The sequence below is a fragment of the Thiohalomonas denitrificans genome (assembly GCF_900102855.1).
Lineage (GTDB): Bacteria > Pseudomonadota > Gammaproteobacteria > Thiohalomonadales > Thiohalomonadaceae > Thiohalomonas > Thiohalomonas denitrificans.
In genome coordinates this window covers 56682-114082 of sequence record NZ_FMWD01000009.1, presented here as the reverse complement: position 1 = coordinate 114082, position 57401 = coordinate 56682, and the positions used below count along the sequence as shown (strand labels likewise).

Below are 57401 nucleotides of genomic sequence, written 5' to 3'. Positions count from 1 at the left end.
CCCGACAGCGATGGTGCCGCCCGAGCGGGTGCAGGCCAGCGCGGATACTGAACGATTCCGCTCCACGCTACCGCTTACCCTCAGTGGTCCACAGGCGGATTGGCTGACACGCAGCTGGCAGCAGATGAGGGCCTCGTGGGACGCCGTCAACCATGGCTGGAACCAGTGGGTGCTGGGCTTCGACCGGGAGCGTCAACACGATCTGATGCGTCGCCTGGGTATCGGGGATATCGACTGGCGCGGCATGGTGGCCATGCTGTTCCTGTCGCTGTTGGTACTGCTCGGTGGAGTCGGTGCCTATCTGTTATGGCCCCGCAGAGCCAAAACCGACCCGGCGGCCCGGCTTTATGAACGCTTCTGCCGCAAACTCGATTCCCACGGCCTGCCGCGCCAGCACGACGAGGGACCCCGCGCCTATGCCGAACGCGTCGTGGTCGCCCGACCCGACCTCACCGGACCCATCCAGCGGATCACCGATCTGTACACCCGCATCCGCTACGCCGACGACGACCCCGATCGCTGGCTGCCCCACCTGAAAAAACAGGTACACGCGTTTCGGCCGTAGGAGGCCAGCCCCCGGGGCGATTAGCTGGTCGTGGCTTCGCGACGAGGGCGCCCCTCCTACCCCATAGTGGCCCGGAGTCTCACGACACACCGGTAGGAGGCCCGCCCTCGGGGCGATTGGCTGGTCGGACTTCGCGACGAGGGCGCCCCTCCTACCCCATAGTGGCCCAGGAGTCTCCGGACGCGCCGGTAGGAGGCCCGCCCTCGGGGCGATTGGCTAATCGGGCTTCGCGGCGGGGCGTCCCTCCTACCCCATCGTGGCTCAGGAGTCATCCGGACAGGCCGGTAGGAGGCCCGCCCTCGGGGCGATTGGCTGATCGGACTTCGCGGCGGGGGCGCCCCTCCTACCCCATAGTGGCTCAGGAGTCATCCGGACACGCCGGTAGGAGGCCCGCCCCCGGGGCGATTGTCTAAAAGGGGCAGCAAGCCTATTTTGTCCGATCCCGTGGATCGCATTATCTTATCGGTTGGCCAATATCGAGAAGGCGGGGTCGGGAATGGAATTCCAACCACACGGAAGTAAATTACGGATGGGGCGGGCTTCGATAGCAGGACAACCCTACCATGTGATCACCTCTACCCTGGGAAGAACGCCGATCTTCGGGGAACTCACGGCAGCCCGCACTTTAATCAACGTGATCAAGGGCCATGACAACAGAGGCTATACCCAAACGCTGGCATTCGTGGTGATGCCTGATCACCTTCATTGGCTCTTTTCTTTGGGCCAGCGACAAGGGCTTTCCAGGACGGTTGGCGGGCTAAAGGCAATATCCGCTAAACGACTGGGCGGCCGTATATGGCAGGACGGTTTCTTCGATCATGCCGTCCGAACCGAAGAGAACCTGAAAAAGATTGCCCGTTACATCGTTGCCAATCCATTAAGGGCCGGGCTAGTGGAAGAGATTGGTGATTACGCTCATTGGGACGCCATGTGGCTATGAACGTCAGTAAACCCGCACTGGTAGAAAACCTCGACACACCGGTAGGAGGCCCGCCCTCGGGGCGATTGGCTGGTCGGGGCTTCGCGGCGGGGGCGCCCCTCCTACCTTCATAGCGGGCTCGGGTGTCTCCCGACACACCGGTAGGAGGCCCGCCCCCGGGGCGATTGGCTGATCGGGCTTCGCGGCGAGGGCGCCCCTCATACCCCATAGGGGCCCAGGAGTCTCCGGACACGCCGGTAGGAGACCCGCCCTCGGGGCGATTGGCTGGTCGAGCTTCGCGGCGAGGGCGCCCCTCCTACCCCATAGGGGCCCAGGAGTCTCCGGACGCGCCGGTAGGAGGCCCGCCCTTGGGGCGATTGGCTGATCGACTTCGCGGCGGGGGCGCCCCTCCTACCCCGTAGTAACTCAGGAGTCTCCGGACAAGCCGGGTCTACTTACCGATGCAGAAGGATTCGAAGATCCGGCCGAGGAGGTCGTCGGAGGTGAATTCGCCAGTGATTTCGGAGAGGTGCTGCTGTGCGAGGCGGAGCTCCTCGGCAACCAATTCGCCGGCGCCCTCTTCCAGTCGGCTGGCGGCATGCTGCAGGTGTTCGGTGGCGGCGCCGAGGGCCTCGAGATGGCGGCGACGGGCCATGAAGGCGCCCTCGCCGGCCTGCTCGTAGCCCATCACCCGCTTCAGATGCGAACGCAACAGTTCGATCCCTTCGCCGGTTCTGGCACAGACTCGGACCTCGGCGCCCAAGGCATCACTCCCCTCGCCGACGTCACGGCCGGAGAGGTCCACCTTGTTGCAGACCACCGTCACCGGCAGGCCGTCGGGCAGTTTGTCCAGGATGGCCCGCTCCTCGGCCTCGATGCCGAGCCGATCATCCACCACCAGCAGGACGCGATCGGCCTTTTCGATGGCGGCCCAGGCGCGGCGGATCCCCTCCTGCTCGATACGATCCGCGGAGTCTCGCAGACCAGCGGTGTCAATGACGTGCAGTGGCATTCCGTCGATATCGATCTGCTCGCGCAGGATGTCACGGGTGGTGCCGGGGATCTCGGTAACGATGGCCGACTCCTGGCCCGCCAGGGCATTGAGCAGACTGGATTTTCCGGCATTGGGACGCCCGGCCAGTACCACAGTCATACCTTCGCGGAGTAGGCGTCCCTGCCGGGCAGCGGCCTGCACTTCGCCGACCGCATCCGCAATTGCACGTAAGTGGGCGCTCACGTCACCTTCGGCGAGAAAGTCGATCTCCTCGTCGGGAAAGTCGATGGCCGACTCCACATACATGCGTAGCGCGATTAGCCGTTCCACCAAACTATGCACTCGCCGGGAGAACTCCCCCTGCAACGAGCGCAGCGCGGACCGGGCGGCCTCGCGACTGCCGCTTTCGATGAGATCGGCCACCGCTTCGGCCTGGGCCAGATCCAGCTTGTCGTTCAGAAAGGCGCGTTGGGAGAATTCGCCGGGACGGGCCAGGCGGGCACCGTGGGCCACCACCGTCTCCAGGAGCATGTCGAGCACCACCGGGCCGCCATGGGCCTGGAGTTCGAGGACATCCTCGCCGGTAAAGGAGTGGGGATTCTGGAAGAAGAGCGCAATGCCCTGATCGAGAACACTGCCGTCGGGAGCCCGGAACGGAAGGTAGTCGGCCCGACGGGCGGGTGGTGTCCGGCCCAGCACACGTTCGGCGATCACCGATGCGAGGGAACCCGACACCCGCACAATCCCGACGCCGCCCCGTCCGGGCGGCGTGGCAATCGCGGCGATAGTGTCCGTAGAAGCGATCATGGAAAGTCACCACTGAGCTCACAGAGAACGAATACTCTCCGTGTACTCAGTGGTTTACTCCAGATCAGGCCTTTACGACAAAGCGGGTGATATACCACTGCTGCAGGATCGAAAGCCCGTTGTTCACCACCCAGTACAGAACCAGCCCCGCCGGGAAGAAGGCGAAGAACACGGTAAAGACAATGGGGAGGAGCATCATCACCCGGGCCTGGATGGGGTCCATCGGGGTCGGATTCAGGCGGTGCTGGATGAGCATGGTCGCGCCCATCAGCACCGGCAGTACAAAGTAGGGATCCGCCACCGACAGATCCTGGATCCAAAGCATGAACGGCGCCTGCCGCAACTCGACGCTCTCCAGCAGCGCCCAGTAGAGGGCAATGAACACCGGGATCTGTACCAGGATAGGCAGACAGCCGCCGAGAGGATTGATCTTCTCCTCCTTGTACAGCTTCATCATGGCCTGGTTCAGCTTTTCGCGGTCATCGCCATACTTCTCCTTGATGGCCATCAGGCGCGGCTGGACCTTCCGCATATGCGCCATTGATGTGTAACTCTTCTCCGAGAGTTTGTAGAAGACCAGTTTAATCAGGACGGTCAGCAGGATAATCGCTACGCCCCAGTTGCCGAAAATGGAGTGGAACAGGGAAAGAACCCAGTGCAGCGGCTTCGAAATGAAGGTGAGGATACCGTAGTCCACGGTCAATTCTAGGCCGGTGGCAATCTCCTCGAGGCGCTCCTGGATCTTGGGCCCGACATAGAGTCCGGAGGTCAGGGTCTCGGACGCGCCCGGGGCGACCTGGGTCTGCGGCCCGACCATGCCCAGAATCCGCTCGCTGCCGATGCCCTTGGTGTAGTAGCTATATTTCTGGTCCTGCGACGGTACCCAGGCACTGAGGAAATAGTGCTGAATCATGGCCGCCCAGCCGCCCTGGAACGTACGGTTCAGCGGTGTTTCGGCCATCTCGTCGAAATCGATCTTTTCGTAGCGCTCTTCAGGGCTGTAGATGACGCCGCCGGTATAGGTATAGATAAAGAACTGACCACCATCCTGCGGAGGCGTGCGCTGCAGCTGGCGATACATGTGGCCGTTCCACGGCTCGCCGCTGGCGTTCTCAATGGTGTATCCAACATCCACCAGATAGTCACCGCGGCGGAAGGTGTAGGTCTTGGTGACCAAGATGCCGTCTTCCTGCCAGGTCAGATCGACACGGAGTTGGTCCTCACCGTCGGAAAGCCGGTACTCGGATTGCGCGGCCTCGAACCGGGCATGGTGGCTCGGAGCGGGAGAGCCATCGGTACCTGCGGGCAACAAACCGGTCTGGGCAACGAACAAGTCGCCCGGACGGTCATTCAGCAAGGTGATCGGATTTTCCGGCTGGTCCACCGAAACCGGGTACTCCAGGAGTTCAACGCGACGCAGATCCCCACCCACCGCATTGATCTCGGCGCGGAAGACATCGGTCGTCACAGTAATGCGCTCACCGGCACCGAGCCCGGTTTGGGTCTGGCTCAACGGGGTGTCAGCGGCAGACGTTTCCGGTACCTCGCCCGTCGGCACATCACCGGCGGGTGCGCCGTCGGCGGGCACACTCGGTGTGTCGGTTTCACCCCGATCGGTGGTCGCCACCTGTTCCTGTTGGGGCCGCACGTAATCTTCCTGCCACGCGTTCCAGATCAGCATGACAGTGAAAAGCAGGCCACCGATCAAAATAATTCGTTGTAGGTCCATCGATTAATCTTTGTTGTCGGGTACGGGATCCAGGCCACCCTCGTGCCAGGGATGACAGCGGGACAGACGGCGAACAGAAAGCCAGCCGCCCCGAAGTGCACCATGGCGAACAATCGCCTGCTGGGCATACGACGAACAGCTGGGATAAAAACGGCAGTTATTGCCCAGAAAAGGGCTGATGCAGTAGCGATAACATGCAATTAGGGCGAGGAAGAGTTTCTGCATCGTTCGGGCAAGGCTCGCCAGAGCTGTTCCAGAGTGGCCCGTAGTCGGGATTTGTCCAGTCGGTCGATACCGGGGCGGCCCAAGACTACTACATCAAAGCCTCCGATTTCACCCTGGTTGAGGCGAAAACTCTCCCGAATCTGGCGTTTGGCTCGATTACGCGCCACTGCACGTTTGGCGTTCTTTCGGGAAATGGCCATCCCCAACCGAGGATAGCCGAGGTCATTGGGTCGGGCCAAAATGAGGATCTGCCCACCATTGACCCGGCACGCCTCCTCGAAGACGCGCTTGAACTCACCCGGTTTCAGCAGCCGTGCCCGGCGGGGAAACGCCGCCGCCGATTCAGCCGAACCGCTGCGACCGGGAGAGTTCTGCAAGATCCCGTGTTACGCGGACAGGCGAGCGCGGCCCTTGGCGCGACGGGCTTTCAGCACCTTGCGACCGCCGACGGTGCTCATGCGGGCACGAAAACCGTGGGTACGCTTACGGCGGATATTGGAGGGCTGGAATGTTCTTTTCATGGAGGCAACCGTCCGGTCAAAGCAGTCGTGTTGTGATAGCCGGATCCAATAACGGAAAGCCGGCCCGGAAAAGTCGGCAAAGATACTGCGATTTCCGATCGTATGTCAAGGATAGCTTGGGGTTTTTCGATCGGGATAAGGTGTGGATAACTTTTGCAATCGGCGGTAGACTGCGGCTTCCATTGCCTCTCTCCACGAGTGCACTGTTGCATGCTGGACGGTGCTTTCAGCGAGTCGCTGGCGGCCAGATGCAAGGCGCGTTTCGCAGGGAATGGCGCGCCCTTTCCAAGAAACGCAACGCCGCAGATGGCCGGCCAGCGGCTCGCCCGAAGGGAGCCCCCCAAAAACGCCATGACGGCGTTGCAGCGCTTGACAAGGGAATAACCATTGCCTGCGCGCTGCGCCTTGTCCTGACGCTTTTGGGAGGCTCTGAAAGTACCGCCCAGCATGCAACAGTACACTAGAACCGAAGGTCGCTTCCGTGACACCCAGTTTCTGGCAGAAATGCCTAGACGCCCTAGAGCACGAACTCTCCCCCCAGCAGTTCAATACCTGGATTCGGCCGCTGCAAGCCGAGGTATCGGAAGATCGGGTGTACCTGTTCGCCCCCAATCGCTTTGTCATGGATTGGGTCGCTGAACGGTTTCAGGACAGAATCGAAGAGCTGGTCGCAGCCTACAGCGATACCGGAACTCTGCCGGTCACCTTCGAGGTGGGCTCGCGCGCCCAGGTGGCAAAAAGTGCACCCGCGGTAGCGCGGGATCCGGGAGTCAGTGGCGAAGGGCCGTCGCTGGTCGAACGCACCAAACCCGACTACCGACGCAGCAAACTCCAGCATAACTACACTTTCCAGACCTTCGTTGAAGGTAAATCGAACCAGCTCGGACGCGCTGCATCGATGCAGGTGGCCGAAAATCCCGGTGAAGCCTACAACCCGCTGTTCCTCTACGGAGGTGTCGGCCTCGGTAAGACCCATCTGATGCATGCGGTAGGTAACGAAATCCTCCGAAACCGTCCGGACGCAAAGGTCCTTTACCTGCACTCGGAGCGTTTCGTTGCAGATATGGTGAAGGCCCTTCAGCAAAATGCCATTAACGAATTCAAACGCTTCTACCGTTCACTGGACGCGCTGTTGATCGACGACATCCAGTTTTTCGCCGGAAAGGAGCGCTCTCAGGAGGAGTTTTTCCACACCTTCAACGCGCTGCTCGAAGGCCAGCAGCAGGTCATCCTCACCTGCGACCGCTACCCGAAAGAGGTGAACGGACTGGAGGAACGACTCAAGTCCCGGTTTGGCTGGGGTTTGACCGTCGCTATTCAACCGCCTGAGCTGGAAACCCGAGTGGCTATTCTTAACAGCAAGGCGTTGCAGACCGGAGTCGAACTGCCGAGTGAAGTGGCGTTCTTTATCGCCAAGCGCATCCGCTCCAATATCCGTGAACTCGAAGGCGCGCTGCGGCGGGTCGTTGCCAATTCGCACTTCACCGGTCGACCGATTACCGTGGATTTTGCCAAAGAGGCGCTGCACGACCTGCTGGCACTACAGGCCAAACTGGTCACCATCGAAAACATCCAGAAGACGGTTGCCGAGTATTACAAGATCCGGGTCGCTGATTTATTATCGAAACGACGCAATCGCTCCATTGCACGGCCGCGCCAGGTGGCCATGTCGCTCGCCAAAGAGCTGACCAATCACAGCCTGCCGGAAATCGGTGACGCCTTCGGCGGCCGGGACCATACAACGGTGCTGCATGCCTGCAAGAAGGTCGCATCGTTAAAGGAAGAGGACCAGCGAATCGCGGAGGATTACGCGAACCTGTTGAGAATCCTGACAACATGATCGGGATAACCTGTGGATAACTCGGCGTTTCGCTGACAACAGGAAACAGTGAACAAGTTATACACAACTGGTCCCAAAGATAGAGACGCGGTTATGAGTTGGTGTAAAGTCCTGAATTAAAAAGGGACAATGGACTTACTCACAGTAAATGCGGGACATAGTAATAACAATAGGTTAAAGATCTAAACCACTAATAATTACGTCTGGGGAAGACGGGAACATGCGATTTACGATATCGAGAGAAGCGCTGCTCCGGCCGCTACAGGTCGTCGGTGGAGTCGTTGAAAAACGGCAGACATTGCCGGTACTTTCAAACATTCTGGTAAACGTCGAGCCGGACAGGGTTACGCTGACCGGAACCGACCTGGAAGTCGAACTGACGGCGGCTGTGAACGTGATCGGAGCCGATACCGGTGATGTCACACTACCAGCAAGGAAATTCATGGATATCTGTCGGGCGCTTCCGGAAGGCGCAGAGATCGATATTTCGGTTGATGGAGAGAAGGCAAGGCTCCGATCCGGAAAAAGTCGATTCACTCTGGCGACCTTGCCAGCGGCAGAGTTTCCAGCGACAGAAGCGGTAGCGGGTGCCTTCGAGTTCGAAATATCCCAGGGAGAACTTCGCCATCTCATTGAAAAGACACAGTTTTGTATGGCGAATCAGGACGTTCGCTACTACCTCAATGGGTTGTTGCTGGAGTTCAATGCAGGTTCGCTGCGAACGGTTGCGACTGACGGACACCGGCTGGCGCTGAGTGATCGGGTGGCGGAACAGACCGGCACGGAACAACGCCAGGTGATTATTCCCCGAAAAGGGGTGGTGGAGTTGTTCCGGCTTCTGGAAGATTCGAAAGAGCCGTGTCGGGTTCAGCTTAATACCAATCATATCAAGGTGGAGCTGCCGAATATCGGGTTCACCTCGAAGTTGGTCGACGGTCGATTTCCCGATTACGAACGGGTGGTTCCCAAAGGGGGTGACAAGATTGTCACCGCTGATCGCGAGGGGCTGCGGCAGGCCTTGGTGAGGACGGCCATCCTCTCCAATGAAAAGTACCGCGGGATCCGGCTCGAGCTAAGCAGCGGCCAGTTGCGAGCGGTGGTCAATAATCCCGAGCAGGAAGAGGCGGAAGAGGAGCTGGACGTCGAGTATCAGGGAGAGCCATTGGAGATCGGCTTCAACGTGGCCTATCTGCTCGAGGCAATCAATGCGATTGACCAGGATGAGGTGGAGATCACCCTGAGTGACCCGAACAGTAGCTGTCTGGTTCGAGGGGTGGGAAATGAAGAGTCCCGTTACGTCGTGATGCCGATGCGATTGTAGGATCCGGATGGGTTACCGATATGACATATCGTTGCCTGTACGGGGCCGGTTCCTCCTCTACATCCTTCCCATGACGGGTCCGCGCCTGGACCCGTCTTTCCCGCACAGTGAATTTGGTTCGGTGTCTCCCGGACCTTACGCCGGTTCTACCCTTTCCGGATTTTCGGGCTGATAATGAAACTGACGCGCCTGCAAGTCAGGCACGTACGGATCCTCGATGATGTAACCATCCAGCCGGACGCGCGACTGAACATCATCGAAGGGGCGAACGCCAGTGGTAAAACGAGTCTGCTGGAGGCGATTCACATTCTCGCACAGGGGCGTTCGTTCCGGACCCGGAAAACCAGGGAGGTGGTAAACAGGGACGCTGACGCCTTGCTGGTGTTTGGCGAAGGAAGGGAAAACGAATTTACCCACCGTCTGGGTGTCAAAAAGAGTAATCGGGAAAAGACCGAAATCCATGTCGATAGACAGCGGGTACAAGGCGTCTCGGCATTGGCAGTGCTGCTTCCCCTCCTGGTAATTACACCTGAAAGTCATGCGCTCGTTAGTGGAGGCCCCAGTCGGCGCCGGGCGCTGGTGGATTGGGGCGTGTTTCACGTGGAACAGACGTTTCATCGGCATTGGCTGACCTACGAAAGAGCGCTTCGGCAGAGGAATGCACTGCTGAAGCAGGGGGCCAGTAGTGCCAGTCTTGTCGTTTGGGAAAGAGAGATGGCCGTCTCTGGCAATGAGATCACGGCGCAGCGGAAGCGTTATGTGGATACATTGGCGCCCCGGGTCGAGCAATACATGAAAACCCTGCTGCAGGACGTGAAGATTACGATAGGGCTGAAAACCGGGTGGGGGAACGAGCCGTTCCATGAGGCTCTGCGGACAGGGCGTGAGAAGGATGAGCGGTTCGGATACACAACCCTTGGTCCCCACCGCGCGGAGTTGGAGATCCGGACCGAAGGGCGGCCAGCATCCGAAGTGGTGTCCCGGGGACAACAAAAGCTGATGGTAATGGCGCTTCGGCTGGCTCAGTTGGACGTGTTTCAGGCGGCCACCGGCCGGTCAGCAGTATTACTGATTGATGACCTACCCGCAGAGCTCGATCACAAGAAGAGAGACATGCTGTTGGCGCAACTGAGCCAGATGGATCTCCAGATCTTTGTGACGACCACCGATGCCGCCCTGATCGGGAGTGAAACCTGGTCGTCCAGCAAAATGTTCCACGTGGAACACGGTCGTGTTAGCTCCCGCTGTTAGCCCGGAAAATTCACAAATCCACCGCAAAGAAGCTAAGAATTCCATGTTTTATCGAAATATATCGAACAACAACGTAAACGACAGAGTCGTGACGAAATGCAAGATGCATCGTAATCAAAGCCTCGCGTCTTTGCGGTAAATACTTCGGGTTAGAAAATCGCCGTATGTTACGAGAGTAGGACAGCCCCTTTTCAGGCCAGTGAGGCTATTTCTCTCTTCAAAATCGCGGGACTTTCGAAGGTTTTGTGAACAGCGGAAACTTTCCCGCTGAACAGCGGGGAATAGGCCGGGAAAATGATACAATACGTCGGTTAGAGGACGGGAGCCCTGTATGAGCGAAAGTTACGATTCTTCCAAGATCAAGGTCCTGAAAGGGCTGGACGCGGTTCGCAAGCGTCCGGGGATGTATATCGGTGATACCGATGACGGGACCGGTCTGCACCACATGGTTTTTGAAGTGGTCGATAACTCTATCGATGAGGCATTGGCCGGCTACTGCAGCCAGATCGATGTAATCATCCATAGCAACGACTCGGTCACCGTTCGGGACAATGGTCGTGGTATCCCCACCGACATGCACGAAGAGGGTCAATCGGCCGCCGAAGTGATCATGACGGTCCTGCATGCCGGGGGTAAATTCGACAACAACTCCTACAAGGTCTCTGGTGGTCTGCACGGCGTCGGTGTCTCCGTCGTCAACGCCCTTTCCGAGGAGTTGAAGTTGACGATCCGCCGTGATGGCAAGCTTTATCAGCAGGAGTATCGGCTGGGAGAACCTGTCTCACCCTTGAAGGCTGTGGGGGAGGCCTCTACCAACGGCACTGAAATCCGCTTCAAACCCAGCGTTGCCATCTTCCGCGACACCGAATTCCACTACGACATTCTTTCCAAGCGGCTGCGCGAGCTCTCGTTTCTGAACTCTGGTGTTCGGATTCATCTTCAGGATGAGCGTACCGACAAGGAAGATGTTTTCGAGTACCAAGGCGGTATTCGCGCGTTCGTCGAACATCTGAACAAGAAAAAAACGCCTCTCCACCCCAACGTCTTCCATTTTACGGCTGAAAAAGAGGAAGTAGTGGTGGAGTTGGCGATGCAGTGGAATGACTCCTACCAGGAGAGCATCTTCTGCTACACCAACAATATCCCGCAAAAGGATGGCGGAACCCATATGGCGGGTTTCCGTGGTGCGCTGACCCGAACCCTCAACCAATACATCGAGTCCGAAGGGCTGGCCAAGAAGATGAAGGTGAACCCGACCGGGGATGACGCCCGTGAAGGTCTCACTGCCGTGCTGTCGGTCAAGGTTCCCGACCCGAAATTCTCTTCCCAGACCAAGGAGAAGCTGGTCTCTTCCGAGGTGAAGGGCCTGGTGGAGTCCCTGGTTTCCGAACACCTGTCCGGATTCTTGCTGGAGAATCCGCAGGACTCCCGCATTATCGCCGGCAAGGTGGTCGATGCCGCCCGTGCACGCGATGCGGCACGCAAGGCCAGGGAGATGACGCGGCGCAAGGGTGCCCTTGATGTGGCCGGGCTGCCGGGTAAGCTGGCCGATTGCCAGGAGCGGGATCCTTCCAAGTCCGAATTGTTCATTGTCGAGGGTGATTCCGCCGGGGGTTCCGCCAAACAGGGACGAGATCGCAAGTACCAGGCGATCCTCCCGCTCAAGGGCAAGATCCTCAATGTCGAGAAGGCACGCTTCGACAAGATGCTCTCATCCGCCGAGGTCGGTACCCTGATTACCGCGCTGGGATGCGGGATCGGCAAAGAGGAGTTCAATCCCGACAAGCTGCGTTACCACCGTCTTATCATCATGACCGACGCCGATATCGATGGCTCGCATATTCGTACCCTGTTGTTGACCTTCTTTTACCGGCAGATGCCGGAACTTGTCGAGCGTGGCCATATCTATATTGCGCAGCCGCCCCTTTACAAGATCAAGAAGGGCAAGCAGGAGCGTTATGTAAAGGATGATCTGGAACTCAATGCCTATCTGCTCAGTCAGGCCATCGACAATACCCAACTGTTTATCAGTCCTGATGCACCGCCACTGACCGGTGTAGGCCTAGAGCAGCTCGCCAACCAGTATCAAGCGGTGATGGCGGGCATCGAGCGGTTGTCACGGCGCTATAACAGCCGCGCGCTACAGCAGATGATTAGCTTGCCGAGTCTTTCGGAAGCGTCTTTCCGTCGGCCGGAAGAGGCCGAGCCGTACTTCGGTCAGCTGGTAGAACGTCTCAATGAGCAGAGTAGTGAGACCCGTTACGAGCTGCGCTTTAGGCATGAACCGGACGGTGCGATCAGTGCCGCTATTGTCAAAGAGTGGCGCCACGGCGTGTCGACCGATTACACCTATGTCGCGGAATTTTTCGCCATGCCGGAATATCACGCGATTCGCACGCTCGGAGAACAGCTCGACGGGTTGCTGACGGAAGGTTCCTTTGTCCAGCGCGGCGAGAAGAAGCATCCAGTGAGCACGTTCAGTGAAGCATTGAACTGGCTACTCGAAGAGGCCAAACGGGGTCAACACATTCAGCGCTACAAGGGATTGGGTGAGATGAATCCCGAACAGCTCTGGGAGACCACGATGTTCTCCGAGACCCGTCGGCTTCTGCAGGTGCGGATCGAAGATGCCATCGCTGCTGATGAAATCTTCTCGACCCTGATGGGGGATCAGGTGGAACCGCGTCGTGAGTTCATCGAGAGCAACGCGCTTTCGGTCTCCAATCTGGATATCTGACACAGCAACTCTCTTGTGAGTCGGATCTCCCTCGTTGCGCAGACCCGAATCCTGTAACCACGGGGCGCACGGGGGAGACAAAACCCGAACAACCTGTTTTACCCCGTGGTCCCCGTGGTTCGAAATTCAAGGGAAGCTTCAGCTCCCCTTGAGCCAGGCGTCGCAAGTCAGCCGTGATAACCCGTCACGCGCTCGACCTCATTTCTGGAACCGAGGATAACCGGTACGCGCTGGTGCAAGGTCGCGGGTTGCAGATCCAGGATGCGCTCACGCCCGGTGGTGGCCGCGCCTCCCGCTTGCTCGATGATCAGAGCCATCGGATTGGCCTCATACATCAGCCGTAACTTGCCTTCCCTGCCGGCAGCCTTCATCTTTTCGTCCAGCGGATACATGAAGATGCCCCCGCGAGTGAGGATGCGATGGACCTCCGCCACCATGGAGGCGATCCAGCGCATATTGAAGTCCTGTTTGCGTGGGCCGTCGGTGCCGGCCAGACATTCGTCGACGTATCTCATTACCGGCTCTTCCCAGAAACGCTGGTTGGAGGCATTGATGGCAAACTCCCGGGTGTCCGGTGGAATAGTCATCCCCGGGTGGGTGAGTATAAACTCACCGATGTTCTGATCGAGGGTAAAACCGTTCACGCCATTGCCGGTGGTCAGGACGATCATGGTCGACGGCCCATACAGTGCATAACCTGCGGCTACCTGTTCGGTACCCCGTTGGAGGAAATCCTCTGCCGTCGGGTTCACGCAATCTCCCTTGCAGCGCAGGATCGAGAAGATGGTGCCCACCGAGACATTGACGTCGGTGTTGGAGGAGCCGTCGAGGGGGTCGAAGGTAAGTAAGTACTTACCCTTGGGATAGCGACTCGGGATCTGGTAGATGTCCTCCATCTCCTCCGAGGCCATTGCTGCACAGTGACCGGCCCATTCGTTGGAACTCAGAAAGATCTCACTGGAGAGGATGTCCAGTTTCTTCTGATCCTCACCCTGCACGTTCTCGGAGCCGGCAGTGCCCAGCACCCCTACCAACTCGCCATGGTTGACCAGATTGGAGATGACCTTGCAGGCGGTGACCACGTCGTTGAGGAGGGATGTGAAGTCACCTGTGGCGCCCTGTATTTGACGCTGCTCTTCGATAATAAATTGGGTAATGGTTGTACGATGGTTGTGCATAGATTCGCCTATTTCGTCATTCCACACGCAAACCCTGCCCCTGGCGCCGTTTGGCGTCAGAAGGTAATGGATTCCGAGGGTGTTTCGGATGGAGATCTGGAGGACGCGGTACACGGGGCCGCGGTGTCAGCGAATCAGTATATCACGTGAGACTGATTCTTAGAGTGAATCTATTACGAGGTGGGGAGTGTGGCCATGCGGCTTTCGATCCAGGCCTCGGCTTTCCGGTTGACTTCGGCCGCAGTGCGATCCCGGGTATCGATGGTCGGGCCGACGGCGATGGTGATGATGCCGGGTTTTTTGGTGAAGCCCTGCTTGGGCCAATAGGCCCCTGCGTTGTGAGCGACCGGGACCACCGGTACACCCGCCTGCTTCGCCAGCATGCTGCCACCGACGGCATAGCGCCCCTTTTCGCCGGGCGCCACGCGGGTTCCTTCGGGAAAGATGATCATCCACAAGCCCGCCCGCAAGCGTCTGGTGCCCTGTTCGATGACCTGCCGCAGCGCCTTTTTCCCCGCGCCACGATCGATCGCCACCGGTCGGGTCATGGCCAGGCCCCAGCCGAAAAAGGGAATCCAGAGCAGTGAACGTTTCAGTACCCAGGTCTGTGCGGGAAATACCTGTTGCATGGCGATGGTCTCCCAGGCGGACTGATGCTTGGCGAGAACCACGGCGGGACCGGGAGGGATGTTTTCCCGCCCTTCCACACGGAAATGCAGGTCGCAGCTGACCCCCAGCCACCACAACACGAAGCCGCTCCAGCCGGTTAGCGAACGGTTTCTAATCCGCGCCGGGAACGGCAACAGCAGTGCCAGGATGACTACATAGATCACCGTGACCAGGGTAAGCCCCACATAAAAGATCAACGAGCGCACGCCGTACAATTCAGCCTTCCTCCAGGATGGCGGTGACTGCCGCTGCCAGGTCGTCAAAAACCGTAACCCCCTCGAGGTCGGTCTCAATGGCACTCTCCAGCGTCCGCTGACCCTTTCCGGTCTTCACCAGGATCGGACGGGCACCGACCGCTCGGGCGGCCTGAAGGTCGCGTAGCGAATCCCCGATGGCCGGGACACCCTCGAGATCCACACCCATACGCTCGCCAATCTCCTTCAGCAGCCCGGCCTCCGGTTTTCGGCAGGCGCAGGCATCGTCCGGCCCGTGCGGACAATAGGCAATCAGTTCGATCTCGCCACCCACCTTGCCGAGTTCCCGGCGAAGCTTGGAATGCATTCGATTGAGGGCATCTACATTGAAATAGTCGCGGGCGATACCCGATTGATTGGTCGCCACCGCGACACGGTATCCGGACTGGTTGAGACGCGCGATGGCCTCGGCACTACCGCGAATGAGGTTGAACTCTTCGGGCGACTTCACGTAATCGTCGGAGTCCTCATTGATGACTCCGTCCCGGTCGAGAATGACCAGCTTCATTGATTTGGCCCTTATTACCGATACGCCGAGACCCGGCATGGAGTTTATCAACCACGGGGGACACGGGGATGAAAACCCATCACCACGGAGAACACAGAGAGTTTTTCATGAAACTCCTCTCTCTTTGTGCTTCGTGTCCCCTGTGGATGTGCATGCCTTGTGAGGATCTAACTATCCTGGCCCCGGAACTCCGAGACCCGGATGCGCCCATCGATCATTTTCGACTTGCGCTGCATCAGGGTCTCCATTTTCTCCCAGAAGGCCTGCTTGAGATCGAAGTCCGCGGCGATGCCGGTACCGATCAGGAGAATGAACAGGTCGGCGACCTCCTCCGCCAGTTCCTCGCGGGGCTTGCCCTTGGTGATGCACTCGGCGATCTCGCCCAGCTCCTCTACCATCAGCGCGATTCGATAGGTGAGCTCTTCACCCCCTGTGTTCTTGAAGTCGTGCTTGTCATGGAATGCCTGTACGGCGGCAAGCATTGCATCGTAGGAGTCGTGATCCATTGATTACCCTCTTGGAATCTTCACCGCAAAAATTCGCCGCGGGGGCGCGCCTCCTACCGGGCCGAGGCTCCGCTGCGCCTTCGCGGCTACCCCCTCTGTGTTCTCTGTGGTTTTGAAAACACCAATCAGCTCTGCAACCGTGAGATATCGGCTGCCCCGAGGAACAGATCACCGAGGCGTTTCAGCAGCGCCAGGCGATTCTCGCGTACTCCCGGGTCCTCCGCCATGACCATGACCTCATCGAAGAAGCGATCGACGGTGGTTCGCAGGGCGGCCAGGCGCTTGAGCGCCTCTTCATAGCGGCGTTCGGTGAACAGGGGGCCGACCTCGGCTGCGGCCTTCTCCACCGCGTCGGCAAGCTCCTTCTCCTCGGCCTCTTGCAGCCGACCGGTGTCCACCTTATCGGGAATGGCTTGTTCGGCCTTTTTCAGAATGTTGTGAATGCGCTTGTTGGCCGCGGCCAGTGCCTCGGCCTCCGGGAGCTCGCGGAAGGCGTTGACCGCCCGGATGCGCTGGTCGAAATCACGCGGGTTGGTCGGCCGGCGCGCGAGTACCGCATCGAAGGTGTCGTGAGCGATGCCCTGGTCCTGGTAATAGGCCCTCAGTCGCTCCATCACGAAGTCCAGCACCTGAGTTGCGGTGTCGTCCGCAACCGCAACGCCGCCGTTGCGTAGCTGCGCGGTTGCCGTTTCGATGAGGTCGGCCAGATCGATGTCGAGCTCGCGTTCGATGAGCGTCCTCAACACACCCAGTGAGGCGCGGCGCAGGCCGAACGGGTCCTTGGCGCCGGAGGGCGGCTGCCCGATACCGAAAATCCCCACCAACGTGTCCAGCCGATCGGCGATGGCCACTGCCTGCCCGGTGGGTGTCGCCGGTAGTTCGTCCCCGGCGAAGCGCGGCATGTATTGCTCATCGAGCGCCCGGGCGACTTGTTTGTCCTCGCCGTCGTGCTCGGCATAGTAGCGGCCCATGATCCCCTGCAGATCCGGAAATTCGTAGACCATCTCGGTCATCAGGTCGCATTTGGCAATTTCTGCGGCACGCTCGGCCTTTTCGGTATCACCGCCAATCCCGCCGGCGATTTGCTTCGCCAGCACCATGACGCGCACGGTTTTCTCGTGCAGCGTGCCCAGCTTCTGCTGAAACAGGATGTTTTTGAGGCTTTCGACGCGATCGCCCAGGGAGGTCTTGCGGTCCTGATTCCAGAAGAACTCGGCATCAGTCAGTCGCGGTCGGATCACCCGCTCGTTGCCACCCCGAACGACCTCGGGGTTGGAGCTTTCGATGTTGCTGATGGTGATGAAGTGCGGCATCAGCCGACCCTTGCCATCGACCACGTGAAAGTATTTCTGGTGCTCCTTCATGGCCGAGATCAGGCACTCGGCAGGGACATCCAAAAAGTGTTTTTCAAAGTTGCCGATGACTGCCACCGGCCACTCCACCAGTCCATTCACCTCGTCCAGCAGGTCCTCGTCGATGACCGCCTTGCCGCCGACCTCTTTGGCCGCTTCCAGCACCTGGCCCCGAATCGCCTCCCGGCGGGTTTCGAGATCAACGATCACCCTGCCTTCGGTTTCGAGCAGTGGCGCGTAGGCGGCCGGCTCGCCGATATAGAGCGGCTTGCCGTGATGGAAACGGTGCCCCCGGGTCTCGCGGCCTGAGCGGACGCAGAGGATCTCGGTATCGATCACCTCGTCACCGAACAGCAACACCACCCAGTGCACCGGACGCACGAACTCGGCATCGAGATCGCCCCAGCGCATGCGCTTGGGGATCGGGAGCTTGTCCAGCGAGGCCTGGATGATCGCCGGAATCAGTTCGGCCGTGGTCTGTCCCGGTTCCATCTTGCGGAATACCAGCCAGGCACCCTTTTTGGTCTGCATCGTCTCCAGCGCATCGACTTCCACTCCGCAGGAGCGGGCAAAGCCTTGCGCCGCCTGCGTAGGCACGCCCTGTTCATCGAAGGCCGCGGTCAGCGCCGGGCCGCGGCGCTCCACCTCCCGATCCGCCTGCCCCAACGGCAGGTCCCGGATGAGGACCGCGAGCCGGCGCGGACTGGCATAGCGGGTCACGCTGGCCGGCTTCAGGTCCGCCTTGCCAAGGCCCTCCTCAATGCCTCCGGCAAAGGCCCTGGACAGGGCATTGAGCGCCTTGGGCGGCAGCTCTTCGGTTCCAATCTCGACCAACAGGTCCGATGTTTTTGTCATATCTAATCAAAAATTCCTTAAGCCACAGAGCGCACAGAGATATTCTTTTGATACTGCTGATAAGCCGCCGCTCTCCGAAATTCATCAGCAACGCTCGTTTTAAGCCTGCTTCCTTCGTAAATCCGTTCGAGGAGCCCGGCCCCTAATGTTTTGTGGACCTCTACAACAGCACCAATAATCCGGCGTGTGAGGGTCGTCGCCATCGATGACTGCTTCCTCCGTGGCTAACCGCCGTTCAGCATCGGGAAGCCCAGGGCCTCCCGCCGGTCGTAATAGGCCTGGGCCACCGCCCTTGCGAGGGCGCGCACGCGCAGGATATAGCGCTGCCGTTCGGTGACGGAGATGGCGTGTCGGGCGTCCAGCAGGTTGAAGGTGTGTGATGCCTTCAGGACCATTTCGTAGGCGGGCAGCGGCAGGCCGGTTTCGATCAGCCGCTGGCTCTCCTTTTCGTAGAAGTCGAAATGGCCGAACAGGCTCTCCACATCCGCCTGCTCGAAATTGAAGGTCGACATCTCCACCTCGTTCTGGTGGAACACATCGCCGTAGGTCACCTTGCCCAGGGGACCGTCGGTCCACACCAGGTCGAACACACTCTCCACACCCTGCAGGTACATGGCAATGCGCTCGAGGCCGTAGGTGATCTCGCCGGTGACGGGGCGACACTCTAGGCCGCCGGCCTGCTGGAAGTAGGTGAACTGGGTCACCTCCATGCCGTTCAGCCACACCTCCCAGCCGAGGCCCCAGGCGCCCAGGGTGGGCGACTCCCAGTTGTCCTCCACGAAACGCACGTCGTGCTCCAGCGGGTCGATACCCAGCACGCGCAGTGAATCCAGATAGAGGTCCTGAATGTCGAGTGGCGAGGGCTTGATGACCACCTGGAACTGGTAGTAGTGCTGCAGGCGGTTGGGATTCTCGCCGTAGCGGCCGTCGGTGGGCCGGCGCGAGGGCTGGACGTAGGCGGCGCTCCAGGGTTCCGGGCCGAGGGCCCGCAGGAAGGTGGCGGGATGGAAGGTACCGGCCCCCATCTCCATATCGTAGGGCTGCAGCAGGACGCATCCCTTGCTGGCCCAGTACTCCTGCAGGGTCAGTATCAGCCCCTGAAACGTGGAAACATCCCTGGCGGAAATCTTGTCGGTGCTCAAAAGAACCCACCTTTTATCGATGGCAATTGCCGAAAACCGATAGCCCGATGGAACTCCGCGGGTGCAACCGGCTCCGAATGGAAACGGCCATTATAGCGGGGCTGCATCGTGGATCACAGGCAGCGGTGTCGCAGGAGTGACAGAAGCCTGTAGGTCGGCTTTCAGGCCGCCTCATTCGAGTGTGCCGGGTTAAAGCCCGACCTCGCGCCGCCGGTCTGGTAAAATGGCCTGCTCTAAACGAAAGTCGAACCCCTTTTTGGTGACTATGCAGAACAAACAGCTCAAAGCCGTTGCGCTCATCTCGGGTGGCCTGGATTCCATGTTGGCGGCCAAAGTCGTCCAGGAGCAGGGCATCCATGTCGAAGGCATCAATTTCTTCACCGGGTTCTGCGTGGAGGGCCATACCCACGCCATTCGCAAAAAGGATCAGGCCAAACCGAAGCGCAACAATGCCCTGTGGACGGCGGAGCAGCTCGGCATGAAGCTGCATATCGTCGATATCATCGAGGAGTACAAGCAGGTTCTCCTTCATCCCAGGCACGGCTACGGCGCCAACCTCAATCCCTGCCTGGATTGCAAGATCTTCATGGTCAAAAAGGCGCTGGAGTGGATGGAGGAGCACGATTTCGACTTCATCATCACCGGCGAGGTGGTCGGACAGCGTCCCATGTCCCAGCGTGCCGATACCATGCCCGTGGTGGCCAATGAGTCGGGTGCCGAGGACCGTCTACTGCGCCCCCTCTGTGCGAAGAATCTGCCCGCCACCCTGCCCGAGCGCGAGGGATGGGTGGATCGCGAAAAGCTGCATGATTTTTCCGGGCGCACCCGCAAACCGCAGATTGCCCTGGCCAGGGAATTTGGATTTGAGGACTGGGCCACCCCCGCCGGCGGCTGCTGTTTCCTGACCGACGAGGTCTATTCCCGCAAACTGGCAGACTTGTGGCAGGCCCAGGGCCACCGTGAGTACGAGCTGGACGACATCATGCTGTTGAAGGTTGGCCGTCATATCCGGCCCGCCCCTCATTTCAAACTGATCGTCGGCCGCGAAGATGGCGAGAACCAGTTTCTGGAAGGGTACCGCAAGCAGTTCACGGCACTGCGTACCGTCAGCTGCCCGGGTCCCCTGGTGCTGGTGGACGGGGAGCTCGGTGAGGATGATCTGCAGCTGGCGGCCCGTATAACCGCACGCTACTCCAAGGATCGCATGGCCGAGTCGGTGACCATTTCCGTTACGCCTCCCAATGGCGAAACCCGCGAACTTCAGGTGGCACCGCTGCCGCCCAACCAGATCCTCGAAGAGTGGATGGTTTGACCGGTCCGACAGCGCTAAGGGCATTCGCCCGGAGGATTGGGCTCTTACAATCCATTTGCCAGTTGTAGGGACAGCCGTTTGCACGGACAATCACGCCTAGCTACTCGCCATTAGCCACTCGCAACTGCCATGAAATATACCCTTGATGCCCGCCGACTGCTGTGCCCGATGCCGGTAATCCGCACCCAGGATCGCATTGCCGCGTTGCAACCCGGCGATATCCTCGAGGTGGTCGCTACGGATCCGGGGGCGATCAATGACATCCCCGCCTGGTGTCGTATCAACGGGCACAAGGTGCTGGCCACCCGCGAGGAGAGGGGTGAGGTGGTGCTCGAGATAGAGGTCGGCGATGAACCATAGTCACGACCGCCACTATCATCCGATTCCCGAAGTACCGGACGCCGACGTCCGTTTTCAGGCCAGCCGCCGAGTGACCATCATCGGCGCGGTCGTTAACCTGCTGCTTGCCATCGGAAAAACCGTCATGGGCGTACTGGGGAACTCCCAGGCCCTGGTCGCCGACGGTGTGCACTCCTTTTCCGATCTGGTCACCGACGCCATGGTCCTGGTTGCCTCCAAACACGGTAGCAAGGCGGCGGACGAGGACCACCCCTACGGTCACGCCCGCATCGAGACGGCGATGACGGTGGGCCTCGGCGCCGTTCTGATCGCCGTTGCGGCCGGGATCAGCATCGATGCGGTCGAGCGCCTATTCAATCCCGAAGAGTTGTTGCGTCCCGGCGTTTTGGCACTGGTGGCTGCAGCACTGTCGGTGCTCGCCAACGAAGGCCTGTTCCGCTACACCCTGCGTGTGGCCCGCCGGGTCCGTTCCAACCTGCTCAAGGCCAATGCCTGGCACCATCGTTCCGATGCCCTCTCCTCGATCGTGGTCATCGTGGGCGTCGGCGGTACCATGGCGGGTCTGGATTACCTCGATGCCATCGCCGCCGTGGGCGTGGCACTCATGGTGGCCAAGATTGGCTGGGACCTGGCATGGAACAGTCTGCGCGAGCTGGTGGATACGAGTCTGGATGCAAAGACGGTCAAGGCGATCCGTGACGAATTGAAACAGGTCGATGGCGTACACTCGGTGCATGAGCTGCGAACCCGGCGCATGGGTCCGGACGCGCTGGTCGATGTGCACGTCCTGGTCGACCCGGAGCTGAGTGTATCCGAAGGACATCACGTCAGCGAAACGGCTCGCTCGCGGCTGATTCGCCGCTTCGAAGAGGTTCAGGACGTGCTGGTGCACATCGACCCTGAAGATGACGAAAAGAGCCGGCCGAGCGTCGGTCTACCCTCCCGGAAGGCCCTTCTCGAGGAGCTGCGCCCACGCTGGAGAGCGATCCTCGGGGAGGGGCTGGAAGAGAAAAAAGTGACCCTTCACTATCTGGATGGGAGAGTCCGGCTGGAGGTTGTACTCCCCCTCACTGCCCTTGAGCGTCACTCCGCCGACTCCCTGCAAAGAGCCCTGGCGGCGACTGCCGAGGAGCGCGAGGAGGTGGAGTTGATCAGGGTTTACTTCGCCTGATGCACGAAAGTGGTGCGACCAGCATCGCTGATGCACCGTATTGGTGCGCGCAGGCGCCGTGGAAGTTGTGCTACAGAAACGTAAAACCATGCCGTTCAGCAGGTTACGTCACTGGCACGCTTCCTGCTCGATAGCAGACCAATTTCCCTGCCCGCGTGGGTGCAGTGTCGGACTGCAAACTGACAGACGCCTGACGGGCCTTATTTCAGATTGAACCAACTGGAGGCACCCGGATGTCCGCTGACAACGTAATGAAGCTTATTCAGGACAGCGGCGCGAAGTTTTTTGACTTCCGCTTCACCGACACCCACGGCAAGCAGCAGCACGTGACTGTTCCCGTTCACAAGGTGGATGAGGATACCTTTACCGACGGCACGATGTTCGACGGCTCCTCCATCGCCGGCTGGAAGGGTATCAACGAATCCGACATGATCCTGATGCCGGACACCGAAACCGCGATGCTGGACCCGTTCACCGACGAGCCCACCGTCAACATCACCTGCACCATCGTCGAGCCGATGACCATGCAGGGCTACGAGCGCGACCCGCGCTCGGTGGCCGGACGGGCCGAGGAGTACCTGAAGTCCACCGGTATCGGCGACACGGCATTGTTTGGACCGGAACCGGAGTTCTTCATTCTGGACGACGTGCGCTGGGGCTCCGATGTCTCCGGCTCCTTCGTCAAGATCGACTCCGAAGAGGCGACCTGGAACTCCGAGCGTGTCTATCAGGACGGCAACATGGGCCACCGTCCCAAGCTCAAGGGCGGCTACTTCCCGGTCCCGCCGGTCGACTCCCTGAATGACATCCGTGGCGCCATGTGCCTGGCCATGGAAGAGATGGGGCTGGACATCGAGGTGCACCACCACGAGGTGGCCACCGCCGGCCAGTGCGAGATCGGTGTCGCCGCCAATACGCTGGTGAAAAAGGCCGACGAGGTGCAGACCCTGAAGTACTGTGTGCACAATGTTGCCCACAGCTACGGCAAGACAGCCACCTTCATGCCCAAGCCCATCGTCGGTGACAACGGCTCCGGCATGCATGTGAACATGTCCATCTCGAAGGACGGGCAGAACATCATGATCGGCAATGAGTACGGCGGCCTCTCCGATACCGCGCTGTACTTTATCGGCGGCATCATCAAGCACGCCCGCGCCCTGAATGCCTTCACCAACGGCTCCACCAACTCCTACAAGCGTCTGGTACCCGGGTTCGAGGCCCCGATCATGCTGGCCTACTCCGCTCGCAACCGCTCCGCCTCCATCCGTATCCCCTATGCTTCCAACCCGAAGGGGCGTCGCGTTGAAGTCCGTTTCCCCGACCCGTCCGCCAATCCCTACCTGGCGTTTTCAGCACTGCTGATGGCCGGCATCGACGGCATTCAGAACAAGATCCATCCCGGCGATGCCATGGACAAGGATCTCTATGACCTTCCCGCCGAGGAAGCCAAGGACATTCCGACCGTTTGCCATTCGTTCGATCAGGCCCTGGAGTCCCTCTCTGCCGATCGCGAATTCCTGACTGCCGGCGGCGTCTTTACCGATGACATGATTGACGCCTACATCGGTATCAAAATGGAAGAGGTCACCCGCCTGCGGATGACCACTCATCCGGTCGAGTTCGACATGTACTACAGCGTGTAGTTGCTTCCCGACCGGGATCGGCTTCGAATGGACGGAAAACGCCCCCGCTGGTCGGGGGCGTTTTTTTGAGTGGCTAGTAGCGAGTAGCTAGTTGCTAGGAACTGCAAGAGCAGTTACTAGTTGCTAGTTGCTAGGAACGGCAGGGAATTACCTGGTCGTTGGTCTCGCCCCTCGCCTCTCGCCTCTCGCCTCTCGCCTCTCGCCACTAGCCACTAGCCACTGTTCTCGCTATTCTCGGCTCATGAATCGTCTTGCGCTGTTGCTGCTCCTCTTTGCCCTGCCGGTGCTTGCCGGGGAGGCCGCGTATCGTATTGTCCACCCTGACGGCACCGTCGAATACACTGATGAGCCGCCGGTGGAGAACGGTGCCGAATCCATACCGCTGCCGGAGATCCAGACCTATGAGGCGCCGCCGCCTCCTCGCCTGGAGCGGCCCGAAGCGGCCGCACCAAAAGAGGACGACAGCGATCGAGTCGAATATAGTCTGAAGGTCACGCAACCCGATTCTGACGAGCACATCTGGGTCTCCGACTGGAGGGTTCCGATCGGCGTGAATCTCTCCCCCGGGCTGGAGGACGACCATGAGATCGTCGTCACAGTGGACGGCGCCGAGGTGGGGCGTGGAAAACGTACCCGTTTCACCGTCTCACCGATTTACCGGGGCGAGCACCAGGTATCGGCCCGGGTGGTGGATGAATCGGGCAATGTATTGAGCGAAAGTGAACCGGTGACCTTTTATATTCACAAGCACCAGGTCAACCGTCCCTGACGCCGGCGGCGTCAGGCACCCGAGCCCTCTCCGGCACGCCACTACCTGATGCACTAAATTGGTGCATTGCAATTCCCACTGCACTACTATTGTCGCAGGCATCGCCACCGGCTCGTTCCGCCGCAGTAGGTCAGTCTATCCTCGGACAGGCTCCTAGATCTGCTGATCTCCGGCTTTTTTCGGTACTCCCGGTCTGTTGCCAAGCCTCTCTTTGTGGTTGGTTCACTTCTTGCAACAACTTCGACATGGCAGCCAGCGTGCAACCCTCACCCGAACTCACTCCGCGCATTCTCGAGAACCTGCACACTGCGGTGATGGTTTTTGATGCCGATTTGAAGCTCGGTTATCTGAACCCCGCGGGAGAAATGCTGTTTGCGGTGAGCGCGCGGCGTGCCACAGGTGTGCATGCCAGTGAGTTGCTTCTGGACGATGATCTGGTGGATGCCCTGGCCAATGTGTTCCGAAGCGGTCATCCGTTCACGGAGCGGGAACGGGCCATCGAATTCCCCGCCAGCGGCGAGCGGATGACGGTGGACCTGACCGCCCTGCCGCTCAGTGACCCGCAGCATGCCCGGGAGGTCCTGGTCGAGATGAGCCAGGTGGACCGGCAACTGCGCATCACCCGCGAGGAGACCCTGCTCTCCCAAAGCAGCGCCACCCGGGCACTGGTGCGTGGGCTGGCCCACGAAATCAAGAACCCCCTCGGCGGGCTGCGCGGGGCCGCACAGCTTCTCGAGCGCGAGCTCAGCAATGAGGAACTCAAGGAATATACCCGCATTATCATCGAAGAGGCCGATCGACTGCAGAACCTGATGAACCGGATGCTCGGCCCCAATGCCCTGCCCCGGCAGCGGCTGGTCAATATCCACGAGGTGCTCGAGCGGGTACGGCAGGTGGTGGGTGCGGAGGCACCATCCGGGGTGCGCATTGACCGTGACTATGATCCCAGCATCCCCGAGCTCACCGCCGATAGTGATCAGCTCATCCAGTCGGTCATGAACCTGGTCCGAAACGCCGTTCAGGCGGTGGGGCAAAGCGGCCGCATCGTGCTGCGCACACGCACTCTGCGCCAATACACCATCGGCCATACGCTGCACAAACTGGTTGCCCGCATCGACGTAATCGACAACGGACCGGGGATCTCCGAAGAGGTCCGGGAGAGTGTCTTTTTGCCGATGGTGACGGGACGCTCCGGCGGCACCGGTCTGGGCTTGCCGATCGCCCAGTCGCTAATCAATGCCCATGGCGGCCTGATTGAATGCGAAAGCCGTCCGGGCTGCACCGTATTTACAGTATTGCTGCCCCTGGCGTAGGTCGGGCCTTGGCCCGCCAAAACCTGACGGCCTGAAGGCCGACCTACAAGTGGGAGCCCGTATCACCGGCACGGTAATCCGCCGCCTGTTGGGCGACGCAACACGGAAGAGATGATGAACGCAACCAAGGTCTACCCATTACCCATAAGTCGCCCCTCAGCGAGTCGCTGGCCGGTCAGCTGCAAGGCGCGCCCTCGCCAGAAGGGTTATTCCCTTTCAAGAGGGCGCAACGCCGCAGATGGCCGGCCAGCGGCTCGCCCGAAGGGAACCCCGCGAATGGCCCAATGCGGTGTTGCGCCCCTTGGAAAGGGCCGTACCATTCCCTGCGGGGCGCGCCTTGCCTTGGGCCATTCGCGGGGTTCTGAGGGGTGACTTATGGATAATGGGCAGACCAAGCCAAAAATCTGGGTAATCGACGACGACCGGTCGATTCGCTGGGTGCTGGAGAAGGCGCTCAAGGCGGAGAACATCGAGGTCAGGAGTTTCGATGAAGCCGGTCCGGCCCTGAAGGCTTTGCAGCGGCAGGAGCCTGACGCCCTGATCACTGACATTCGCATGCCGGGGATGAGCGGACTGGAGCTTCTCTCGGAATTGCGCGCTGGTTATCCCGACCTGCCGGTGATCATCATAACTGCCCACTCCGATCTGGACAGCGCCGTTTCCGCCTATCAGGGCGGCGCCTTCGAATACCTTCCCAAGCCTTTCGATATCGACGAGGCCATGGACCTGGTGCATCGTGCCGTCTCCTATCGGCACGACCACGCCTCGGAAGAGGTGGCTACGGAACCCGAAGAAGAGGCGGAGATCATCGGTGAGGCACCCTCCATGCAGGAGGTCTTTCGCGCCATCGGCCGCCTCTCCCGCTCCAACATCACGGTCCTCATCAACGGTGAATCCGGAACCGGCAAGGAGCTGGTGGCCCGCGCCCTCCACCGCCACAGTCCCCGTGCCGACCAGCCCTTTATCGCCATCAACACCGCTGCCATCCCCCGGGACCTGCTGGAATCGGAACTTTTCGGTCATGAACGCGGGGCCTTTACCGGAGCCCAGGCGGCCCGCAAGGGACGCTTTGAACAGGCCGACCGCGGCACACTGTTTCTGGATGAGATCGGCGACATGCCGGCGGAGCTGCAGACCCGTCTGTTACGGGTGCTGGCCGATGGTGAGTTCTATCGGGTGGGCGGGCACGCACCGGTCAAAGTCGATGTCCGGATCATCGCCGCCACCCATCAGGATCTCGAGACCCGGGTGCGCGAGGGCCTGTTTCGTGAGGACCTGTTCCACCGTCTGAACGTCATTCGCATTCATATACCGCCCATGCGCGAGCGTCGCGAAGACATTCGGCTATTGATGCAGCACTTTCTCAACAGCGCCGCCGAGGAATTGGGTGGCGAACCCAAACGCATCGACAAGGAGACCGAAGCCTATCTCTCCGGCCTCGACTGGCCCGGCAATGTGCGCCAGCTCGAAAACACCTGCCGCTGGCTGACCGTGATGTCCCCCGGTCAGGAAATCCACATGGAGGACCTGCCCGCCGAACTGCGTCAGGGCGCAAGCACCGAAGGCAGCAGCGTCGAATGGGTAGCATCACTACGGCGCTGGGCTGAGCGCCAGCTGGCCGCTGGCGGCGGCGCCATTCTGGACACGGCCCTGCCCGACTTCGAGCGAGTGATGATCGAAGCTGCCCTGGCGAAGACGGGCGGACGCCGCCAGGAGGCTGCCAAACTGCTGGGTTGGGGGCGTAACACCCTCACGCGGAAGATCAAGGAGCTGGGAATGGAGCAGCGTACCGACGCCCCATAGGACGGGTCGTGTTCACCCCAAATTTATCCATCAGGCAGGAACTGCACAACGATGCGCCGCTGTGCCTGGTAGCTCCCGTTGCCAGCCGTACCTGTGGCGGTGATTTCATAGAGATTGACGTCATGGGTGCCGAGGCCGGGTTGATTGCAGGTTACTGAATAGATGGCCGAGCTTTTGCTGTCCACCGTGACATTGATGTTATTGCGATCGGCACAGTCGTCACTGTCGACAATGTCGTAGGCCGCGGCGCTGATGGCCGATTCCGCGGCATAGAGGGCCTGCGCTGAATACCACTCCTTGATCGTCTTGGTATTGCCGAACTGGGTCAGTTTGGTCATTAGTGCAGCAAGTACCGCGAGGGCGGTAATGAGAAATATGGCCGTGATCAGCGAAGCACCCTGCTGTCGGCGGCGATTAATTCCGCACATAGATATCCTCGCTCACGCTGATGGATTCACTGCCCTCAGCGACCGTCAGGTGGACCGAGACAACGCCTTTTTGAGTGTCCAGGCTGGTAGTGAAGCTGCTGACATTGTTGAGAAGAATCCCCTGGTCCGCTGCACTGAAGTCGTCGGCGGAGGCGACGGTGCGCTGCCACTGCAGAGTGGTTCCATCCAGAGAGACACGGTGCTGATAGTCGGCAAGACTGTAGGTATTCAGGGCGCTGGTCGAGGTGGAACTGAAGGTGCAGTCGTTGTCGGGTGGGGTCGGACAGTTGAGATCAAGTTTCCAAAGTGCACCATCGTATTCGTCACTGGCGGGCGGTGCGGCCGAAAGCTGTGCGGTAATGTCAGTTACTGCAACCACATCACGCCCGATGATCAGCGCGTCGCGCTTGGTCGCGGCCAATCCCCCGAGGTCACCCGGATAGAGCACACAGAGCGTGCCGATTGGTTCGCCCGGCAGAAACCGCTCCAGTTCGCTCGGTGACTGGTTGCGCTTTTTGCTGCAATCCGCGTTGGCGATGCGCGGCAGACTGGCATTGAAACTGACGTAGCGTCCGCCCACGGTGCTGGAATAAAACTCCAGAGTGGAACCGGAGGCTGTAGTCGTAGACACCGTTCCTTGGCGTAATTCGCGTGACAATCGGCCAAGGGAGACACGCACCTTGTCGAGCAGGTGAGAGCGGGATTGGGTATCGCTGTAGGCATCGATGTTGGTTTTGATCACCGGCGCCAGCATCCCGGCGATGATACCGAGAAGAATGATGCTCACGATCATCTCAACCAGGGTGAAGCCGGATTGTTCGCGTCTCTGCATCAGTAATCGGCCCGATAGAGCGTCAGTTCCAGCGTCTCATCGCCCGGCATCGAGATGCGGATATCGGCGCGCTTGTGCCTGGCCGCCGGGACGGCATCCCACGCTGAGGCGCCGTTTGTCACATCGATGCTGAAGGTGAAGCCTCCGCCCAGGGGTTCATCGCTGAAACAGTTGAAATCGTCGAAATCATCGAGGTCAGCAAGGGTGCAGTTCTCGTCCACCTCTGTACCGGGCGGATCCGTCAGTGTTGTGGTGGTACCGCCAACAATAGGCGTGTTCTCGTCCCAGCGTACCGTCTGCATCTGGTCCAGATACTGGTGCGCATAAGCGATCGCCTTTTGACGCAGCAGCGGCTGTGCGCTGTGTTGAACGTTTTGGGAAAACTGCAGTGAAATGGCCGCCACCGCGACACTAACGATCACAATGAAAAGCACCGTCTCGACCAGCGTGAAGCCCCGATTGTCAATTGGCATAGGCGAACCCCGTGATCGGCTCAATGGTGATCGTGCGGGACCCGCCGGACGACACGGTGATGGTTCGCGTGGTTGTCATCGGTGTGGTGCATGGAGCCACGTTGGCACACGGATAGCCGCGGCTATCGAAGCTGAGAGTGAGGACGGAGGCGGAAACCCCCGACCAATCGCCGCTATCGGCGACGAAGGGGCTGCTTCCGGTCAACGGGCTGGTGACATTCGAGTAATTGTTGTTATCGAGATCGTATGCACGTACCCGGTACTTGTTCGCACCGCCGGTATCGATTTGATACTGATGGTCCACGCTGGCCATTGAGGCCTCCTGGGCGTAACGGATAGCCTCGAGCAGTTCGCTACGGCTGGCGGCAAGTGTGTAGCTGGATAAACCACCCAGTCGTGGGGCTGCGTAGACTGCCAGAATACCGAGCAGGATCACGATAATGATCAATTCAACCAGGGTGAAGCCGTGCATCCGGCTCGGCACCTTCATCGCTGCTGCTCCCGCCAATAGATAAAGCGGCGGTCGCCATGATGGTAGCTTGGCGGTGCGAAGGTGACGCTGGCGCTCGCCTTGTCCGATGATTCCAGGCTCCCGTCGCCATCCCAGTCGAAGGTCAGATAGTTCGGCGCGTTATCCAGCTCATAGACCAGGGTGCCGCCCTCCTCGTCGATGTCGTTATCCAGGGTGAAGGTAAACTCTCCTCCATTGGATACGGTCGTTTCGGTGATAGTGACCTCCGTGCAGGTGAGCGTGTCGCTATCCGGCTCACTGCAGGAGAAGGCGGGGCTCCCCGCACTGTGAGTCACGGTAGTGGTAACATCATCACTGTTGATGACAAAATCCGTGCCGTCGTAGTATTGAAACTCGATCGGCACAGCCGCCGTTGTGCCGCTGGTGGTTCCCGCCACCGTGGCATCCTTGAGTGCGGCGCGGCCGTAGCGGATAGCGGTGTTGCCGACCGACTTGAAGGTATCCGAAGCGATAGTCAGGTCCATCCCTGTCAGCGGTATATCATCCCCGTCCATCATGTAGAGTCCGAGGTTGAAAGGGTCGAACGGGCCATCGGCAGTCGCCGTACGTGTGACTGACAGCTTCACGAGAAAATCCGCCTGGCCGGCCAGCCAGCTATTGACCATACTGCCGGACTCGATGGCGAGTCGGCTGCTTAGATCGGCCCCGTTCGCCTCCGCGCCAACGATGAACAGGGGGCCCGCAGCGCCGAGCGGCAGGTCGTATCGCACCGCGCCGCTGCCATCCCACTTCGCAAAATTCTCTCCCACCCCGAAATCGCGGTAATTGTCCACCAGCCCGCCCCCCATGTTGCGGGCGGCCAGGGTGAAATCGACGCACAGATTTTCGTCCATGTAGGTGAATCCCTGCTCTCCGGTGGTATCGCAGCGGTCGGTGAGATTCGCATCCTCCACAGTGAAGTGATCGGGGGTGAAGCGGCCGATGTAGGGTGAACAGAGGTGTACCGGTTCCTCCAGGAAATCATTCAGGCCATTCTCCCGCAGCCGGATGATGCCCGCTTCGCCGTAAGCGATAGCACTTGCCGAGACTTCGGATGTGCCGGCAAGGAACGCGATGTCGCCATCTCCGTATGTCAGTATGCCGGGTGTGCCCGTTGAAGGTTTCTCCAGGTCCGCGCCCGGCTGCCCGATCAGCCAGGCCGGCACGTGGGGGTATCCGGAACCGGGATCGGCGAGGTCCGTATTGCCGCAGTCATCCCATTCACCGTCATCATCGTCGTCCAGGCCGGGGGCCCACCGCAGAGGCTTGAGGTTTAGCGTAAATGTCTCTCCGACCTTGCTGAATGTGCCACCCTCCGCGTCCTGTGCTTTCGGGTTGCCGCTGGCGTCGGCAAACACAGCCAGCGGCCGGACAATAAACGTGTTGCTTTGATCGGCGGCAGCCAGTGTATCTCCGGTTGGCTCGCCGTCGGCATCGGTGAGCGGGATGTCCATCGCTATCCTGAGGGTGTATTTGCCGGCGTCGCTGGAGGTAAAGCGGAACGGGGCGGTACCGTCGTTATCGAAAGCGAGATTGATCGTGTCGCTGGTGCCCGCGGCGGTCAGGTTCGCACTGCTTGCCGCATCGATGACCATGCTGTTGTCTTCCAGTCCTTCGGCGGCGACTGGAACCAGATAACTGACGGAGGCACTGAGGGTTTGGTTCTGCACGCCCGTGATACAGGCGCCCGTCCGGTCATCGGTACGCACCACGCGTACACGCTGGTTCGCCGCGTTGTGACCCTCATCCGAGGGCTTGCCCGTAATTTGGGTGAGCATGGCACTTTCCGGGTCGCCATCACCAGCATCCCCGTCGATCACGATGCCGGTGTCGACGAATTGAACATCACAGGTCTCAGTGCCGCTCGTGTCGAAACAGCGTCTCGACTGGACAGGAATGTGAGAGGTCACGGATGCATCCAGACTTGCGGTTCCGCTTGTGACATGGCTGAGACCCACGACCGTTATGCCGCCACTGAAGGTGACCGAATCCATCTCCCAGCCGGAGCCGGGGCTGGTGAGGTCCACTGAAACGGGATCGCTGAAGGTGAATGAGCAGTCACTGTCGGCGCAGGCCTTGATGGTGACGGGTTCGGCCTGACAGGTCAGCCCATGACCATCATGGATGATTCGGATATGGTGCAGAGGTGGTCGCTCGAACGAAACCGTTGCGGGCTCGTCGCGTTCGGGCGAACCGTAGAGGGCCGAGTTGTAGGTCGCCGGGGTAACGGTCACCGTCTCGGCGGTGTCGTTGCGTATGGTAATGGTGGCGGTTCCGGTGGTGTCGTCCAGCCGACCGGTTGCGGTTTGGCCGGAAATGCTCCATCGGCCGGTTCCGTCATCGACGATTGTGGCGGGACCGCTTACGGTAACCGTGAGCTTAAGTGGGTCCTTGGTACTGGCATCCCCCTTCACCAAATTGCCGCCAACCATGGGCACGACGTGGTTCCACTTGTCGTGCAGCGCCAGATCGACGACCACCTCGGAGCCAAGGGTGGGGTTGAGGCCGGAATAACTTGCCTGGAGATGGTCCGGCCCCACGTAAAAGTTTGTGTATGAGAAGCTTTGCGTGGTATTGCAAGTGCTGCCGTCGGTGCACTCGAACACTTCGACCGTCCACTTGCCGAGCGGCCCGCCCTGCGGGACCGCAAAGGTGTCGGGGAACCGGCCGTCGTCGAGGATCAGTGTTTCCGGCGAGGTGCGCTGTACCGTGCCATCCGGCTCCTTCCATACAAAGAAATAGTAGGAACCCGGGATGAGCCCGAAGGACTTGCCGTACACCTCATTCCCTGCGGGGTAGATGTAACTCTCTTCGGTGTGCCCGGGGTCCGAATAGAGGACCAGACTCTTGACCTTCGTTGTATCGGTCACCTCTGCCGAGTTGGCGCTGGCGCTGGCGGTCGTGGTGACGACGCATTCATCGTCTTCCACTGCACCCGTGGGTATCGTCACTTTAACCACCACATCCCTGTATCCGCCCAGGGGGTCAAGCTCCACCGGCACTGTGAGGGGCGTCTCGTTATCTATTTCATATAGGTCCGCGGTCCAGTCGGTGCATTGGCCTGAAAACGCGGATGAAAAGCTGACGGACAGCGAATTCGACCAGTTATTCTGCACCCGATGGCTGTAGTACACGGAAGCTCCCTTACCCCCTGCACTGGTGTTGTCAGGAGTGAAGGTCAGGCGTTCAGCTACCGTGGTGACCGCGGTCGCGGTTGTTGTATTCCCACCTGCTTGTGCGGTGATGGTGGTCGTGTCGAGCACACCGGTGACTGCGTTTGAGGGGATGTCAACGGTGACCGTGACCGTCGCCGATCCATCTGCCGATAAGCTGATGGAAGCCGGACTGAGACTCGTCGTCCACCCTTGACTTGAGGAGGCCGTGAGACTGATGTCCTGCGCGGCTCCAAAATTGTAGAGCGTGAAAGTGTGGGTCACCGGTTGGCCCTTGGCACCTGTCTTGGAGGAAGTTGCAGGGCTCAGGGCGATGTTTCCGACGACGATGGTATCGGTGTCGCTGGCGTATCCACTCTGCCCGCCGGCCGTTACACTGGCTGTATTGGTGATACTGTCGTTATGGTTACCGCTTAGAGTGGCGTTGATGGTGAAAGTCAGGGTGCCTTCGTGAGGCATGGTTGGAAGCGTGATCCCGCTTCCCTGCAAGTCGGCAACGGTGGGGTTGCTCGGGCAGGTTGCACCATCAGTGGCGGAACAGGTTATGCTATTCGCTGTGAGGCCCGTAACCGCAGGGTCCTTAAACACCACCCCGCCCAGATCCGCACCGGTCAGGTTCTGAATGACCACCGTATAATCCGTTTCGTCTCCCGATGTTACAAAATCCACGCCATCATCGATGCTAATGGTGGGTAGCACTATCACATCGACCAGTTCGCTAACTTCGTCCTGCTGTGAACACTTGGACTTCGAACCGGGCACGACGTCGAGGCTGGAGGTACAGATCTCGCCCGAATTCTGGTACCAGGTTGCAACATAGGAAATATTGAGTTTGCCCCCGGCCGTGGGTGTTGTCCGGCAGGGTAACTCCACATTGGTCAGGTAGACGACGCCGCTACCTGTGCCGCCTCCGACATCGCCACCGCCATCACCGCAGAAATCACTGTCCAGATCAAGGAAGGGGCTCGTGGTCGGCAAGCTGCTCACCGAGCAACTGGCGGCCCCGTCCGGGTCGGTGCTCAATAATCGTGGGTTCTTTCCGTCATTTGCGACAAAAATACCAAAATCGTAGCGGTCGGCATTACCGAAGTTTGCGGTCGCTTCGAGATCCAGAGTGATAGTCGAACCGCCCACACACGAGCGTTGGTCGCCGACGACACGTATGTTCGTCAAGGAGACGTCATTGGCAGTACAGTTCAAGTCGTCTTCGAAGCGATCCGCGGCGCACTGGGTGGCACCAAAGGCATTCGCCGCTGAAGGTACTGTCAAGAGTGAAATGGGGATCACCAGCACCGCGAGCAACCATAACCAGCAGTTCGGGATCCGTTGTTGGCTTCGCACTTCCTTCCCACTTATCGATTGAATGAAAGCACTTTACACCGAATCAAAGAGCGGATTAACCATAAACAGGGGCAACAGCGGAGTCTACCATCGAATTTGGAGTTGAGGGTCAGTTCTTGACTTTGCACGACGTTCTCCCGGGGCGGTTCACCTGTCCTCATATCCGAGGCTTCTAATTCCCGCGGTCTGAATGTCATTAGGGGTAGTATCCTCTTGCTGCGCGGGCCCGAATCAATGACGAACATTTAGCCGTCAATTGCGAGGACGCCTACATGGATCTAGGTGGTAGAGCGACGCAGGATGCCAAAGCCGAGTCCCAGCGACGCGGCAATCTGGGGTTGGGAGCAGGAGATTACTTCGTCGCCGGGGCTCCTGTAATGACAGCGGGGGCAATTTCATCATGAGAACTTTCGACGGCTTTCTGGATTTTCGACACCCTGGAGGGCGAAATCCCGAAGATTCCGGCAACCTCCTTCAGGGGAAGGTTTGCCTCGCGGCGGAGCAGGTAAACTGCACACTGATAGGCTTGCGGGTGGCGCCGTTCGAATAACGCCTCCTGATCGACACCGAATTTCCCCGTAACTTGTGCCAGGATGTCCGATTTTGTGGGACGGGGCCTCTCGAGCTGGCGCTTGGGGATCTCATCACAGGGTTGTTCCCGGGCCAATTGCTCCATGCGTTCTCTAAATTTCGCGCTACCCAGCCAGACTTGGCCCCGCAGGTCATCCCACGGGCGAGCGTTGGTACCCTTACCGACGAACGTGGCATAGGCCCGCCGGGCTTTCCGGGAATCGGAGTGAAATGTTTCCAGAACCCCTTCGATATCGAGCCACGGCGGCGCTGGGCTATAGCCTGCGGTCGCTGCAAAACTGCACCACGGGTAATCAGATGTTTCTTGAACCATTCCCGCCCGCACCGGGTTCAGCACCACATATCGGCAGAGCTCGAGAAGGTAGCTCTCCCGCTCCACCAGAATGCTTTTATAACGACCCTGAAGGAGGTGGCCGACGCGACCGTGGCGACGATTGAATTGCTGGGTATAGACACCGTTAAGGCGGCGCATGCCCCGACTCAGATTGGGCTCCGGTGTTTCAACCAGCAGGTGGTAATGGTTCGACATCAGGCAATAGGCGTAGCAGCGCCACCCTTGCTGTTCGACCTCTCGGGCCAAGAGCTGAAGGAATTGCTGACGGTCTTCCTCATCAAGGAAGATGTCCTGGCGTGCGTTACCACGTGCCGTAATGTGGTACACGGCGCCTTCAAATTCGAGTCGAAGCGGTCTGGCCATCGCCCGATGGTTACAGATTACTCAGTCCAAGGTCAAGAACTGACCCCGTGTGAGGTGCGCATCGGAAAGCCGTGTGCGGGAGAACCGCATGCACGGATTGATGAGGGAGGGCGCGAGAGCCTGTCCTCTACTCTACCCGTGCATACTCGCCGAAGGGGCTGTTCGTGTCCGTTTTCGCTCGATTTTCTCTGTGATCGCTTCAGCCTTGGTGTGCCAATGGATGCTTTGTTCATCTTTACCGATTTCTTCGTACAGCTGTGAGGCAAAGCTGTAGTACCCGGCAAGGTTAAGCGTCGGGGGGTAACGGTACTTCAGTCCACCTTCCAAGGCCGCCAATGCCGCTTCGGTGTCGCCTTGGCGTAACTGATGAAACGCCAGGTTCCGCCGGGCGGAAAGGCTGCGGGGGTCAAGCCGTATAGCTTCGGTGAAATAGGCCTCCGCAATCTCGGCTGCGTTGCCTTCGTCCGCCCATTGCGGGTACTCCGAATAGAGTCGTCCCAAGCCCACCAGCGGGCGTGGGACATAGCCGTTCAGGCGGTGCCCCTCGAGATAGGCGGCAACCGACTGCTTGAAGGCCTCGGCGGCGCGTTCACCCTCGAGATCCCCCAGGGTCGATCGCCATAGTTCGCCACGAGCCGACCGGATCGCCTCGAGTGCGGGTGTCAACCCCTGGGCCTGGCCGAGCAGGCGATCGGCCGTGCCAAGGTTTTCGGTAGTTACCTTATCGGCCCTTTCGAGGTAGTACTGGGACAGCGTTACGGAAAGGAAATAGCCGAATGGTGGAATCAGTCCCGCGATCAGCAAGGGTACGAAGGCTTTGCGCCGAATCCGTTGCAGGTTCAATCGCCAATTCGTCGGCGTCGAATAGCAGTGGTGGTGAAGGCGCCCCAAATACAGCCCGCAGAGAATCAGAATTGAAAGTATATAGAGATTGAATGTGAATACGCTATGGACGCCTACTGCAGCGAGCCCGGCGGTGAGGCCGTATACCTCGACCTCATTCCCGCCGGCGCGTTGGCGAAATGCGCTCACGCTGCGAAATAGCGACCAGCCTATTAAAAGGATTAGCAGAAGCCCGGGTAGGCCCGCTTCGAGCCAGATCTGTAGATAGTCGTTGTGGACGAAAAAACCGCCGCTGGCATCGTCGGGGTGCCGAAAGGCCGGATACATCATCCAGAACGTCCCCAGCCCGATGCCCCACAGAGGATGCTCCCGCAGCATCTCCACCGAGGTTTCCCAGATGAGGAACCGGGATGCCCCCGCCTCTCCCGGCTGGGCCAGCGTCGCGACGCGGGCACCGGTGGAGGAGGTCGGCTCGAAGCCGATGTTGGCGAGGAGCAAGGCGATGGCCACCAGTGCCGAAAACAGTAGCCAGTGCCGCCGCCAGCGGGCGATGCCGAGGCCCCAAAGCAAAAATAGCACTCCCCCGATGAAACCCAGAAATGCCCCCCGGCTGCCGATGAGAAACACCACCGTCAGAAACAGGACAATGACCCCGCCACTAGCGGCTCGAAAACGCGAGCCGTCGGTGCTTCCAGCCACAAAGCGGGCGACCAGTGGCAGGAGTAGCAGGTTGAGGAAGGCGGCATGGTTGTTTTTGTTGAGGTAGAGAGCGCTGGGCGCCTCTCCCTGGGTAGCTTGGTAAAACGCCATCAGTGTCCCAACAAGCCCCAGCGTGATAAAAAGCCCTTGCATTCGGGGCCATGCCCTACCCGAATCCGGGTCCCACAGGAAGGCGAAAAATGTTAGCGGCATTGCCGCCACCCACCAGAAGGTGAGTGTCGATGTGTAGGCAGACGGAGCCCAAAGAAGCGTCGCTGAATACCAACCAATTAGTGCGGCCGAGGCAATGAACAGCGGTGTTCGGGGCAGTGGCAGTCCGCTGCCGTGGCGTCGCCCGATGGAGAGGGCGAGCCACCCTACAAGGCAGGTCAAAGCAACGGTATAGAAAACAACCGATTCGCCCGTAAAGGCGCTCGCCGCGAGAAGGGATACGAATGAGAGGAAAACGCTAATGGCTGGATAGGCGCTTAAAAGTGATACTTAACATCGATTTTGTCGGTTCTATCAGGAAGGAGGGGTGTTCCAATCCCCTCCTTTCCTTTAAACGCCTATGGCCAGTTCGAACCTGAAGCGGTAATCAGTGCCGGTTGGGTAGCATTTTCTTCTTGGGTTATCACCATCAGATAATCTTTGCCGCCGAAACTGCAGGTTATATCCTTGTCAGTACCGGTGCCGTCGTCGCATTCAGTCGGAAACGCATCCATTGCGTTTTGCAGTGTTTGATCGGTCGTAATGTAGGATGAGGTCCCTTTCGTCAGATTGGTGGCATAATTGATGGAGGCCGCCGATCGTGCCGACCCCAGAACACCTTCTGCGGCAGCTGCGCCGGCCTCCGACTGAAGATCGACATATTTTGGAATCGCCGTTGCCGCCAGAATCCCGAGAATCACGATTACCATTACCAGTTCGATGAGGGTAAAACCCGCCTGTGTTTTCATTGTTTTCTCCGTTTTAGCAGGGGGCCGCAGCCCCTAAGACATAGGTCGCTATGTTAGTCAACGACTCCACATTACCATAATGTGTGTAGTTGCGCATAAAAAGTCTTTCAGGCGAAATTCATCATTGTGGCGCTAGCTAGAAGGTAGAGGCCGGCGAGAATGAAGAAGGCTCCTGCCGTGCGGGGGAAGACGAGCACATGGCGGTCGATACGGCTCGCCAGTGGTGCCTGGTCCGGGGGGCTTCGGCGGGTGGATACCCAGTGGTTGACGTGGATTTCCCATCCCTTCAGGTGGCTAGGCCGGATCCACACGATGGCGCCGATCATCATTGCCCCCAGGTTACCCAGAAGCAGGAAAATCAGGCTGGCGTCCATCAGGCTTTCGAAAACCGGCCCTCCTGCCAAGTGGGCGCGGTAACCTGCAGCGATCGACGCACCGATTTTCAGCAGGGCAAACGCTCCGCCGGCCAACAGGAAGAGACCGAAAAACCGGTTGTGCCGGTAGATGAATCGTTCACTGGTGAAGGGTGTCTCCAGGCGCTTTCCCCATTTCCCGATTTGATCGGGAAACATCAACAGCGCCGCCCCCAGGCCGAGGCCCGTCAGCCCGGCGGCGGCCAGCAGGGCCGGCAGGATCATAAAGAGAAGCTCGGCCATCTTTTCCATGTATCCGATTTCTCTCACTCCTCGACCCATTGATACCTTTCCACCGGAACGAGGTCGATCCCGCGGATGCGGCCCGCTTGCGGGCTCAGTGAACGGTCGCCGCTGTTGTCGCGGCGATAATCGACGCGAACCATGAAGCGGATGCGAGCCGGTCCGGAGAGCGGGCTCTTAAGGTAATCGGAGTAGGCGACCCGGTAGATGAGTAGTTTCCGGCTCCGGTCGAAATACCAGCGGTTGCCTTTTACGCCCGCCGGATCGGGTGCGTCCAGTTCCCCGAGGTAATTTCCGGGGGGCTGCTCGAGCAGGGCGATTGGATTGGAACCATCCAGCTCCGCCAGTTCGCTCAGTCCTTTGTCCTGGATGACCCGTGCGACCACCTCAAGACCGAGTGCACTTTTGAGAGTGCCTATGGTGTGTTCCACTCCCGTCTGCTCGGCGACGATCCGCAACGCCCAGACCCGGTCGATGACGAGGGTGATAAAGATCGCTATCAGTATCGTCACCGCCGCCCATTCCGGAACCGTCGCGCTGCGTTGGAGCCTGGCCAAGATGTGCAATCGCTTACCCGGCAAGCTGTGTCAAATCCCACATGGGCAGGAATACACCAAGGGCGAGGATGAGCACGAGGATCCCCACCGCCACGATCAGGATCGGCTCGATGGCGGAAGTGAGGCTCTTCAACTCGTGTTCGACCTCGCGTTCATAGAACCCTGCGACCTCGTCCATCATGTCTTCCACCCGTCCGGTTTCCTCGCCCACCGAGAGCATCTGCAGGATCAGGGGAGTGAAGAGGCCGGTCGCCGCTGCGGTTCGGGTAAGTGTGTCGCCGCGTTCGACGCCGCTTCGCATGTTGATCACCCGTTCGGAGACGTATTCGTTGTTGACCGCCCGGGCGACGACACCGAGCGCCTGTATGAGCGGAACACCAGAGCGGGTGGTCATCGCGAAAGTGCGGGCGAAACGCGCCAGAATGGCACGCGATATGATACTGCCGACAATCGGCAGTCCCAGTTTCATATGGTCCCATCGGTAGCGGCCGGCGGGGGTATGCACATAGGAACGCACTGCCAATACGGTGAGGATGATCGCCATTAGGATATGCGGCCAAAAGGCGACCGAGAAATCGGAGAGCGCCATCAGCAGTTTCGTTTGCCAGGGGAGGTCGGAGCCCATTCCGGCGAATACCTTGGCGAACGCCGGTATCACGATTACGTTTACCACCCCGATAGCTGCGGCGATGAACACCAGCACAATGGTCGGATAGCGCAATGCCGTCTTGATGCGGGAACGGGTATCCCGGTCCTGCTCCAGGTACCGCGACAGTCGTTCGAAGGCCTCGTCCAGCTGCCCGGTGCTCTCGCCGACCCGGACCATGCTGACCATCAGCGGACTGAAGATTTTCGGGTGCTGTGCCATGGCGCCCGACAGGTCGCGACCGGCCTCCAGCTCCGTCCGTATCTGCTGCAGGGATTCGGCAAGAACGGCATTACGGGTGGATTCGGCCAGTCCGGTAAGTCCCCGCACGATGGGTACGCCGGACTTGGTGAGGGTATACATCTGCCGGCAGAATAGCAGCAGGTCATCCTGATTCGGTCGGCCGGAGCCGAGGTGGCGTCTCAGCTCGGCCAGATAGTCGCGTCGGGGAACGGCCTCGCTAATGTGGACCGGGGTAATCCCGGAGTTCAGCAGCTGGCTGGCCACCGCATCGGCGGAACTGGACTCGATGCGGCCGGTTACTGCGCCACCGCGACCATCCCGGGCTGTGTATTCGAACAGCGGCATCAGTTACCTGCCTCTGCCGATACGTCTGCATCGTCGATTTCCGATCCGGACAGGTCCTCTTCGAGGTCGATGGTGTCGATATCGGTGGATACGCGCACCACCTCCTCCAGTGTGGTAATGCCCATGCGGGCATACTCCAGCGCCTGAAAGGCGAGCGGCTGGAAATCGGGCTTCATGTGGGCCGCCCGTGCGAAATCACCCGAGTCACTACGGCGCAGGCAGTCGGTCAGCACCTCGTCGATCTCCAGCAGTTCGAAAACACCGATGCGGCCGCGATAGCCGGTATTATGACAATGGGGACAGCCCGCACCAGCCTTGAAGGTCACCTCCTTCAGCTCATCGCCCAGCAGGTTTTCCAGCCATGCCTTTTGTTGTGCGTTGGGTTGATAGTCGGTGATACAGCTGTCGCAGATGCGGCGCACCAGGCGCTGGGCAATCACCGCCTCGAGGGCGGTGGCCACCATATAGCCGGGAATGCCCATGTCGATGAGGCGAATGGCGGTGGAGACCGCATCGTTGGTGTGCAGCGTAGAGAGCACCAGGTGGCCGGTAATGGAGGCCCGCAGGGCGATCTCGGCCGTCTCCTGGTCGCGGATTTCGCCCACAAGAACCACATCCGGATCCTGGCGCAGGGCGTTTCGCAGCACGCCGGCGAAGGTCAGTCCAATCTTGGTGTGGACCTGTACCTGATTGATTCGGGCCAGGCGGTACTCGACCGGGTCTTCGATGGTGATGATCTTCTTTTCCGGCTGGTTGAGCTCGTTCAGCGCCCCGTAAAGGGTGGTGGTCTTGCCGGAACCGGTGGGGCCGGTCACCAGCACCATGCCGTGGGGCTTGCGGACGTTGCGCCGAAAGTGTCGCAGGACATCGGCAGGCATGCCCACCGCCTCCAGGTCCAGCAGGCCCCCGCTCTGGTCGAGCAGACGCATGACCACCGATTCGCCGTGCTGGATCGGCATGGTGGAGAGGCGCACATCGATGTTGCGGTCCTTCACCCGGATATTGAAGCGGCCATCCTGGGGGAGGCGCCGCTCGGAAATATTCAACCCACCCATGAGCTTCAGGCGGCTCACCAGCGCAGCGGAGATGCGCTTCTCCTTCATCACCTGTTCCTGGAGCACGCCATCGATACGCTGCCGGATCCGTAACACCGACTCATCGGGTTCGATATGGATATCGGAGGCGCCGACCTGCACTGCATCCGCAAAGATGGATTGCAGCAGCTTGACCACCGGGGCATCGGAGAGGTCGGCGGCCTGACCAAGCCGTTCCAGGTCGAAGTCGGTTTCGGAGAGCTCTTCCGAGAGCTCCTCGGCCAGTGACGAGATCTCCTCGGTACGGCGATAGACCGAATCGATGGTGCGCAACAGGTCCGTTTCTCGCACTACCGCCTGGCGGATGGGGCGTTTTAGAACCTTGGTCAACTCGTCAAAGGCGAAGATGTCGGTCGGATCCGCCATGCCCACCAGAACCGGATCCTGGCTGTTATCCAGGACAATTGCCCGGTAGCGGCGGGCAAGGGTTTCCGGCACCAGTCGGACTGCATCGGCCTTGTAGCGGTAATGGCGCAGGTCGACGAAGGGGACCTGAAGTTGCCGGGAGAGAAACTCCAGCAACTGGTCCTCATCGATAAAGCCCAGCTCGAGCAGCATTCGGCCCAGTTTGCGACCGGACTTTCTCTGCTCGGAGAGCGCGGTTTGCAGCTGGTTTTCGGAAATGATCTTGTGCTCAACCAGCAGGTCACCGATACGCAGCTTTTTTTTGGGGATCATGCCAACCTCTGGTGCGGCCAAGCGCTTAAGAGTACAGAATCCCCGGGGAAATTACAGGCTTTGCCCACGGAGTATCCTTTTATCAGGTCAAAGTCCGACCTACACGCGGGCGACCAGAGCGCTGTCTCCTGTAGATCGGCTCGGCCTTCAGGCCGTCATCGGTTTTGACAGGCTAAAGCCCGAGCTACAAGTGTTAGTTGCCGCAGGCCGGTGCGACGGAATCGGTAGCCAGCGTGCCGACCAGCTGGCCGACTTCGGGGATCCCGTGTCGCTCCAGGTACTCACTGATCCCGGCGTTGATCCTGGGACAGATGAGCGGGTCGTAAAAGAGCGCCGTGCCGATCCCCACTGCGCTGGCCCCTGCGATCAGGAATTCCAGGGCATCCTCGGCGTTGGAGATCCCCCCCTGGCCGATGATGGGAATCCCATGGGGACGGCAGACCTGATAGACCTGATGGGTTTTCAACAGAGCTACCGGCTTGATGGCGGGGCCGGAGAGGCCGCCTTGCCGGTTGCCGAGAATCGGTGCACGCTGCTCGATATCGATGGCCATGCCCATCAGGGTGTTGATGACGGCAAAGCCGTCGGTGCCCGCATCGATACAGCGGCTGGCGCTGGCGGCGATGTCGGTCTGATTGGGTGAGAGCTTGGTGATGAGCGGCTTCGTTGTCGCGCGGCGCACCGCCTCCACCACCCGGGCGGACATCTCCGGGTCGTTGCCGAAGGCTACACCGCCTGCCTTTACGTTGGGGCAGGAGATGTTGATCTCGATGGCATCCACCGGTGAATCGTCAAAGATGCGGGCCACCTCCGCGTACTCCTCGACCGTAGACCCGGCGATATTGGCAATGAAGCGGGTCTCCTCAAAGTCCAGGGTGGGCAGAATGGTATCGACCACGTAGCGGGCACCCGGATTCTGCAGGCCGATGGCATTGAGCATGCCGTCCGGGGTCTCGTAAATCCGGTGAGGTGCATTGCCCAGACGCGCCTCCAGCGTGGTCCCCTTGAGGCAGACTGCACCCACATCCCGGTTGGAAAAACCCTCCACCCGGGTATATTCCTCGCCGAAGCCGACGCACCCCGAGAGTAGAACAAGCGGCGTATCGAAACGCATGCCGCAGAACTCCATGGAGAGCTTCTCGTCGTCTTTGGTCGTCATGGCGTTAACCGGGTCGGGTAGTCGGAAGGCTTGAGCAAGATACAAGATAGGAGATGCGGGATACAAGTTCGAAAAACGGTTATCGTGTGTCGCTAAAAGTGGCTGAGGAGCACCGGTGATCCACATTGTCCTTTACCAACCTGAAATCCCGCCCAATACCGGTAATGTCATTCGGCTCTGTGCCAATACCGGGATGGGACTGCACCTGATCGAGCCGCTCGGGTTCGAGCTGGATGATGCGCGTCTGCGGCGGGCCGGCCTGGATTACCACGAGTTTGCGAAGGTTCGGACCTGGAGCGATTTCGAAGCCTTTCGGACATCGATCAAGCCGGGGCGGATATTGGCCTGCTCGACCCGGGGCGGGCAGCCCTACAGCGAGGTGCAGTATCGGCACGGGGACGCCCTGGTGTTCGGGCCCGAAACCCGCGGCCTGCCCCAGCCCTTTCTGGATCGGCTTCCGGATGAGCACCGTTTGCGTATCCCGATGCGGCCGGGAAATCGCAGTCTGAATCTGTCGAATGCGGTCGCTGTTATTGCTTACGAGGCATGGCGTCAGCTGGGATTCCCGGGCGCTGGCTGAAAGCCGGCCTCCCCCTGTGATGAATGGATAACCACGGGGTACACGGGGGGTCGCGGGGGAAAACAGGTGGGCCGACTCCAAATGCGCCACTTCAGCGTCCGGGTGGGGCGCATTCTTCCTCCGGCGGCCGGTGCATTTGAAGAATGCACCCTACTCCCTTTCGGTCTTTGGCTCCCGCGACAACAAAGCCTCGACCGCCTGCTGGGGGGTGGTATCGCCTTCTACCAAACGGCATACCTGTTCCGTAATCGGCATCTCCACGGCATGGTCTCTTGCCAGATGGAGCACCTCGGGGGCGGACTTGACGCCCTCCACGGCCTGGCTGATCTCTGCCAGGGCTGATTCCAGCACCAGACCCTGCCCCAGGGCGAGTCCCAGCCGTCGATTGCGGGACTGGTTGTCGGTACAGGTGAGCACTAGATCCCCCATGCCGGCGAGTCCCATGAAGGTCTCCTGGGAGCCTCCGACGGCGGCTCCCAGGCGTATCATTTCGGCCAGTCCACGGGTAATCAGTGCGGCCCGGGTATTGGCACCGTAGCCGAGACCGTCGGCTACCCCGGCGGCGATGGCGAGGACGTTCTTGCTGGCGCCGCCCAGTTCGACGCCCACCACATCGGTACTGGTGTAGGTGCGGAAGGTACGGGAGTGAAGATAACTCGCCAATAGCTGCGCGGCCTCGAGCGAGCAACCGGCGACGGTTACCGCGGTTGGCAGACCCCGGGCCACTTCTCCTGCAAAGGTCGGTCCGGAAACCACTCCGGTCGGGCGCTCACTGCCCAGCACCTCCTCCGTCACCCGGTGAAGGAACTTGCGGCTCCCCGATTCCAGGCCCTTGCTGGCCCAGAACACCGGCAGCCGGGCCGGGATTCGGAAAGCCAGGCTTTCCAGAAGCTCCCGATAGCCATGACTCGGTACGGCCACCAGTACTGCCGCCACGCCCTCCAGAGCGCGATTCAAATCCGTTTCCGGGATCAGCTGTACGGGGAACTCCGTGTCCGGCAGGTAGCGTCGGTTTCGCCGCTCCACGGCCATTTCCTGTACCTGCCGGGGGTCACGGCCCCACAGGCGTGTCGGATGACCGTTGCGCGCCAGCCGAATCGCCAGCGCGGTACCCCAGGAGCCGGCGCCGAGAACGGCTATCGATTGGCGATTCTCACTCAATGGCTGATTTCGACTAGTGGCTCGCGGTGCCTTCGCCATCGGTGTCCTGCTGCTTCTTTATCTGCTCGGCATACAGGGCGTCGAAATTTACCGGTGCCAGTAGCAGTTGCGGGAAGCTGCCCTTGTTGGCCAGGCTGGACACGACCTCACGGGCGTACGGAAACAGGATGCTCGGGCAAAAGCTGTGCAGCATCGGCCCCAGCTGATCTTCGGGGAATCCGGTAACCGTGAAGATGCCCGCTTGCTGCACCTCGGCCAGGTAGGCGGTCTGATCTTCGATCTTGGTGGTAACGGTGATATTGATCAGCACTTCATAGACGCCTTCGCTGATATCCCGAGCCTGCGTGTTCAGGTCCACGTTGACCTGCGGTTCCCATTTTTTTGTAAAGATTTCGGGTGTATTGGGCGTCTCGAAAGAGAGGTCCTTGACGTAGATGCGCTGGACGGCAAACTGCTGTTTCGGTTGTTCATTCTCGGCCATGATAGCTCCTGACAATGGTAGGCGATGCGCGGCAGAGCCACCGCATCGGAAAGGGTGATACTCCATCGGCCAAGCCTGGCCCGGAGACGGAAATATCTAATTTTTAGGAGCCTGTCCGAGAATAGCAATGGGCTCTAATATGTAGGTTGGCGCTGAGGAAGGAAGACCCAACAAAATCAGCGTTGGGGTTCGCATAACTCACCCCAACCTACAAAAAACGATGTTCTCGGACAGACTCCTAGAGCTGCTTGCGTACCCAGGCCAGGAGATTGCGCAGATCCATGGCCCCGGCAATTCGCGCCACTTCGCGCCCCCCCTTGAACAGGGCAATCGTCGGGATACTGCGGATGCCGAAACGCATCGCCAGGGCCTGTTCCTGCTCGGTGTTGACCTTTGCCACACGGACCTCTGGCTCCAGTTCCGCTGCGGCCTGCTCAAACACCGGGGCCATCATCTTGCAGGGGCCGCACCAGGGCGCCCAGAAATCCACCAGAACCGGCAGGTCACTGCGGGATACGTGCTGGTCGAATCCGGCACCGGAAAGGGCGAGGGGCCGACCTGCAAACAGCGGCTGCTTGCAGCGGCCACACTTGCCGCCGGCGTTCAGCCTGGACGGGGGGACGCGGTTGATGCTGTCACAGTGGGGACAGACAACGTGAAGTCCATCGGACATTGCGGTGCCCTACTTCAGTCCAAGCATTTCGTCCAGTTTGCCTTCCATGTCCAGATCGACGAGGTCGTCATATCCTCCGACATGATAGTCGTCGATGAAGATCTGCGGCACGGAAGTCTGGCCCGAAGCGCGTTTTTCCATTTCGGGACGCAGCTCCGGCTTTTGATCGACGGCGAAATCGGTGTAGCCCGCGCCCTTTTTTTTCAATAGCCGCTTGGCCCGGACACAGAACGGACAGCTGGCGGTGGTGTACATCTCGATGGTTGGCATGGAACGCCCCCTTTACGCTGGATTATTTTCTATCGGCTTTGCGCTTCTTCTTTGTTTTTTCCGTACTGAGTGGCAGCCCGGCGTTTTCCCAGGCCAGCATGCCACCCTTCAGATTATAAACCTGCTCGAACCCGTGCTTGCGCAGCATGCCGGCGGCCTTGCTCGAACGGTGGCCACTGCGGCAGCCTACGATCACCGGCTTGTTCTGTACGCTCTTCAAGCGGTCCAGATTCTTGTTGAGCCCCGAGAGCGGGACGTGCATCGATCCCGCCACGTGCCCCTCCCGGTATTCCTTATCTTCACGCACATCGACCAGGACCGCGTCTTGCCGGTTCATCAAACCGACCGCCTCCTGGGGATCCACATCATGGAAGCCTCGAAGACGACGGCTCAACGGCGGAGCGATGAGCATGGCCAGGATAATGGCGAGGGCCAGGAACAGGTCCCAGTGGTTTACGACAAATTCACCCAGTTGCGACATGGAAATAGGATTAGGTCACTGTATTAAAGGGAGCGGATTATAACCCACATTTGAAGGCGGGGGTGTGATGATCGTGCAGTGCGATCCCGGCGACCCAAGCGAGCGAGGGGTTTTCCGGGATGGAGAGCCGCAGCGGAATTCGAGAGTCGTTACCGGATTCCGCTGCGGCTCGATCCCACCAAAGAGATTCGGGCTAAGAGCAGCTGCCCGACACGGGAACGCCGGCTTTCTGGAGAATCGTGGCCAGCGGGCAGATTGCAGTGAAGCCGCTCTGGAACAGGTTGATACCCACAAAGCCGGTAACCCAGAGCCAGTTTACATTGTGGAAAATCGGGCTGGCTTCGATCCCGAGTCCAAGGCTCAGCAGGATGAAGAAGCCGGCGAAGATCCGGACGACGCGTTCTACGTTCATGTTTACCCCTAAATTGATGCACAAAAACTCAACACCGCCCGAATATGACGTCCCGGACAGGAAAATTCAATCGTTCTCCTACTCCATCGTGCAGAAGACGTCGCGCATCATCTCGATCAGTCGCAGCGTGCGGGAATCCGCTACTTTATAGAATACGCGATTGGCATCCTTGCGAGACGACAGGATGCCCTTGTCCCGGAGGATGGCCAGATGCTGGGAGATATTGCTCTGTGAAGTCCCCACATGTGCGACGATGTCCTGGACGCTGATTTCCTGATCACCGAGCGTGCAGAGGATTTTCAGGCGCAGCGGGTGCGACATGGCTTTGAGTGAACGGGAGGCGCGATCGATATCCTCGTTACGCGTGATTAGGTTCATTTCCTCTGACATGGACAATTCTGTTTCCCTCGCCTTGGGCATAAGTGCCAAAATCCTCCCAAACAATATACAATATTAATACCTTTGCAAAGAACCGTATTCGAATATATCGATTTCGATGCGGGTCCCGTTCCCGGGTTCCATGGTTCGGGCGTGTAAAAAACAACTACCTCACGGTCTAATCCAACAAAAATCTATGTCCGCGCAAGAGCGTCACCGGCCTCTCCTCCTGGTCGTCCTGGATGGTTGGGGTTATTCAGAAGACACGGATCACAATGCCATCTATTCCGCCCGGACACCGGTCTGGGACCGGCTCTGGAGCGATTGCCCCCATGCCTACCTGCGTCCTTCCGGGGCGGAAGTGGGCTTGCCGAGCGGACAGATGGGCAACTCCGAAGTCGGTCACCTCAATCTCGGGGCGGGCCGGGTGGTGTACCAGGAGTTCACCCGTGTCAGTCGCGCCATCAAGACCGGCTCGTTCTACTCCAATGCCACCCTTACCGAGGCCGTGGATGTGGCGGTTCAGGGCGACAAGGCCATCCATATCATGGGTCTGCTCTCACCGGGCGGCGTGCACAGCCATGAAAAACACATCCACGCCATGACCGAACTCGCGGTACAGCGTGGGGCGAAGCGGGTCTATATGCATGCCTTTCTGGATGGTCGGGATACGCCGCCCAAGAGCGCAGCGGAATCCGTCGCCAAGATGGAAGGGGTGTTCGAGGCGCTCGGGGTCGGCCGGTTCGCATCTGTCATCGGCCGCTATTACGCCATGGATCGCGACAACCGCTGGCCGCGCATCCAGGCCGCGTACGACGCCATGACCGGCAGCGGGGCCGATTATCGGGCGGCCAGCGCCGATGAGGCGTTGGCGATGGCCTATGACCGCGGCGAAACCGATGAGTTCGTCAAGCCCACCATCATTGCACCTGAAGGCGAAGGACCCGTTACCATCGATGATGGGGACGTGGTGGTGTTCATGAACTACCGCTCCGATCGGGTCCGCCAGATCACCCGTCCCTTTATCGAAGCGGATTTCGACTGCTTCGAGCGCAAACGTCATGCGAAGCTCGGCTGCTTTGTCAGCCTTACCGAGTACAACGCCGACTTCGATATTCCGGTTGCCTTTCCCCCGGAGCGGATGCGCAACGTGCTCGGCGAGTATATTGCCAATTTCGGCCTGCATCAGCTGCGCATCGCCGAAACTGAAAAATATGCGCACGTCACCTTTTTCTTCAACGGTGGGCGTGAAGAGCCGTTCGAATTCGAGGACCGCCTGCTGGTTCCCTCTCCGCAGGTCTCCACCTACGATCAGCAGCCGGAGATGAATGCCGGCGAACTCACCGACAAGCTGATTGAGGCGGTCGAGGGTAGCCGCTACGACGTGATCATCTGCAATTACGCCAATCCCGACATGGTGGGGCACACCGGCAACTTCGAGGCGACGGTAAAGGCGATCGAATTTCTGGATGGCTGCCTGGGCAGGCTGGCCGCCGCGGTGGAGAATATAGGCGGGGAAATGCTGATTACCGCCGACCACGGAAATGCCGAACAGATGGTGGGAACGGGTACCGGACAGCCCCATACGGCTCATACCGGCAATGTCGTACCGTTGATCTACTGCGGCCCCCGCACGCTCAAGCTCTCAAAGGGCATTCTTGCGGATGTTGCCCCCACCATGTTGGAAATGCTGGGCCTCTCCCTGCCCACGGAGATGACCGGCCGCTCATTGATCGAGTCACCCGCCGAGGAGCAGGGGAAGGCTTCCTAGGCACGATGGTACTGATTGCTCCCGGGCTCTCCGTGCCCTTCCATGGGTATAGTCAGGCTCACCAGACGATGGGGCAGGAAGAATGAAATTACCGGGCTTGGTGTTCGCCGTTGCCCTGCTCCTGGCCGGCGCGGCCGGCGCCGGCGAGCGTGAGGACAAGGAGGCAGAGCTCAAGCGAATCCAGGCGCGCATCACCGAACTACGCCAGGATCTGGACACTACCCGTGATCGCTATACCGGGCAGCGCCGTCAGTTACGCGAGGTTGAAGAGGCTATCGGCGGAGTCAAACTCCGGCTGCGAAGCCTCGACGAGCGCCTCGAAGGGCAGCTGCTCAAGCTGCAGGAGCTCGAGGCCGAGCGTACGGAACTCAATGCCACCGTGAACACTCAGCGCGATCGGCTGGCAGAGCAGGTTCGGTCCGCATTCACCACCGGTCGCCAGGAATACCTGAAAATCCTGCTCAATCAGGAAGATCCGGCGGCCATCGGGCGGATGCTGACGTATTACGACTACCTCAACCGTGCCCGCAGCGAGCGCATCCAGGCCTTGCTCACGACACTGGAACGGCTCGAGGCGGTTCGAGTCGAAATTGCTGATGAGAGCCGCCGTCTGGATCGGTTACGGACCCAGCAGCAGCAGCAGCGCGAGCAACTGGAGGCCTCCCGCGGAGAACGTCAGACCATCATCGCCGCGCTTGCGCGGGATATCCGTGACAAGGACGAACGTCTTGAACAGATGCGTGCCGATCGTGAGGAGCTCGAGCGACTGCTGAGGGCCCTGGCAAAGGCGCTGGCCGATATTCCGCCCGAAGCCGGCGACTTCCAGCCGTTCGGTAAACTCCGTGGCCAGCTGAAATGGCCCAGCGAGGGGCGGATTCTGGCGGGGTTCGGGAGTCCCCGTGGGCAGACCGGTTCACGTTGGCAGGGGGTGCTAATCGATGGCAACGAGGGGCAACCGGTGCAGTCGGTGGCCCGTGGGCGAGTGGCGTTTGCAGAATGGCTGCGGGGCTATGGCTTGCTGGTCATTGTCGACCATGATGATGGTTATATGACGCTTTACGGCCATAATGAGAGTCTATATAAGGAAGCAGGGGACTGGGTCGAGGCCGGCGAGATAATCGCTGCGCTGGGTTCCACGGGTGGCCAGGAACGGACAGCACTCTATTTCGAGATCCGTCACGACGGCAGGCCCAAAGATCCGGTAAGCTGGTGCGGACGCTAAGCCGTCGCGTCCCGCAGTTTGAAAAGCGCCATCGTACCCGGTGGAACTCGGGAGGCTGGAAAGCATCTTATATTGCAGTACTATTCCCTATGGGTGCGAATCCGAAAGCCTCAGGGACGGCGCGAAAATCGCGGAAAAACATTTAACCGGAGTGGTTCATGAAGTCTTCTTCACGTTTCATCCTGATCCTGGCAATGGGACTGGTGCTCGGCTTTTCATTCGGGATGGGCAGTAGCGTCCTTGCCGATCGGCCGGAGTCGAAAACGCTTCCGCTCGAAGAGTTGCGCACCTTCAGCGAGATCTTCGGCAAAATCAAGGGCGACTACGTCGAGGAAGTCACCGACGAACAGTTGCTCGAATACGCCATTCGCGGCATGTTGAGCGGCCTCGATCCCCACTCCGCGTACATGAATGAGGAAGAGTTCCACGAACTCCAGGTCGGGACGAGCGGCGAGTTCGGCGGCCTGGGTATCGAAGTGGGCATGGAAGACGGCTTTGTGAAGGTGGTCTCGCCCATCGATGACACTCCCGCCCAGCAAGCCGGCGTCAAGGCTGGTGACCTGGTGATCCGCCTTGATGAAGCCCCGGTCAAGGAAATGGACCTTAGTGAAGCGGTAAAGATCATGCGCGGGAAGCCGGGTACCGACATTACCCTGACCATCGTTCGTGACGGTGTAGACAAGCCGCTCAAATTGACCATCACCCGTGACATCATCAAGGTGAAGAGCGTCAAGAGCCGCACGCTGGAGGATGGCTACGGCTATCTGCGCATAACCAATTTCCAGAACCATACCACCGAGCACGTAGAGCGGGCCGTTTCCGAGCTGAAGAAAGCCAACGGCGGCAGCCTGCGCGGGCTGGTGCTCGATCTGCGCAATAATCCCGGAGGCGTGCTGGGCGCTGCCGTAGGCGTGGCTGACGCCTTTCTGGAGAAGGGATTGGTCGTCTATACCGATGGGCGTGCCTCCGACTCCAAGCTGAGCTTCAATGCCACTCCGGAAGATGTGGTCAAGCGGGCACCGATTGTGGTGCTGATCAACAGCGGCTCCGCTTCGGCTTCGGAGATCGTGGCCGGCGCCCTGCAGGACCACAAGCGCGCGGTGATCATGGGCACGCCTTCCTTCGGCAAGGGATCGGTGCAGACCATCTTCCCGATGAGCAACAGTACTGCGGTGAAGCTGACGACCGCTCGTTACTACACCCCCTCGGGTCGTTCGATTCAGGCCGAGGGCATCGAACCTGACATTACGCTCGATGCGCTGACCTTTACCAAGGTGGACGACGAATTTGTCCCGCTGAAGGAGGCCGATCTGAACCATCACCTCTCCAACGGCAGTCAGGAAGAAGCCCAGCCTGAAGTGATCGAGGATGAAAAGCTGGAAGAGGGTGAGTCGCTCGCGAGCCAGGACTACGCTTTGCATGAAGCCTTGACGCTGCTCAAGGGCCTGAATATCCTCCAGGCCCGTACCGAGTAGGCCTCCGTTTCCCGGACGGACTCCGGGTAGGGACTCGTTTCGAGGAGAGTTCAGTTTGCTGTTTCGCACGTTGATGGCCGCGCTTTTGGGCGCGGCCATTTCGTTTTCCGCAAGTGCCGATGACGCTCCGCGCATAGCCATCATCATCGATGACCTTGGCGACCGTTTGCCGGAGGGTCGGCGTGTGATTCGACTTCCAGGGGCGCTTACCTTCGCGCTTCTCCCCCATACCCCGCACTCGCGGTCCCTGGCACGTCTGGCACACAGCCTGGGTAAAGAGGTCATGCTCCACCTGCCGATGGATTCGATGAACAGGGATCCCCTCGGTCCCGGCGGTCTCACCCTCGATATGACCCATCAGACGTTTCGTCGTACGCTGCTGGACGGCCTGAAGTCCGTTCCTCACGTGCGGGGCGTCAACAACCACATGGGCAGTCTGCTGACCCGTCATCCGGGTCACATGGGCTGGTTGATGGCTGAACTGGCGGCAACGGGTGACCTCTACTTCGTGGACAGTCGTACGGACCGGCGCAGCGTGGCGGTTCCCATCGCCGAGGAGTACGGTCTGTCGGTAACCCACCGCGACGTTTTTCTGGACAATGTCCGGGACCACGATGCGATTGCGCGGCAGTTCCGGAAAGCCATCGCCATTGCCGGAAAAACCGGTGCCGCGATTGCCATCGGCCATCCCTATCCCGAGACCATCGAAGCATTGCAAAAACTGCTGCCTCAGCTAGAAGCTGAGGGTATCCGGCTGGTTCCGGTCTCCGAACTCATCCACCGACGCAACGAACGGAGTATCGAGCAATGGCAAGCGTCCTTGTACCGCTCGCAGAGGGCTGCGAAGAACTCGAAGCCGTAACCATCATCGACCTGCTGGTTCGCGGCGGGATTGATGTGCTTACCGCCGGCCTGACCGAGGGTCCCGTAAAGGCCTCCCGGGGCGTCACCCTGCTCCCGGATACCACCCTGACTGAGGCGCTAGCGCACGATTTCGATATGGTGGTCCTGCCGGGCGGCGCTCCCGGAGCTGAGCGGCTCGACAATGATCCCCGGATCGGCGAGTTGCTGAAGAAGATGGCCAGCAAGGAGAGATACATTGCCGCCATCTGCGCCGCACCCAAGGTCCTGGCCAATGCCGGACTGCTGACCGGCAGACAGGCGACCAGCTTCCCCGGCTTTATCGACACAATGGAGTTCTCCAACCTCACCTACCTTGAGGATCCGGTGGTGCAGGATGGCAAGGTGGTCACCTCCCGCGGACCCGGAACCGCCATGGACTTCGCCCTCCACCTGGTCGAGCTGCTCGCCGGCAAGGCCAAACGCGACGAGGTCGAGGCCAGTCTGCAGCGGCCTTGAAGGGATCACCACACGACTGCATGGCAGGAATTGCTCCCTGCAATTCTTCTGCATTTCCCACGTCCATGTGGGTCAGATGCAGGAGGTAGAGCAACGCATGGAGCAGTTGCCGAGAGAACACAGAGGAATGCACGAGTGGAAAGGCGCCGGGCCGTGGGAGCGGCGCTTCGCCGCGATGGCCCTTCGCACCACCCCAGCGCGGGCTCTCAATCACTGAATCTTCGTTTTTCTTCTCTGTGCCCTCTGTGGTTAAAGTCGCTCCTACCTTTTATCGAAATGCCAAATCCCGCAGGAACAGGGCGATCGAAGGGAAGGCGATGAGTAGCACACTGGCGATCAGCAGCATGAAGATGAACGGCGGCGTGCCGCGGATGATCTCCAGGTAGGGCCGCCGGAAAATGGCCATGGCCGTGAAGATGTCGCAGCCGAATGGTGGCGTGGCGGAGCCGATGGCCGCCTGCAGCGTCACCAGGGTGCCCACCAGCACGGGGTCGATACCGGCCCGATCCACCACCGGTGCAAAAATCGGGGTGAGGATCAGGATCACTACGATGGGGTCGACGAACATGCAGCCGACGAAGAACGCCACCGCGATCACCGCCAGTACCAGCTGGGGATTGCCTGCCGCTTCGGCGATCAGGCCACCGAGAAGCTGGTCCGGAATCTGGGCGAAGGAGATGGTCCAGGAAAAGGCCGTGCCTGCCGCCACAAGGATGAATACCACCGCGGTAATCAGTCCGGTGGAGAGCGCCAGGGAAGGCAACTCCCTGAAGGCTACCGCGCGGAACACGAACAGCTCCAGAATCAGCGCATAGAGCACCGATACGGCGGCCGCCTCGGTGGGACTGAAGATCCCGCTGTAGATGCCGCCGATGATGATCACCGGGAAGCCCAGGGGCAGCGCGGCCTTCTTGACTGCCTGCCAGCGCAATCCCCAGCCGGCACGCGCTTGTACCGGCACCTTTTGTATCCGCGAAATAACGTAGGCGTATGTCGAGAAGAGCACCAACACCAGCAGTCCGGGGCCGATACCGGCGATGAACAGTTCCCCCACCGAGGTGCCCGACACGACCCCGTAGATGATCATGCCGATGCTCGGCGGGATCAGCAGTGCGATGTCCGAGGCGTTGATGATCAGCGCGATGGCGAAGCTGTCCCGATAACCCGCTTCCAGCAGTTTGGGCCGCAGCGGCCCCCCCATGGCCACCACCGTCGCCTGGGTGGAGCCGGAGACCGCCCCGAACAGTGTGCAGGAGAGTGCTGTGGTGATGGGAAGCCCGCCGCGTACGTGGCCCACGAAGCGCATCACCAGGTCCAGCAGGCGGTCGGCGGTGTGCCCCTTGGTCATGATGTCGGCGGCAAAGATGAACATGGGCACCGCCGTCAGCACCGCCGGACTCACACCGCCAATCATCTGCTGGATGAGAATGGCCGGATCGGTGAACGGGAAATAGACCCACATCATGGCCAGGGCGGCGGCAATGAGCGGTATCATCATGGGGAACCCCATGAATAGCAGCACGATCATTACGCCGAACAGCAGGAATACCATCAGGTTTCCCCTCCGGCCGGCGGCTCATAGGCCTCTTTCTGCTGAAACGAGAGGTATACACCCGGCGTGGTGAGATTGCGCCAGGCGGCCAGCAGGTATTGAATCCCTCCGATCACGAAGCCCACTGGCACCCAGGCATAGATCAGGTAGAGCGGGATCCGCATTGCCGGGGTCACGCTCCCCGTGCGGTGGACGCCGATGACATACTGGACTGCGTACCAGGCGAGCACCAGCAGAAGGAGCCCGGTTCCCAGGGAGACGATCACCATCAGTGCCTTGCGTGTCGTGCCCTTGAGCTGGTCGTGGAGCGCCGACATGCGGATATGACGGGCGTGGCGCACCCCGTAGCCGATACCCACAAAGGTGATCAGTACCATGAGGATCTGGTTGAGCTCTTCCACGAAAGTGAAGCTCTGACCTAACAGATTCCGTGATGCCACATTGGCAATACTCACCGCGGCCATAAGCAGGATGCCGGCACTCAGTACCAGCCGTTCAAACGCCTCCAGCAGGCGATCGGCTTTTGTGATCAAAGGTAAAAGACGGTCGGTCACGGGAACATCTATCATGGAAATCGGCCTACAAGGATAGCGGCCTATCGCCGCGATTTCACCAACAGTGGCTGCAAGGCAGCCCCGGGGTTTCTGTGTTAGTGTGATTTGACGGCTTCGCCGCAAAGACGCAAGAGCGCAAAGCGAGAGGCCGTTAACCTCGAGCGCAAGTGTGCCGATGCGCTGCTAATCCACAGCTTTTCTTTGCGGCCTTTGCGTCTTTGCGGTGAACATCTGAATTAGCGAATAAGGAATGGATTACCCATGCGACGATTTTTTCTGCTTTTTACGGTTGTGTTCCTGGTGGCCGGCTGCTCCGGCGAGCCGCAGATCCGGTTTGCTCTGGAGGAGGTGGAGGGCAGCGTACAGGATGCCTACGCGCAACGCTTCAAGGCGTTGATCGAAGAGCGCAGCGAAGGTCGCATCAAGGTCAATGTCTATCCCTACGGTGCCCTCGGCTCTTCCGCCCAGCTGACGGAACAGGTGCAGAATGGAGCCCTGCAATTCGCCTTTGCCTCCCCGGGCCACCTGGGATCGGTCGTTCCCGAGGTGCAGGTCTTTTCGCTGCACTTTCTGTTTTCGGATGATGAGCAGGTAAACCAGCAGATCTTTACCGGCAGCGGCGAACTGAAGCGTCTGCTCGGTGAGGCTTATCGGGAACGAAACCTGGAATTGCTCAGTATCGTTCAGGAAGGCTGGATGGTTTGGACCGGAGACCGGCCGCTGCGTAGCCCGTCCGACTTCGAGGGCTTCAAGATCCGTACCATGCCGTCGCCACTGCTCGTGGAGGCGTACCAGGCCTACGGTGCCAATCCGACGCCCATGCCCTACTCCGAGGTCTATGGTGCGCTTCAGCTGAACATGATCGATGGACAGGTGAATCCGATATTCGCCATTGAGGAGATGAGCTTCTACGAGGTGCAGGAGGTGCTGACCTTTGCCAACCACCTGCCGTTCGTCTCCACCCTGGTGGCCAACCCGGACTTTCTGGCCGGTCTGAGCGAGTCGGATCGGGAGTTGGTGGAATCGGTACGTGCGGAGCTGGACGAAGAGATCTTCGAGCTGCAGCAGCGCTTCAACCGGGAGCGTCTGGAGACCATCCGCGAGGAGAGCGATATCCAGGTGGTACGGTTGGTCGAGGAGGAGCGTGAAGTATTTCGGGATGCCGCAATGCCCGTGCGTGACAGCTACATCAAGAGTGCGGGTGAGCGTGGCGCGGTGATCCTGAAGGCCGTTACCGCTGCCCGCAATCGCCTGGAGCAGTAGAGCGACAGAGCGGAAGATCCAAACCGGGGAAGGGAGACCTCAGTTCTTCTTCAAATCGCAGAACCGTATGATACCGCTGCGCCCCCGATGCTTGACTGCA

55 protein-coding genes (2 of these 55 cut by a window edge) are annotated in these 57401 nt (G+C 59.8%); 20 read left to right on the top strand and 35 right to left on the bottom strand.

Annotation, left to right across the window (positions count from 1 at the left end):
* A protein-coding gene (locus BLP65_RS13955) for a transglutaminase TgpA family protein (RefSeq protein WP_092998449.1) crosses the window boundary here: on the top strand, positions 1-565 show its 3' portion. Its footprint begins 1433 nt before the window's first position; 565 of the gene's 1998 nt are visible here — the last part of the coding sequence; its start codon lies off the left edge, out of view; its stop codon occupies positions 563-565.
* Positions 566-1061: 496 nt separating this feature from the next.
* A complete protein-coding gene (locus BLP65_RS13950; protein ID WP_092998447.1) occupies positions 1062-1505 on the top strand; it encodes an REP-associated tyrosine transposase in 444 nt (147 codons plus the stop codon).
* A 430-nt stretch (positions 1506-1935) separates the two neighbouring features.
* On the opposite strand, the gene mnmE is transcribed toward BLP65_RS13950, so the two are convergent.
* From mnmE to rpmH, 5 genes are all read right to left on the bottom strand, one after another.
* The gene (gene mnmE / locus BLP65_RS13945; protein WP_092998473.1) at positions 1936-3282 is read right to left on the bottom strand and encodes a tRNA uridine-5-carboxymethylaminomethyl(34) synthesis GTPase MnmE; all 1347 of its coding nucleotides are present in this window, start codon (positions 3280-3282) and stop codon (positions 1936-1938) included.
* A 67-nt stretch (positions 3283-3349) separates the two neighbouring features.
* The gene (gene yidC / locus BLP65_RS13940) at positions 3350-5014 is read right to left on the bottom strand and encodes a membrane protein insertase YidC (protein ID WP_092998445.1); all 1665 of its coding nucleotides are present in this window, start codon (positions 5012-5014) and stop codon (positions 3350-3352) included.
* 3 nt (positions 5015-5017) lie between these two features.
* Positions 5018-5239 carry a membrane protein insertion efficiency factor YidD gene (gene yidD, locus BLP65_RS13935; protein WP_092998443.1) on the bottom strand — a complete coding sequence of 74 codons (222 nt, stop codon included), beginning with the start codon at positions 5237-5239 and terminating at the stop codon, positions 5018-5020.
* Positions 5215-5616: a ribonuclease P protein component gene (gene rnpA, locus BLP65_RS13930; protein WP_092998441.1), complete on the bottom strand. Its 402-nt coding sequence runs from the start codon at positions 5614-5616 to the stop codon at positions 5215-5217. Before rnpA ends, yidD begins: the two co-directional genes overlap by 25 nt.
* A gap of 9 nt (positions 5617-5625) precedes the next feature.
* A complete protein-coding gene (gene rpmH / locus BLP65_RS13925; RefSeq protein WP_092998439.1) occupies positions 5626-5760 on the bottom strand; it encodes a 50S ribosomal protein L34 in 135 nt (44 codons plus the stop codon).
* Between the two features lie 481 nt (positions 5761-6241).
* Between rpmH and dnaA the strand changes: the two genes are divergently transcribed.
* From dnaA to gyrB, 4 genes are all read left to right on the top strand, one after another.
* Complete coding sequence (dnaA, locus tag BLP65_RS13915; protein ID WP_092998435.1) at positions 6242-7600, top strand: chromosomal replication initiator protein DnaA; 1359 nt, start codon at positions 6242-6244, stop codon at positions 7598-7600.
* A gap of 220 nt (positions 7601-7820) precedes the next feature.
* A complete protein-coding gene (gene dnaN / locus BLP65_RS13910) occupies positions 7821-8921 on the top strand; it encodes a DNA polymerase III subunit beta (protein ID WP_092998433.1) in 1101 nt (366 codons plus the stop codon).
* 174 nt (positions 8922-9095) lie between these two features.
* Positions 9096-10172 carry a DNA replication/repair protein RecF gene (gene recF, locus BLP65_RS13905; RefSeq protein ID WP_092998431.1) on the top strand — a complete coding sequence of 359 codons (1077 nt, stop codon included), beginning with the start codon at positions 9096-9098 and terminating at the stop codon, positions 10170-10172.
* Positions 10173-10503: 331 nt separating this feature from the next.
* The gene (gene gyrB / locus BLP65_RS13900) at positions 10504-12909 is read left to right on the top strand and encodes a DNA topoisomerase (ATP-hydrolyzing) subunit B (RefSeq protein WP_092998429.1); all 2406 of its coding nucleotides are present in this window, start codon (positions 10504-10506) and stop codon (positions 12907-12909) included.
* A gap of 167 nt (positions 12910-13076) precedes the next feature.
* On the opposite strand, the gene BLP65_RS13895 is transcribed toward gyrB, so the two are convergent.
* The 7 genes from BLP65_RS13895 to glyQ all read right to left on the bottom strand — a co-directional run bounded on the left by BLP65_RS13895 (position 13077) and on the right by glyQ (position 19373).
* Positions 13077-14087 (bottom strand): class 1 fructose-bisphosphatase, encoded by a 1011-nt coding sequence (locus BLP65_RS13895; RefSeq protein WP_092998427.1) that lies wholly within the window; start codon positions 14085-14087, stop codon positions 13077-13079.
* Positions 14088-14260: 173 nt separating this feature from the next.
* Positions 14261-14962, bottom strand: a complete 702-nt coding sequence (locus tag BLP65_RS13890) for a lysophospholipid acyltransferase family protein (RefSeq protein ID WP_317623061.1) — start codon at positions 14960-14962, stop codon at positions 14261-14263.
* Positions 14963-14972: 10 nt separating this feature from the next.
* Positions 14973-15518: a D-glycero-beta-D-manno-heptose 1,7-bisphosphate 7-phosphatase gene (gene gmhB / locus BLP65_RS13885; protein WP_092998423.1), complete on the bottom strand. Its 546-nt coding sequence runs from the start codon at positions 15516-15518 to the stop codon at positions 14973-14975.
* Positions 15519-15685: 167 nt separating this feature from the next.
* Entirely contained in the window at positions 15686-16024 is a 339-nt protein-coding gene (locus tag BLP65_RS13880) for a nucleoside triphosphate pyrophosphohydrolase family protein (RefSeq protein WP_092998421.1), read from the bottom strand.
* A gap of 125 nt (positions 16025-16149) precedes the next feature.
* Positions 16150-18231 carry a glycine--tRNA ligase subunit beta gene (gene glyS, locus BLP65_RS13875; RefSeq protein ID WP_092998419.1) on the bottom strand — a complete coding sequence of 694 codons (2082 nt, stop codon included), beginning with the start codon at positions 18229-18231 and terminating at the stop codon, positions 16150-16152.
* 17 nt (positions 18232-18248) lie between these two features.
* Entirely contained in the window at positions 18249-18434 is a 186-nt protein-coding gene (locus tag BLP65_RS17350) for a GxxExxY protein (RefSeq protein ID WP_092998417.1), read from the bottom strand.
* Between the two features lie 21 nt (positions 18435-18455).
* Entirely contained in the window at positions 18456-19373 is a 918-nt protein-coding gene (gene glyQ / locus BLP65_RS13865) for a glycine--tRNA ligase subunit alpha (protein WP_092998415.1), read from the bottom strand.
* A gap of 265 nt (positions 19374-19638) precedes the next feature.
* Between glyQ and BLP65_RS13860 the strand changes: the two genes are divergently transcribed.
* From BLP65_RS13860 to ntrC, 7 genes are all read left to right on the top strand, one after another.
* Positions 19639-20685, top strand: a complete 1047-nt coding sequence (locus BLP65_RS13860; protein ID WP_092998413.1) for a tRNA (5-methylaminomethyl-2-thiouridylate)-methyltransferase — start codon at positions 19639-19641, stop codon at positions 20683-20685.
* Between the two features lie 129 nt (positions 20686-20814).
* A complete protein-coding gene (locus BLP65_RS13855; protein ID WP_092998411.1) occupies positions 20815-21045 on the top strand; it encodes a sulfurtransferase TusA family protein in 231 nt (76 codons plus the stop codon).
* On the top strand, positions 21035-22216 hold the full coding sequence (locus tag BLP65_RS13850) for a cation diffusion facilitator family transporter (RefSeq protein WP_092998409.1): 1182 nt from the start codon (positions 21035-21037) through the stop codon (positions 22214-22216). The genes BLP65_RS13855 and BLP65_RS13850 overlap by 11 nt, the downstream gene beginning before the upstream one ends.
* A 233-nt stretch (positions 22217-22449) precedes the next feature.
* On the top strand, positions 22450-23859 hold the full coding sequence (gene glnA / locus BLP65_RS13845; protein ID WP_092998407.1) for a glutamate--ammonia ligase: 1410 nt from the start codon (positions 22450-22452) through the stop codon (positions 23857-23859).
* A 241-nt stretch (positions 23860-24100) separates the two neighbouring features.
* Positions 24101-24628, top strand: a complete 528-nt coding sequence (locus BLP65_RS13840) for a DUF4124 domain-containing protein (protein WP_092998405.1) — start codon at positions 24101-24103, stop codon at positions 24626-24628.
* A 245-nt stretch (positions 24629-24873) separates the two neighbouring features.
* Positions 24874-25941, top strand: a complete 1068-nt coding sequence (gene glnL, locus BLP65_RS13835) for a nitrogen regulation protein NR(II) (protein ID WP_092998403.1) — start codon at positions 24874-24876, stop codon at positions 25939-25941.
* Between the two features lie 375 nt (positions 25942-26316).
* Positions 26317-27744 carry a nitrogen regulation protein NR(I) gene (gene ntrC, locus BLP65_RS13830; RefSeq protein WP_092998401.1) on the top strand — a complete coding sequence of 476 codons (1428 nt, stop codon included), beginning with the start codon at positions 26317-26319 and terminating at the stop codon, positions 27742-27744.
* Positions 27745-27767: 23 nt separating this feature from the next.
* On the opposite strand, the gene BLP65_RS13825 is transcribed toward ntrC, so the two are convergent.
* The 13 genes from BLP65_RS13825 to BLP65_RS13765 all read right to left on the bottom strand — a co-directional run bounded on the left by BLP65_RS13825 (position 27768) and on the right by BLP65_RS13765 (position 43669).
* Positions 27768-28172: a hypothetical protein gene (locus BLP65_RS13825; protein ID WP_092998399.1), complete on the bottom strand. Its 405-nt coding sequence runs from the start codon at positions 28170-28172 to the stop codon at positions 27768-27770.
* Positions 28159-29004: a prepilin-type N-terminal cleavage/methylation domain-containing protein gene (locus BLP65_RS13820; RefSeq protein ID WP_092998397.1), complete on the bottom strand. Its 846-nt coding sequence runs from the start codon at positions 29002-29004 to the stop codon at positions 28159-28161. Before BLP65_RS13820 ends, BLP65_RS13825 begins: the two co-directional genes overlap by 14 nt.
* Positions 29004-29477 (bottom strand): type IV pilus modification PilV family protein, encoded by a 474-nt coding sequence (locus tag BLP65_RS13815; protein WP_092998395.1) that lies wholly within the window; start codon positions 29475-29477, stop codon positions 29004-29006. The genes BLP65_RS13820 and BLP65_RS13815 overlap by 1 nt, the downstream gene beginning before the upstream one ends.
* Entirely contained in the window at positions 29467-29967 is a 501-nt protein-coding gene (locus BLP65_RS13810; protein ID WP_092998393.1) for a prepilin-type N-terminal cleavage/methylation domain-containing protein, read from the bottom strand. The genes BLP65_RS13815 and BLP65_RS13810 overlap by 11 nt, the downstream gene beginning before the upstream one ends.
* A complete protein-coding gene (locus tag BLP65_RS13805) occupies positions 29964-34502 on the bottom strand; it encodes a DUF6701 domain-containing protein (RefSeq protein ID WP_139181515.1) in 4539 nt (1512 codons plus the stop codon). The genes BLP65_RS13810 and BLP65_RS13805 overlap by 4 nt, the downstream gene beginning before the upstream one ends.
* Positions 34503-34854: 352 nt before the next feature.
* Positions 34855-35790: an REP-associated tyrosine transposase gene (locus tag BLP65_RS13800; RefSeq protein ID WP_092998389.1), complete on the bottom strand. Its 936-nt coding sequence runs from the start codon at positions 35788-35790 to the stop codon at positions 34855-34857.
* A gap of 132 nt (positions 35791-35922) precedes the next feature.
* Entirely contained in the window at positions 35923-37443 is a 1521-nt protein-coding gene (locus BLP65_RS13795) for an O-antigen ligase family protein (RefSeq protein ID WP_175452587.1), read from the bottom strand.
* Positions 37444-37901: 458 nt separating this feature from the next.
* Positions 37902-38291, bottom strand: a complete 390-nt coding sequence (locus BLP65_RS17310; protein WP_092998385.1) for a type II secretion system protein — start codon at positions 38289-38291, stop codon at positions 37902-37904.
* 107 nt (positions 38292-38398) lie between these two features.
* Positions 38399-38956: a hypothetical protein gene (locus BLP65_RS13785; RefSeq protein ID WP_092998383.1), complete on the bottom strand. Its 558-nt coding sequence runs from the start codon at positions 38954-38956 to the stop codon at positions 38399-38401.
* A 14-nt stretch (positions 38957-38970) separates the two neighbouring features.
* Complete coding sequence (locus BLP65_RS13780) at positions 38971-39459, bottom strand: hypothetical protein (RefSeq protein WP_139181514.1); 489 nt, start codon at positions 39457-39459, stop codon at positions 38971-38973.
* Between the two features lie 58 nt (positions 39460-39517).
* A complete protein-coding gene (locus BLP65_RS13775) occupies positions 39518-40738 on the bottom strand; it encodes a type II secretion system F family protein (RefSeq protein ID WP_092998379.1) in 1221 nt (406 codons plus the stop codon).
* Positions 40738-42510, bottom strand: a complete 1773-nt coding sequence (locus tag BLP65_RS13770; RefSeq protein ID WP_092998377.1) for a GspE/PulE family protein — start codon at positions 42508-42510, stop codon at positions 40738-40740. The genes BLP65_RS13775 and BLP65_RS13770 overlap by 1 nt, the downstream gene beginning before the upstream one ends.
* Before the next feature lie 193 nt (positions 42511-42703).
* Complete coding sequence (locus BLP65_RS13765) at positions 42704-43669, bottom strand: dihydroorotate dehydrogenase (RefSeq protein ID WP_092998375.1); 966 nt, start codon at positions 43667-43669, stop codon at positions 42704-42706.
* Positions 43670-43784: 115 nt separating this feature from the next.
* On the opposite strand from BLP65_RS13765, the gene trmL reads away from it, so the two are divergent.
* Positions 43785-44249 carry a tRNA (uridine(34)/cytosine(34)/5-carboxymethylaminomethyluridine(34)-2'-O)-methyltransferase TrmL gene (gene trmL, locus BLP65_RS13760; RefSeq protein ID WP_092998373.1) on the top strand — a complete coding sequence of 155 codons (465 nt, stop codon included), beginning with the start codon at positions 43785-43787 and terminating at the stop codon, positions 44247-44249.
* Between the two features lie 150 nt (positions 44250-44399).
* Here the strand turns inward: trmL and BLP65_RS13755 are convergent, their stop codons facing one another.
* The 7 genes from BLP65_RS13755 to BLP65_RS13725 form a co-directional block, all read right to left on the bottom strand.
* On the bottom strand, positions 44400-45449 hold the full coding sequence (locus tag BLP65_RS13755; RefSeq protein ID WP_092998371.1) for an NAD(P)H-dependent glycerol-3-phosphate dehydrogenase: 1050 nt from the start codon (positions 45447-45449) through the stop codon (positions 44400-44402).
* On the bottom strand, positions 45424-45891 hold the full coding sequence (gene secB / locus BLP65_RS13750; RefSeq protein WP_092998369.1) for a protein-export chaperone SecB: 468 nt from the start codon (positions 45889-45891) through the stop codon (positions 45424-45426). The genes BLP65_RS13755 and secB overlap by 26 nt, the downstream gene beginning before the upstream one ends.
* A 238-nt stretch (positions 45892-46129) precedes the next feature.
* A complete protein-coding gene (gene trxC, locus BLP65_RS13745) occupies positions 46130-46564 on the bottom strand; it encodes a thioredoxin TrxC (RefSeq protein ID WP_092998367.1) in 435 nt (144 codons plus the stop codon).
* 9 nt (positions 46565-46573) lie between these two features.
* Positions 46574-46834, bottom strand: coding sequence for a glutaredoxin 3 (grxC, locus tag BLP65_RS13740; RefSeq protein WP_092998365.1), 261 nt, complete (start codon positions 46832-46834; stop codon positions 46574-46576).
* 22 nt (positions 46835-46856) lie between these two features.
* Entirely contained in the window at positions 46857-47315 is a 459-nt protein-coding gene (locus tag BLP65_RS13735) for a rhodanese-like domain-containing protein (RefSeq protein WP_092998363.1), read from the bottom strand.
* A gap of 193 nt (positions 47316-47508) precedes the next feature.
* The gene (locus tag BLP65_RS13730) at positions 47509-47727 is read right to left on the bottom strand and encodes a YgaP family membrane protein (protein WP_092998361.1); all 219 of its coding nucleotides are present in this window, start codon (positions 47725-47727) and stop codon (positions 47509-47511) included.
* A gap of 78 nt (positions 47728-47805) precedes the next feature.
* Positions 47806-48105: an ArsR/SmtB family transcription factor gene (locus BLP65_RS13725; RefSeq protein ID WP_217632004.1), complete on the bottom strand. Its 300-nt coding sequence runs from the start codon at positions 48103-48105 to the stop codon at positions 47806-47808.
* Positions 48106-48301: 196 nt separating this feature from the next.
* On the opposite strand from BLP65_RS13725, the gene gpmI reads away from it, so the two are divergent.
* The 5 genes from gpmI to BLP65_RS13700 all read left to right on the top strand — a co-directional run bounded on the left by gpmI (position 48302) and on the right by BLP65_RS13700 (position 53932).
* Positions 48302-49876 carry a 2,3-bisphosphoglycerate-independent phosphoglycerate mutase gene (gpmI, locus tag BLP65_RS13720; RefSeq protein ID WP_092998357.1) on the top strand — a complete coding sequence of 525 codons (1575 nt, stop codon included), beginning with the start codon at positions 48302-48304 and terminating at the stop codon, positions 49874-49876.
* A gap of 82 nt (positions 49877-49958) precedes the next feature.
* Entirely contained in the window at positions 49959-51098 is a 1140-nt protein-coding gene (locus BLP65_RS13715; RefSeq protein WP_092998355.1) for a murein hydrolase activator EnvC family protein, read from the top strand.
* Between the two features lie 158 nt (positions 51099-51256).
* Positions 51257-52573, top strand: a complete 1317-nt coding sequence (locus BLP65_RS13710) for a S41 family peptidase (protein ID WP_092998353.1) — start codon at positions 51257-51259, stop codon at positions 52571-52573.
* A 55-nt stretch (positions 52574-52628) separates the two neighbouring features.
* Entirely contained in the window at positions 52629-53435 is an 807-nt protein-coding gene (locus BLP65_RS13705; protein WP_245688341.1) for a divergent polysaccharide deacetylase family protein, read from the top strand.
* On the top strand, positions 53381-53932 hold the full coding sequence (locus tag BLP65_RS13700; protein WP_092998351.1) for a DJ-1 family glyoxalase III: 552 nt from the start codon (positions 53381-53383) through the stop codon (positions 53930-53932). Before BLP65_RS13705 ends, BLP65_RS13700 begins: the two co-directional genes overlap by 55 nt.
* A 268-nt stretch (positions 53933-54200) precedes the next feature.
* Here the strand turns inward: BLP65_RS13700 and BLP65_RS13695 are convergent, their stop codons facing one another.
* Together BLP65_RS13695 and BLP65_RS13690 are read right to left on the bottom strand one after the other, a co-directional pair.
* Positions 54201-55484, bottom strand: a complete 1284-nt coding sequence (locus tag BLP65_RS13695) for a TRAP transporter large permease (RefSeq protein WP_092998349.1) — start codon at positions 55482-55484, stop codon at positions 54201-54203.
* Entirely contained in the window at positions 55484-56053 is a 570-nt protein-coding gene (locus BLP65_RS13690; RefSeq protein ID WP_092998347.1) for a TRAP transporter small permease, read from the bottom strand. The genes BLP65_RS13695 and BLP65_RS13690 overlap by 1 nt, the downstream gene beginning before the upstream one ends.
* A gap of 246 nt (positions 56054-56299) precedes the next feature.
* Between BLP65_RS13690 and BLP65_RS13685 the strand changes: the two genes are divergently transcribed.
* Entirely contained in the window at positions 56300-57301 is a 1002-nt protein-coding gene (locus tag BLP65_RS13685) for a TRAP transporter substrate-binding protein (protein WP_092998345.1), read from the top strand.
* Between the two features lie 39 nt (positions 57302-57340).
* On the opposite strand, the gene BLP65_RS13680 is transcribed toward BLP65_RS13685, so the two are convergent.
* Positions 57341-57401, bottom strand: partial view of a diguanylate cyclase domain-containing protein gene (locus tag BLP65_RS13680; protein ID WP_092998343.1) — the 3' portion only. The gene runs 2018 nt beyond the window's last position; 61 of the gene's 2079 nt are visible here — the last part of the coding sequence; its start codon lies off the right edge, out of view; the stop codon is at positions 57341-57343.

Bases quoted from the DNA above. Each gene is read 5' to 3' on its own strand.
- BLP65_RS13695 (WP_092998349.1), bottom strand. From the start codon at position 55,484: ATGGTATTCCTGCTGTTCGGCGTAATGATCGTGCTGCTATTCATGGGG.
- BLP65_RS13950 (WP_092998447.1), top strand. From the start codon at position 1,062: ATGGAATTCCAACCACACGGAAGTAAATTACGGATGGGGCGGGCTTCG.
- BLP65_RS13725 (WP_217632004.1), bottom strand. From the start codon at position 48,105: ATGAACCTAATCACGCGTAACGAGGATATCGATCGCGCCTCCCGTTCA.
- BLP65_RS13710 (WP_092998353.1), top strand. From the start codon at position 51,257: ATGAAGTCTTCTTCACGTTTCATCCTGATCCTGGCAATGGGACTGGTG.
- BLP65_RS13755 (WP_092998371.1), bottom strand. From the start codon at position 45,449: ATGGCGAAGGCACCGCGAGCCACTAGTCGAAATCAGCCATTGAGTGAG.
- ntrC (WP_092998401.1), top strand. From the start codon at position 26,317: ATGGATAATGGGCAGACCAAGCCAAAAATCTGGGTAATCGACGACGAC.
- dnaN (WP_092998433.1), top strand. From the start codon at position 7,821: ATGCGATTTACGATATCGAGAGAAGCGCTGCTCCGGCCGCTACAGGTC.
- glnL (WP_092998403.1), top strand. From the start codon at position 24,874: ATGGCAGCCAGCGTGCAACCCTCACCCGAACTCACTCCGCGCATTCTC.
- BLP65_RS13815 (WP_092998395.1), bottom strand. From the start codon at position 29,477: ATGCCAATTGACAATCGGGGCTTCACGCTGGTCGAGACGGTGCTTTTC.
- BLP65_RS13690 (WP_092998347.1), bottom strand. From the start codon at position 56,053: ATGATAGATGTTCCCGTGACCGACCGTCTTTTACCTTTGATCACAAAA.
- BLP65_RS13895 (WP_092998427.1), bottom strand. From the start codon at position 14,087: ATGCACAACCATCGTACAACCATTACCCAATTTATTATCGAAGAGCAG.
- glyS (WP_092998419.1), bottom strand. From the start codon at position 18,231: ATGACAAAAACATCGGACCTGTTGGTCGAGATTGGAACCGAAGAGCTG.
- BLP65_RS13735 (WP_092998363.1), bottom strand. From the start codon at position 47,315: ATGTCGCAACTGGGTGAATTTGTCGTAAACCACTGGGACCTGTTCCTG.
- BLP65_RS13850 (WP_092998409.1), top strand. From the start codon at position 21,035: ATGAACCATAGTCACGACCGCCACTATCATCCGATTCCCGAAGTACCG.
- gpmI (WP_092998357.1), top strand. From the start codon at position 48,302: ATGTCCGCGCAAGAGCGTCACCGGCCTCTCCTCCTGGTCGTCCTGGAT.
- yidC (WP_092998445.1), bottom strand. From the start codon at position 5,014: ATGGACCTACAACGAATTATTTTGATCGGTGGCCTGCTTTTCACTGTC.
- BLP65_RS13765 (WP_092998375.1), bottom strand. From the start codon at position 43,669: ATGACGACCAAAGACGACGAGAAGCTCTCCATGGAGTTCTGCGGCATG.
- BLP65_RS13855 (WP_092998411.1), top strand. From the start codon at position 20,815: ATGAAATATACCCTTGATGCCCGCCGACTGCTGTGCCCGATGCCGGTA.
- BLP65_RS13825 (WP_092998399.1), bottom strand. From the start codon at position 28,172: ATGTGCGGAATTAATCGCCGCCGACAGCAGGGTGCTTCGCTGATCACG.
- BLP65_RS17310 (WP_092998385.1), bottom strand. From the start codon at position 38,291: ATGAAAACACAGGCGGGTTTTACCCTCATCGAACTGGTAATGGTAATC.
- yidD (WP_092998443.1), bottom strand. From the start codon at position 5,239: ATGCAGAAACTCTTCCTCGCCCTAATTGCATGTTATCGCTACTGCATC.
- gyrB (WP_092998429.1), top strand. From the start codon at position 10,504: ATGAGCGAAAGTTACGATTCTTCCAAGATCAAGGTCCTGAAAGGGCTG.
- BLP65_RS13795 (WP_175452587.1), bottom strand. From the start codon at position 37,443: ATGGCGTTTTACCAAGCTACCCAGGGAGAGGCGCCCAGCGCTCTCTAC.
- BLP65_RS13700 (WP_092998351.1), top strand. From the start codon at position 53,381: ATGGCAAGCGTCCTTGTACCGCTCGCAGAGGGCTGCGAAGAACTCGAA.
- trxC (WP_092998367.1), bottom strand. From the start codon at position 46,564: ATGTCCGATGGACTTCACGTTGTCTGTCCCCACTGTGACAGCATCAAC.
- BLP65_RS13785 (WP_092998383.1), bottom strand. From the start codon at position 38,956: ATGGAAAAGATGGCCGAGCTTCTCTTTATGATCCTGCCGGCCCTGCTG.
- BLP65_RS13775 (WP_092998379.1), bottom strand. From the start codon at position 40,738: ATGCCGCTGTTCGAATACACAGCCCGGGATGGTCGCGGTGGCGCAGTA.
- BLP65_RS13860 (WP_092998413.1), top strand. From the start codon at position 19,639: ATGCAGAACAAACAGCTCAAAGCCGTTGCGCTCATCTCGGGTGGCCTG.
- recF (WP_092998431.1), top strand. From the start codon at position 9,096: ATGAAACTGACGCGCCTGCAAGTCAGGCACGTACGGATCCTCGATGAT.
- BLP65_RS13715 (WP_092998355.1), top strand. From the start codon at position 49,959: ATGAAATTACCGGGCTTGGTGTTCGCCGTTGCCCTGCTCCTGGCCGGC.
- BLP65_RS13730 (WP_092998361.1), bottom strand. From the start codon at position 47,727: ATGAACGTAGAACGCGTCGTCCGGATCTTCGCCGGCTTCTTCATCCTG.
- BLP65_RS13810 (WP_092998393.1), bottom strand. From the start codon at position 29,967: ATGAAGGTGCCGAGCCGGATGCACGGCTTCACCCTGGTTGAATTGATC.
- BLP65_RS17350 (WP_092998417.1), bottom strand. From the start codon at position 18,434: ATGGCGACGACCCTCACACGCCGGATTATTGGTGCTGTTGTAGAGGTC.
- secB (WP_092998369.1), bottom strand. From the start codon at position 45,891: ATGGCCGAGAATGAACAACCGAAACAGCAGTTTGCCGTCCAGCGCATC.
- gmhB (WP_092998423.1), bottom strand. From the start codon at position 15,518: ATGAAGCTGGTCATTCTCGACCGGGACGGAGTCATCAATGAGGACTCC.
- BLP65_RS13770 (WP_092998377.1), bottom strand. From the start codon at position 42,510: ATGATCCCCAAAAAAAAGCTGCGTATCGGTGACCTGCTGGTTGAGCAC.
- BLP65_RS13820 (WP_092998397.1), bottom strand. From the start codon at position 29,004: ATGCAGAGACGCGAACAATCCGGCTTCACCCTGGTTGAGATGATCGTG.
- glnA (WP_092998407.1), top strand. From the start codon at position 22,450: ATGTCCGCTGACAACGTAATGAAGCTTATTCAGGACAGCGGCGCGAAG.
- BLP65_RS13880 (WP_092998421.1), bottom strand. From the start codon at position 16,024: ATGGATCACGACTCCTACGATGCAATGCTTGCCGCCGTACAGGCATTC.
- BLP65_RS13685 (WP_092998345.1), top strand. From the start codon at position 56,300: ATGCGACGATTTTTTCTGCTTTTTACGGTTGTGTTCCTGGTGGCCGGC.
- rpmH (WP_092998439.1), bottom strand. From the start codon at position 5,760: ATGAAAAGAACATTCCAGCCCTCCAATATCCGCCGTAAGCGTACCCAC.
- BLP65_RS13840 (WP_092998405.1), top strand. From the start codon at position 24,101: ATGAATCGTCTTGCGCTGTTGCTGCTCCTCTTTGCCCTGCCGGTGCTT.
- BLP65_RS13800 (WP_092998389.1), bottom strand. From the start codon at position 35,790: ATGGCCAGACCGCTTCGACTCGAATTTGAAGGCGCCGTGTACCACATT.
- grxC (WP_092998365.1), bottom strand. From the start codon at position 46,834: ATGCCAACCATCGAGATGTACACCACCGCCAGCTGTCCGTTCTGTGTC.